The following is a 52,577-nucleotide window of genomic DNA, read 5'->3' as shown; positions in this document are numbered from 1 at the left end:
ATTCGCCATCTCGCTAAGAACGTGGCTCATTTATATGTTGACCAAAGGCACAAGTTAGGTTTTCCCTTGCTTAAACAGATTACTGAAATTAGTAACAGTAATTGACTATGTTAAGTATTCATCAAATCATGAAAAAATTAACTGAGGATGCATAAAATAAATCCTAATTTTATGGAAATTACTAAACTTAACTATTGCCAGTACTTATTAAGTAGTCAGATTAATTATACTCTGACAAATTTGGCAATGCAGAAGCGAGCTGATAAGTTATGATAAAATCAACAGTTACTCTTATTAAGAAATGCCATTTTAAGTAAAAATTAATTTAGATTTGGTTATTTTAGCATCTGCACTCATTTCTGATACACTACAATATTAGCAGTGTTGTAGTGTATCATTTAAAAGTGATAACTTAACAAAGTGTAATACACTTTAAAAATTTTTTCTTTTAATGACTATTGCTTAATTAAAGCAGATTAAATTCTGCGATCGCTCTAGGAAAGTTTCTGTTTTCATGTCCTGGATGGCTGAGTTTAATCAAAGCAAAACGCTGTAAGGGTGTTAAAGCTGCCCAATGTTGCTGTGTCAGGGTTACACCTATTTCTTGAGCTTTTTCCTGAAGGCTAGCTGGTACAGTTGCAGAGTCTAGCCATGCAGGATGAGGCTCAATGGGCAATTTTGTAGCTGCTACACCTGTGCGTTGTATGATTAATTGCTCGATATGCTCGCGGTAAGACTGAATTTCCGTTTCTGTAGTGCAAGGTAATTCGACTAAAGCTTGCCGTTCATCTGTCGTCATTTGATTCCAGTCAGGCAATTTTAGCTTGATGCCACAGGTATCTAATTTACAACGCACCTGCATAGGGATGCAACGCAGAGAATCAACAAAGTCTGTTTCAAATTGAAAGAAATCTGTCATTGTTCGACAACCCCAAAGTTGATGGGGGGAGCATGAGGAATAGGGAATGGAAAAAGTGGCAAGTTTTGTGGTGGGGTATAAATCACCATTACGAATTATGAATTATTTCAACTTGCATCTTTGGAATTACTGAGACGAATTATCAAATAACTAATTGATAAGGCAAGAATAGCTACACCTAGACCAATTATATCAAGACCTCCAATTTTTTCTAAGTCAAGAATAATAATTTTTCTGGCAACAGCAATTAAAGAAGTGACAATCACTAATTCAACTTGAAAAACGTGTCTTCTTAAATAGGCTGTAATATTTTCTAGAATTTCTAAGGCAATTAAAATATTTAAAAATAAACCGAAAACTTTATATAGGGTTGCGTTAAACTTGCCATAAGGGATTGTAAATAACTCTTTAAAAATAAAGACTCCTAAATCTGCGATCGCTACCAAAATTACGACCACCATAAAAATAGATAAAACTTTAGAAACTAGCACTTCTATGTTTTCAATGATGTGCATGAAGTTCTTATCATTGGTAGCTCCTAGAATTCGCCTCACTAGCTTTTTCATCTGCTGCACCCGATTCTAAAATAAAAGAAAATCCCATAGATAAATCTAGAGGATTAAAGTAATTCGTAATTCGTAATTCGTAATTCGTAATACTTCTCTACGAAAGGCTGCACTTCGACTACGCTCAGTGACCACGCCAACGGCTACGCGGTTCCTGAGCGAAGTCGAAGGGCAGTACAAGTTCGTAATTCAATTTTGCAACTCTTACACATATCAAAGAACTTACCATTTCTGTTTGTCAAACCTCTTGTTACTAGAGATTGTGACCCCTTAGATATAGTAATTGGTAACAGCCAAAATTAGAGAGTTATAAAAAATGATAATAACTATTGACTATTGATTATTGACTAAATTACCTATTGCTGGTTATAAATTACTAGTTTCGAACTACACTTTGCAGCTTACCATCGTGAAGACTGGAGTTGATGATTTTTGATGGGAACTTCCACCGAAATTGGTATCAACTGCACAGCACAGGCTTTTAATTCTGGTTGCAGCGAATCAGGGCACGATTCTGGATGGGTGAGGGCGTTGGCTTCGGCATTATCTGCCCACAGTGAACCCCAGTGCATAGGGACAAAAACTGTACCAGGTGCGATCGCTTTTGTTACTTTAGCAGGAAACTTCGCTTTACCCCGACGTGATCGCACTTCCACATACATACTATCTACAACACCTAACCGAGCAGCATCACGGGGATGAATTTCGATAAATGGTTCGGGATGCATTTTGCAAATTTTTTCAATTCGACCAGTGCGTGTCTGCGTATGCCAGTGTCCATAAAGTCGTCCATTCGTTAACACAAATGGATAATCTGGGTCTGGTGGTTCCGCCAATCCCTTGGAATAATATGCCCCAAATCGAGCGCGTCCATCAGGGGTGTGGAAGCGCAAGTTAGTGTATAGTCTTTTACCAGAGCAATTGGCAGATGTTTCTCCCCCTGCTTCCCCTGCTCCTCGGTCACTGAGCGACTTGCCTTGACTTGTGCCGAGCGAAGTCGAGGTAGCGAAGTCGAAAGGAGCCGAAGTGCTGCTGCCCCTGCTGTCTTCTGGGTGAGGCCATTGAGTCGGGCCTTGTGTCTGTAATTGCCCGTGACTAAGACCTGTCATATCGCAGGGGCGATTTTTAGTTAGTTTGACAAACTCAGCGTAAACTTCAGCAGAGTTAGCAAAGGCAAATTCTTTCTCAAAACCTAATCTACGTCCAACTTCGGCGAAAATTTCCCAATCGGCTTTAGCTTCTCTTGGCGGTTGGCGGAATGCTTGACACAGAGTTACCACCCGTTCGGAATTTGTCATCACACCAGTTTTTTCACCCCATTGGGCTGCTGGTAGCAAAACGTGAGCGTAAGCAGAGGTTTCTGTGGGATAATAAGCGTCTTGGTAAATAGTGAAAGGCGATCGCAACAATGCCTTTTTAGTCCGCTCTAAATCTGGCATACTCACTGCTGGATTAGTAGCCGCAATCCACAGTAACTCTACAGCGCCATCTTCCAAGCCAGTAATCATATCCCAAGCAGTCAAACCGGGATTGGGCGAAATCTGTCCTGCCTTAAGTCCCCAAAACTCCTCAACTTCTGCGCGGTGTTGCGGATTTTTTACCGTCCGATAACCTGGTAATAAATGCGCCAAACCTCCGGCTTCCCGACCTCCCATTGCGTTCGGCTGACCAGTGAGGGAAAAAGGGCCAGCTCCTGGTTTGCCGATTTGTCCAGTCATCAGGTGCAGGTTAATGATAGTTCTTACCTTAGCCGTCCCTTCTGACGATTGATTTACACCCATTGACCACAAAGAGAGTACTCGCTTAGATTTACCCCAATAGCGAGCTGCTGTTTCTAAATCTTCAATACTGATTCCACATTGACGAGCCACCACTTCCGGGGGATAGTGGCGAATAACCTCAGCATAAGCAGGAAAATTGCTGGTGCAGTCGTCCATGAACATCGTATCAATATAGTTCCAGCGCATTAACAAGTGGGCGATGCCATTCAATAAATCGATATCTGTACCGGGACGAATCGCTAAATGTAAATCAGCAGCTTCTGCGGTTGGTGTGCAACGGGGATCGACCACAATCATTTTGACTTTGCGGTTCTTTTTGTGATACTTTTCAAGCCGATTAAAAACGATGGGGTGACATTCGGCTGTATTAGTACCAATTAAAAATGCACAATCAGTTAACTCCAAGTCATCGTAACAGCAGGGAGGGCCATCTGAGCCAAAGCTTTGAATGTAGCCAGCCACCGCACTAGACATACATAAGCGAGAGTTGGCATCAAAATTATTAGTACCCAGACAGCCTTTTATCAGTTTCTGGGCTATGTAATAATCCTCGGTTTGAAACTGGCCAGAACCATACATACATAAGGCTTCTGGGCCTTGGGTGAAGCGGATAGTTTGAATGCGCTGCGTGATTATATTAAAAGCTTCATCCCAACTAACGCGGCGAAACTCTTGATCTAAGGAGTCTCGCACCATTGGGTAATGTAATCTATTTTTATCTAAAGATTCTGCGATCGTTGCACCTTTGACGCAAACCATACCCTGACTAGATGGATGAGCTTTATCACCGCGCACCCGCCAAGTTGGATTTCCTTGGCTATCTCGATTAGTTGCTTTGCCTAGTTGGGCTGGGGGTGAAACTTCTAAACCACAGCCAACACCACAGTAAGGACAAAGGGTTTTGGTAAATTCACTCATGGCAGTTGTACCATTTTGTTATTTTGATTGGGCAACCTCAGATGTAGCGCCAGGTTGAGAAATTTGTGTGTTACGCAAAAACTGATATTCCTTTGCGTCCTTGGCGTTTTGGCGGTTCGTTTTTTCATAATTTTTTTAACGAACCGTTAAGACGCAGAGAGCGCAGAGAGAAGAAAAAGAGATTTTTATGAATTAGGATTGCTATGGAAAGATGAAGTGTAAAGTTATCTAATTCAGATTTGATAATTAATTTCACTACTTCATCTTTGAGTTGATTATTCTTCAGTTAAGAAGATAGGGTTTTTCGTTGCGGTTTCTGCTAATTCACCTTCAAATGCAGGGGCAAAGGAACCTTTTGGTTCTTTGAGGAAGAAGGCACACATGAAAGCACAGACTAGTGCAGCTAAACCCATTGTGGAAAATAGTGTTGGAGCATCGGTTAAGCTGAAAATTGTCAGGTAAACTACGCCGCCAAAATTACCGTAAGCTCCTACATTACCGGCGATTTGTCCAGTGGCTTCTTTCTTAATTAGGGGTACGATGCTATAGGTTGCGCCGCAGCCGGCTTGGGCAAAGTAAGCGGCGAGCATTGTAACTGCGATCGCTACCGGAATCGGCCAGCTACTACTAATAAAATGTGCCATCAAATAACTAATACCAATGCCAGCACTGATAATTGTCATTGTCCACTTACGGGAGTTAAATTTATCAGAAATTAAGCCACCACTTGGACGAGAAACTAAATTTAAAAACGGATAGGTAGCAGCAATCATCCCAGCGACAACATGTTCTAAAGCAAAGGTTTTTTCAAAAAATGCCGGGAGCATAGAAACGGCTGCTAGTTCGCTACCAAAACTAGTTATGTAAGTGAATTCTAGTAAAGCTACTTGACCAAATTGGAAACGTTCAGATGGAGCGTAAGTTTTCTTGCCAATGAGAAGTTCTCGGTTTACTTGCCAAGCTTTGTAACTTTGATAAGCAAACAATCCTGCTAATAGTAACCAAACCAAATACATTTGGCTCAAAGTTAGAAAGTGAATATTTTTTTGTTCTAAGCGCCAAGCTAATAAACCTAAAGCGAATATCAAACCAAAATTCGAGACAATCATCGCCCAGAAGCTTTTAATACTTGTGACTTCTAGAGAACCATTTTTCTTAGGTTTCTTGTAGACTTTACCTGTGGGCGTATCTTGAACAGTGTTGTAATAAATTACGCCGTAGATGGCTGTAATGATTCCTGTAAGTGCGATCGCAAATCGCCAGTTAGAAGCACCACCAGCGAAAAAGCTAGTAGAAACTGCAAGTATCGGTAAGGCAAACTCTGCACCAAATGCCCCAAAGTTACCCCAACCGCCATAAATGCCTTGAGCAATTCCCATCTCTTTAGGCTGGAACCATTCTGCCACCATGCGGATACCGACAACAAACCCAGATCCGACAATTCCCATCAGCAAACGACTGATGACTAGTTGATTAAAATCTTGCGCTAGTGCGGTTGCTAAACAAGGAACTACCGCAAACATCAGCAGCATTGAGTAGGTAATTCTGGGGCCAAAACGATCCAAAAGCATCCCAATAATTAGCCGTGCGGGAATTGTCAGAGCAAGGTTACAGATGCCTAAAGTTTTGATTTGTTCTGGTGCTAAATGTAGCTCTTTGCCAATGGTTGTAGCGAAGGGGGCAAAGTTAAACCAACAAACAAAGGTGAGAAAGAAGGCAAACCAAGTCTGATGTAAGATGCGGTAGCGATCGCTGAACGAAAATAAGTTTTTAAGCATTCTAATCTTGCTAATTGAATAAAATACGGAGAAGAGGTGGGGGAAGATGTAATACGGTTCAGTTAACGTGTTTATTTGTCGGAGATCCCCCCAACCCCCCCTTAAAAAGGGGGGCTTTTTTTTCTAATTACCCCCTTAAAAGGCAGGCTTTTTTTCTAATTACCCCCTTTTTAAGGGGGTCGCCACAGGCGGGGGGATCTTATTGAGGGGAAGTTGAACCTTTTAACTCGAAGGTTGAGCCTTTTAACTCGGAGGTTGAGCCTTTTAACTCGGAGGTTGAGCCTTTTATCTCGGAGGTTGCACCTTTTAACTTGGAGGTTGCACCTTTTTACTCGGAAGTTGCACCTTTTTACTCGGAAGTTGCACCTTTTTACTCGGAGGTTAGACCTTTAAGGTTGAAATATGAGTTTTGCCCAATGTCCAATCCCCAATCAGTTCATAACTAATAGGGCTTCTTGCTTGAGTTTTGCTCCAAAGTTTTTGATGAGTAAGTCTTGCAATATTGGCTGCAAGTCTTCGCATGGAACACCTTTGATAATGCAAGTTCCTAAATGAGCATCTTTACCGACTTTGCCACCCATATATATGTCAACACCTTCCAAGGTTTTGCCATTTTTGCGAGTTTTAGTTCCCATCAAGCCGATGTCTGCAACTTGTGGCTGTCCGCAAGAGTTGGGGCAACCTGTCCAGTGAATTCGCACTGGTTTGGTGAAGGTCAATTCTTCTTCTAAGACTTTAATCATTGCCAGGGCACGGTTTTTGGTTTCAATCAGGGCAAAGTTGCAAAATTGTGCGCCTGTGCAAGATACTAGCGATCGCGTCAGCAAACCTGGATCAATAGAAAATCTTTCCAGCAAAGGCTCTGTTAAAAATGTTGCTATACGCGAGTCAGAAATGTTGGGGATCACAATATTTTGCTCAACTGTAAACCGGATTTCACTAGTGCCGTAAACTTCGGCTAGACGAGCAATTTCAAACATATCCTCGGCATACAACCGACCGACAGGAATGTTCAAGCCTGCATAATTTAATCCTGCTTGTTTTTGTTTATATACCCCAATGTGGTCGCGTTTTTCCCAGTCGATCTCGTCTTTAGATGCTGCGGATATTAATGATTTACCCAAACGGTTTTCTACTTCTGCTCGAAACTTATCTAAACTCCATTCATCGATTAGCCACATCAAGCGCGATTTTTGCCGATTAGCACGTGGCCCATGATCGCGAAATACTTCCAAAACGGCTCTACATACAGCTACCACATCTTCTGGAGCCACCCAAGCATTTAGAGGAATCGCCGCCTCACAACGTTTAGCTGAGAAAAAGCCACCGACTAAAACGTTAAACCCAAAAATTTTGTCGTGGGAATGGGCAGAGGTGCAGAGGTGCAGAGGGGCAGAGAGGAAATTTTGCTCCCCTGCTCCCCTGCTCCCCTGCTCCCCTGCTTCTTTAAATGCTGGCACAAAAGCCAAATCGTTGATTTCAGCATGAACCGAATTGTCTCTTCCACCTGCGATCGCAATATTAAACTTCCGTGGTAAATTGCTAAACTCTGGGTTCCCTTGCCCTTTATTGGTAAGCATATCTTGAATTTGTTGTACCAACTCTCGCGTGTCGTACAACTCATCTGCATCTAACCCCGCCACAGGATCGCCTGTGATATTGCGAACGTTATCCATCCCTGACTGAACACTGGTTAAACCAACTGCGTGAAGTCTATCAAAGATATCTGGTAAATCTTCAATTCTGATCCCCCGTAATTGGATATTCTGTCTCGTAGTAATATCAGCGCAACCATCATCTCCGTAACGCTGTACCACTTGCGCCAAAACACGCATCTGGCTGCTGCTGAGAATACCGTTAGGCATCCGCAACCGCATCATAAACTTGCCTGGGGTAACTGGGCGAAAAAACACGCCTACCCATTTGAGGCGATGATCGCGATCTGTTTCGTTCATTGCCTCCCAACCCAAGGCGGCAAATTTCTCTATCTCACTCTTGATGGCGAGTCCATCTTTTTCTGCTTTTAATTTCTCGAACTTATTAAGGTTAGTGGTAGTTGCTGTGTCTGTCATAAGGCTGATCGTTGCAAATTACTGGTACGATGAAGAACTGTGATTGTAATTACCCAATACCAATCAATCCGTAGTTACATTACGTGCTGTATCTACAAGGCTTAGGGAATAAATAAAATTTAGGGCTGTTTTAAATTCTGTGGAATCCGGTTGGTTTGTAGGGGCGCACAACTGTGCGCTTGTCGCCATTTACATATTGGAAATTTGTCAAGCAGATTTAGATAATGTTCATGTAACAATTTCGATACTCATAACTTAAGGCGAGATTTTTGTTAAAATCGTATAAAATGTTACGTTTTTTGAGAAAGTTGGCAAAAAATGCATAAAACCTATGTATTTTTTGCATTAGAGTCACGAATAAGCGATGCAGAGTCCTTAATCAACGTTATTTGAGAAGACTGAAGCAATTTTGGATTGCTATAGATTAATTCAAAATCTAAAATCCAAAATTGAGTAGCAGATGTTAGTTAAAACTTAGATAATTTCAGCAGCTATGAAACGTCGTGATTTTATTAATTGGGTAGGTTTGGGTTTGATTTCGAGTTCTCTACCTGTAGCGATCGCAGCTTGTTCTTCTCAAACAACTCCAGCATCTAAAGATTGGCAAACAATAGGTACATCGGCACAATTAGATAAAACAGGTCAATTGCTGGCAAAAAACTCACCTGCTGGGCCTGTGCTGGTAGTCGGCACATCTAAAGCCGGAAATCTAACTGCTGTTGATCCTACCTGTACTCACGCAGGTTGCACTGTAGCGTGGAAAGCTGATGCGAAAAAATTCGCTTGTCCCTGTCATGGTTCGGAATATGGATCAGATGGTAAAGTGCAAAAAGGCCCGGCAAAAAACCCCCTGAAAACTTACGCCGTCAAGATTGAGGGTAATTCGGTTGCGGTCAAGCCAGCCTAGTGGAGGCAGAAGGTAAAAAATTGATAATTCAAGCAAGATATTGTGAGTAACATCAAACAGCTATTGGTGCAAGCCGAGGCAGCATATAGTACAGCTGATTGGTCATCATTAATTCAATATTTGCAACAGTTAATTTTAGGTGCAGACTCGGAACATCCAGAGATAGTTAAGAACCGAGAACATCTGTTGAAATTAACACTTTCAATTTTAGAGATGGGAGATTTTCAGCAACGCTGGGAAATTACCAAAGTGTTAACTTACTTGGGAAATATTGCCATACCCCCACTCATTGAGATATTACAAGATGAAGACGCAGAAGAAGAATTACGCTGGTATGCAGCCAGAACTTTAGGCGAATTTAAACATCCAGAAGCGATCGCATCAATAGTTGAATTGTTGAAAAATGATGAGGATGAAGAACTTAAAGCGATCGCAGCTACAGCACTGGGACAAATGGGTACTATTGCTATTGCTTCACTAACAGAACTTCTATTAGATGAAAATACACGATTGTTAGCAGTGCGATCGCTTTGTTGTATTCGGCAACCAGAAACCATCACACCTCTGTTGAGTGTAGTGCAAGATCCACAAGCAGCAATCCGCGCCGCCGCAATTGAAGCCCTCAGCAGTTTTCATGACGAACGTGTACCACCAGTATTGTTAAAAGCTTTGGATGATATAGCCGCCATAGTGAGGCGTGCAGCAGTGCTTGGTTTAGGTTTTCGCCCCGATTTACACCAAGCATTAGATTTAGTAACCAGACTGCAACCTAAACTTTACGACTTTAACCTTGATGTTTGTTGTGCAGCAGCAGTTACTCTTTCTCGAATGGGTAGTGATGACGCTGCCAAACACTTATTTGATTTGCTTATTTCACCCCAGACACCGATAACGCTGCAATTAGAAACGATCCGCGCTTTAAGTTGGGTGGGGACATTATCGAGTTTGGAATATTTGCAACAAGCATTTAATCAAAGCACTTCCGAGACAGTATGGCAAGAAATTGTCACAGTTTTGGGACGAGTGCAAAAACCTCAGTTAACTACACCATCTGCGGAAATCTTACTGCAAATACTGCGATGCCTTCTCTACGAGACGCTACACGAACGGCAAGCTTCTCTACGAGAGGCTTCTCTTCGAGAGGCTTCTCTACGAGAGGCTTCTCTTCGAGAGGCTTCTCTTCGAGAGGCTTCTCTTCGAGAGGCTTCGCCAACGCCAACGCCAACGCCAACGCCAACGCGAACGCTAACGCCACATCCAGCCACAGAGATTGCCAGCATCAAAAGTGCGATCGCTTTGTCTTTAGGACAGTTAGGCAAAATGCAGGCAATTGAACCATTGATTTCGCTGTTAGGCGATTCTAATGCATCGGTGAGACTACACGCGATCGCAGCACTGAAAAATCTGGATGGAGAAGCCACACATCAACAGTTGCAGCAGTTAGCGAATAACGACGCAATCACACCAGATTTAAAACAAGGAATAGCGATCGCTTTAGCTGAATGGTAAATTTTAGCTATAACTGACAATAAAAGTATTCCTTAAGTCTAAAGTAAGACACACCTGAAGTATGAAGTTATAAGTTCTCAAACGAAATAAGATTATGAAGTCTTGTTAATAGAGCTTACATACGTTGGCAGTATCTGGTTGCTTATAGTCTCTAGTTGATTTATATCCAAATAACTAAAAGCTAATGTCAAAAAAATAATTATATTTATTGAGGTAAAAATCCTGCTTAACTTAGCTATCACTTGTACTTATTAAGTAGGGCAGTATAAATAATTAGAAGTTTGTAGTAAACCTTTTTTTTCGAGAAAGCAAGCTACGCTTCACGTCTTCTAGGGTTTTATCTAATTGCTTGCAAGCTCTAAAAAGTTTCATACTTTTCACGTTCATAGACTAAAATGCCAAATTAATCCCTGCGATATAAATGGTTTTACTCTTATGGTAGAAGTCAGGTGAAAAACTAGCAGCTATGCTGTGTAGAAGTTACAAAATAATTCACAATGAGTAATTAAAAATCGGGTAGAAAGGAATATTAATAATTTTATAAAATAGGAAATTATTATTCTTAATCTATCTCTTGTGAACAAGCGACCTTTGTCGTGGGTTCTTAATCCTAAATTACTAATTACTGATTATGAATTATTTTGCTTGATCTAATCAATAATCAGTTGTTGTGGGATGTTCAAATGCTTTCAATTTTTCCAAAAGAAGCTAGGTGAAAGACTCCTCAACTCTTGTAAAGATTTTCCTATTTAGCAGTCGATTGAGTAGACAATATCGGTTTTGAAAATCAATCACTCACACAAATCTAGAACATAAAGGAACCATAAGTATGAAACCTTTGAATTTATCTAAAACTGTTTTAGCTACTGTCTTTGCCATCAGTTTCGCTTCTGTGTCCTTACCTCCTTCAGTTTTTGCCCAGAGTGGAGGTTCCGGCAGTGGTGGCTCTAGTGGTGGTTCCAGTGGTGGATCTAGCTCAGGTACTGGAGCTACAGGCAGTGGTACAGGTACTGGAACTACAGGCAGTGGAAGTACAGGCAGTGGGCTAGGTACTGGAGGTACAGGCAGTGGGCTAGGTACTGGAGGTACAGGTAGTGGTTTAGGTACTGGAGGTACAGGCAGTGGCAGTACAGGTAGTGGTTTAGGTACTGGAGGTACAGGTAGTGGTTTAGGTACTGGAGGTACAGGCAGTGGTCTAGGTACTGGAGGTACAGGTACTGGAGGTACAGGTACTGGTACAGGCAGTGGAACTACAGGCGGTGGTCTAGGTACTGGAGGTACAGGTACTGGTACAAGCAGTGGCTCAACGGGCAGTGGAACAACAGGCAGTGGAACAACAGGATCTGATTCCACTGGTACTGGAACAACGGGCAGTGGAACAACGGGTACTGGCGCAACAGGCTCTGATTCCACTGGTACTGGAACAACGGGTACTGGCGCAACAGGCTCTGATTCCACTGGTACTGGAACAACCGGTAGTGGAACAACAGGTACTGGTACAACAGGCTCTGATTCCACTGGTACTGGAACAACAGGCTCTGATGCTACAGGTACTAACAGAAATGCAGGCGTCACAACTTCCGAAAGAAATACCGATCGCGGTTTTAATTTGGGTTGGCTAGGTTTGATTGGTCTAGCTGGTTTAGCAGGACTAGCTCGGAATCGCGAAAAAGTCCGGGCTTATAGAGATCCTGATGAAGTAACAGGTTCTCGCTCTAGATAGTGTTTCCCACATTCTAGGAGGGTACAGCCTTTGTTTGTGCCCTCTGTGCCTCTTAAAAATCTGACGCGATCGCAGCCGTATCCGCAAGTGTACGGCTATTTGCTTGGGGTTTTATAAAACCTTGTGTTGGTATCAGACCAATACGGTTCGGATAAGCATTTTTCATTTTCTTTGTGGTCTGGGGAAAGGGTAAGGGGTAAAGGGTAAAGGATTCAAAACCTTTCCCCTTTTCCCTTTTCCCTTTAACCGAACCGTATTGGGTATTAGACCTGATAACGTTTTTAATAAGAGTGAGGTTAAGCTGTACCTTACCCTGATAAAGCTGTGCTTTATCTCTCCTCTTTAAACTCACAAAGAGGGGTTGGGGGTGAGGTCTTGACATGATTAGTTCATGCGCCTGGGAATCAGTACGTAACAAACTATACTAAATTGTGGATAAAAATCCATTAACTTAATGAAGCTGATAAATGTAATTCAGGCTACATAAAAATGCGCCTAGAGCAGTTGCAAGCCTTTCTAGCGATCGCCCAAACCGGCAGCTTTCAACAAGCAGCGCGAACATCTGGTGTTACCCAATCGACGATTAGTCGCCAAATCCAAGCATTAGAAGCAGATTTGGGGATAGAACTGTTTCACAGAACCAGTCATGCCAAACTGACGCTAGGAGGTGAACTTTTGCTACCCCGCATCCGTAAAATTTGCCAAGAGTGGCAGACTGCTAAAGAAGAATTAGCCGATTTAATCGCCGGAAAGCAACCAGAACTTTGCATTGCCGTGATTCACTCTTTGTGTGGATCTTACTTGCCACCAGTGTTACAAAAATTTTGTCATGATTATCCAGATGTGCAATTGCGGGTGACTTCATTAGGAAGCGATCGCGCCCTGAAAGTCCTCAAAGATGGATTGGTGGATTTAGCAATTGTGATGAACAATCGTTTTTTAACCACCAGTAGAGAAATGGTGGTAGAAGTACTTTATGATGAACCGATAGAAGTTCTAACCGCAGCCAATCATCCACTAGCCAAATATGAATGCGTCCCTTGGTCGGAACTAATTCGTTATCCCCAAGTGGTTTTTAAAGATGGCTATGGGATGCAACGCTTGATACAAGATAGATTTGAGCGTATGGAAGCAAAACTTCAGTCGGCTTTAGAGGTAAATACTCTAGATGCCTTCCGGGGAGTCGTGCGCCAAGGAGAACTGATAGCTTTACTACCTCAATCAGCGTTACTGGAAGCCCGTCTTGACCCGACCCTGGCGATTCGCGCCTTAGCTAGCAATAATATCAGTGGTTTAGCAGATGCTTCCAGCTTGACTCGTCGGGTAGTTATGGTAACAACTCAAGACCGTCTGCAAATTCCCCCAATCAAGCACTTTTGGCAACTCGTGCTAGAAAATATTCCCCTGCAATTTCACCAGCAGCGATCGGCTTCGTGAACATTATTAATCGGAGTGCTAGCAAGAATTTGAAGAAGAATTCAGAATTCAGGAGTCAGAATTCAGGAGTTATCAAGACACGACCTCCTTCCGACGCTCGTATCCTCTCTACGAGACGCTACGCTACGCTATCCACCAGTCGTACAGAATTTAAAATGAATTCTGTCTTCTGACTCCTGACTCCTGACTCCTGACTCCTGAATTCTGTTGGATAAACAGCAAATGTTAACAATAGTTTAATGAAAATAATCCGGAAGAGATAGATTTAACCCCATAGCTTACGTTAAAGTTAACCTATTGTTAACCTATTGCTTGATTGATGCAAATTGGGTAATCGAGTAAATGACTAAAACTCTCAGTAATCGCGAAAAATCAAGTCCGTCGGCTCAAATATCACCTGACTTCATCTCTGCACCACAAAGTAATGAAGTTAACCAAAGTACAACTAAAACGACGGCATATTCAACGGAGTCAGAACCATCAGGTGGCTTGCAAATAGTTCATTTAACTAACGGGCGCGTGCGACTCCGTACTACTGACAGTAGCCTTAACTCGATACTTGAGAGCATAGCCCAAGATTTACGCTCCTTAGAGGGAGTGACGGAAGTTTGTGTAAATGAGCAAACGGGAAGTTTGGTAATTAATTTTGATGAACATAAGTTGTCATTACCGGAAATTTTGGCGCTAAAATCCGATCTTGAAATCAAACCGCCAGCTTCGTCTGATTCACCTAGCAAGACCGATCCCTTTGCAGCTTGGAAATCGGTTTCGTTTTGGAAAGAGCAAGGTATTTCCTTAATTCCGATGATGACAGGCTTGGCAGTAACAGGAGGTTTAGGAATTCATGGCTGGGTATCGATTCCAGTTTATATGATTGCGGCGGATGCAACTCGTGGTGTAATTGGTTATCTTGGCTCTCAAGTTGCGACTTCAGAAAAAACCAAAAGTTCTGACACTATTTCTGCCATAAAAAGCGATATAAAATCCGAATCTGACTTATCAAAAATAAAGCACAAATCTACTATCCAAGTTGATAAAACTGATGGAATGGTAGTACCTGCAAAGATTGACTACAGCATAGTTCATAAAATTCCTGGACGTATTCGGTTGAATGTGCCGAAAATCGCCCAAGATCGTGCTTATGGTCGGCGACTTGAGAGAAGAATGAAAACAGATACTCAAGTTACAAGTGTACGTGTGAATTTTGATGCGGCATCGATCGCGATCGCTTATCAGTCTCGTGAAATTCCATTATCTCATTGGGTAAGTTTGATGGAGTTGGCGTTGGAGACAAAACAGCCAATGACAACGGCTAACGAACCTCTAGAAAAAGTTAGTCAGACAGATGAAATTACAGACACAACAACGGCTAACCAACCTCTAGAAAAAGTTAGTCAGACTGCTGAAATTACAGACGCAACAACAAATAATCCTATTGATGTCACTCAGACTGCTGAAGTTACAGACGCAACAACAGCAAAGCAAACAACTCCAGAATTATCCAGTCTGTGGAGTAACCTAAAATCGCCTGCAATGTCTTTATCTTTAGGGTTTCTGGCGAACTTACCTTTAAAAATGTAAAACATAATTATTCTGGTTGCGCCTTATTGCCTTTCGTCTGCAAGCAACAGAATTTGACAAATAAACAAACTGTTCATAGCTAACCAATCTTGCAGGATTGGTGGCTATTTGCTCTCTTTACTTCAGCAAAGAGCCTAATTTTCCTCGAAATTTAGCAATTTGGGATCAAAGAAAACTAATGGCAAAAGCAACACTGAAACCACCATCGCCCTCAACTGAAATGCCTCACATGACTGTGCTGGAAGGCAATGGTAAAGTTTCTTTAATTGACACTAATGGACACTCTCAAAAAAAGTTTTCCAACGTTACCTACAGCATTGTCCATATAACTCCGGGAAGGCTGCGGTTTCGGGTGTCTCGCTTACGCTATGATGCCGATTATGCCAAGCGTCTAGAAGTATTGTTAACAGCAGATGCGCTGGTAAAAAATGTCCGTATCAAACCGGCGGCAATGTCGGTTGCAGTTACTTATAAGTCTGATAAAGTTTCCGATGCGAAGATGCGATCGCACCTCCACAATTTGATTCAGGCTGCAAGTCAAGTAGTTGTTCTCAAAAACTCTACATCATTATCAGAAACCGAAAAAGAAGCATCTTGGCCCGGCTTACAACTCTCCGCCGTTGCGACTACTTTAGCAGTGTTGGGAGGGCCGTTAGGATTACCGATCCCGCCTTTGATAGTGGCGCTGCCAATCGCTATTGCTACACTACCGGTTGTCCAACGAGCATGGGAAGGTATTAGGGTAGAGCGAAAATTGAATATTGACTTCTTGGATTTGATGGCGATCGCTATTACTACCTTCCAAGGTCAATTTCTCACACCATCGCTGATGCTCAGTTTAATTGAAGTGGGTGAAAATATTCGCGATCGCACGGCTCGTTCTTCTGCTCAACAAACTCTAGATTTACTTAGTTCTCTGGGACAATTTGTCTGGGTGGAACGCAATGGCGAGAAGCAACAAATTCCCATTCAAGATGTGCAGCGTGGGGATACAGTGATCGTTTACCCTGGCGAACAAGTGCCAGTAGATGGGAGCATTTTGCGAGGTAAAGCCCTACTAGATGAGCAGAAACTAACTGGCGAGTCGATGCCAGTCTTGAAAAAAACGGGACAACCAGTTTTCGCTTCAACCCTAGTACGGGAAGGACGAATTTACATTCTCACAGAAAGGGTAGGCAATGATACCCGCGCCGGACAGAGCATTAAGTTAATGCAAGAAGCACCTGTCCACGATACCCGGATGGAGAATTACGCCACAAAATTTGCTCAAAAAGCGGTTGTGCCAACTTTGCTACTTGGTGGGGCAGTATTTGCCGCAACTCGCAATCCTTCACGAGCAGCCAGCGTTTTAACTTTAGATTTTGCTACAGGGATTCGAGTATCAGTACCGACAACAGTTTTAGCAGCCTTAACTTATGCTGCACGGCGGGGTATTCTCATCCGTAGCGGACGGGCGCTAGAACAACTAGCAGAAGTCGATACCATAGTTTTTGATAAAACGGGGACACTGACGAAGGGAGAAGTCGATGTTGTCAGTGTGGAAAGTCTCAATCCGGCAACCTCAACATTGCGCGTGTTGGAATTGGCAGCCGCCGCCGAACAGCGTTTAACTCATCCAGTTGCAGAGGCAATTGTTCGCTATGCCGAAGCCAGAAGCGTGGAAATTTTGCCGCGTAGCAAGTGGGACTATCAACTAGGTTTGGGCGTGCAAGCTTTGATTGATGGAGAGACAGTTTATGTGGGGAGCGATCGCTTTTTGCGCTCCAATGGCATTAATACCGAAGTCTTAAATGGTCTGCAAAAATCTCCAAATTCAGCAATTTATGTAGCTAGTAACGGTCAACTTCAAGGTATTATTAAATATAGTGACCTTCTCCGTCCCGAAAGCCGGGAAGTCATTACAGCACTTTCGACGGTCGAAGGTGTAGAAATTCACATGCTAACCGGCGATAACAAGCGAACCGCTACTGCTGTTGCTGCTCAACTTGGTATTTTGCCAACCCATACTCACGCCGAAGCTTTTCCAGAACAAAAAGCAACAGTTGTCCGTCAACTGCACGAACAAGGCAAGACAGTTGCATTTGTAGGCGATGGAATAAACGATTCGCCAGCTTTAGCCTACGCTGATGTTTCCGTTTCCTTTGCTAACAGTTCTGAAATTGCTCGTGAGACAGCAGACTTAGTATTGATGCAGAATGACTTGTATGGTTTATTAGAAGCGATCGCGATCGCTCGTCAAGCCAAGCAATTGATTCGGCAAAACACAGGTCTTGTAGCCATTCCGAACTTAGGAGCATTAATAATCGCCGTTCTCTTTGGTCTTAACCCCTTAGCCGCAACGGTAGTTAACAATGGCTCAACAGTAGTTGCTGGAGTCAACGGGTTGCGTCCAATTCTCAAAAGTCGCCACCATAAAACTCTACCATCGGCAAGATGATACACTATGCCGACAAGAGTAATTTAGAAAGCTTCCCAAACTTTTAATTAATAGGAGGAAATTCAAAATGGCACCTAAAATTAGTGATTTTGTTGAAGATGCAGGCGCTCCCGGTATTATAGCCGGAATTGGTGCAGTACTCTTAGCACCTGTTTTGTTGCCCATTGTCGCTGGAGTTGGCAAACCCTTAGTTAAATCAGTCATCAAAGGCGGAATTGGTCTTTATGAAAGAAGCAAGGGAACCATTGCCGAAATGGGAGAAACCTGGGAAGACATGGTAGCCGAAGCTAGAGCAGAACTTGCTGAGGAAAAACAAACACCAGCCTTTGAAGCTACTGCTACCAATGTGGATAGTGTTCCAGAAAATGGTGCTTAATTTCATTTGCATATCAGCAGGTAAAATTGTTCCCGATATGGGAATTTAAATTACCAAAATCTCAAATTAGTAGGGTGCGTTACGGTGTTTAACCTAACTTACCCTACAAAAATATAAAATTTCATAACTCATTTATAACTGCTATATAGCAATCCTAAATTAAGTCATGAAAATCTTTGATTCCTCTCTGCGTTTTCTGCGGTTAATTTATTTTTAAAAATGATTTAAGACTGCTATATAACAAGGACTTTTACAACAAGAAAATTCCTATAATAATCCAAGTTAAAAGGCGGTTATATGCTAAAAAATGGTTATAAAACTGACAACAAAATGCCAGAACTTATAAATAAAGCAAGCTTTAAAACACCACCAAAACCGATATCTACAAAAGTTGTAAGTTCAACTCCGGGTAGATTGCGGTTGAGAATAGCGCATTCCCATCGTCAACCAGAAAAAATGCAACGCCTTGCTAATGCTTTATTAGCAAATCCACACATTAATCGAGTTAAGACAAATGTTTCTCATGGCAGTATTGCGATCAATCACGATGGTAATGATGGCAGTCTGGAAGATGTGCTAGCAACACTTAAAGATTTAGGCATAATTTTTGCAGATGTTACCGAAGGTAACACCGAAGCAGCAGCCGGAATATCATCTGCGGTAGTTGACTTAAACCAGCGCGTGAAACAGTCAACACATGGTGCTTTTGATTTACGGATTCTTTTCCCTTTGGGATTAGCTTCTTTGTCGTTACGGCAATTACTTAATAAGGGGTTGCAGTTAGAAGTTATTCCCTGGTATGTTTTAGCATGGTATGCTTTTGATAGCTTTATTAAATTGCACGGAACTAGCCAACAAAAATCAACAAACGAGTAACCAAAGCAGTAAAAAAGCTTAAAAGAAAGAATTCAGGAGTCAGGAGTCAGAATTCAGAATTGAATTTGGTGCGACATTTGGATAGCGCGAACGTCTGAATAAATAGGCTTAAATCTCCTACAAACCAAGAAAATTTGATGTTACAACAATTGAATAGTGGATCTAAATTCCCCAGAAGAGTGATTCTGACTTCTGAATTCTTATTTAATTGAACCGCCAAATTTTGATGGTTTTATCAGAACTTCCACTAGCAAGAAATTGACCATTGCAGCTAATAGCAATAGAGTTGATTGCCCCTGAGTGTTCTGTTAGAGTTTGTAGTAACTCTCTAGTTTGCAAATGCCAAATTTTGATAGTTTTGTCTGCGCTACCGCTAAAGAGAATTTCGCCATTATGACTAACAGCTAATGATCTAACCTCTTCTAAATGTCCAGTCAAGGTGTACAGTACTTTACCCGTAGCTAGATGCCAAATTTTAATGGTTTTATCTGCGCTACCGCTAAAGAGAATTTCTCCATCAGGACTAATGATTACTGATTTCACCTCACCTGAATGTCCGTTAATAGTGCGTAATGGATCACCTGTGCGTGGGTTCCATAGCCTAATTTTATTATCACTACTAGCACTAGCAAGAATTGCACCATCGGGACTTATAGCAGCAGCATTAACTGGCGATGAATGCCAAAGAGTACAAATGCGTTGGCATAGCCCGCCGTAGGCATCACCTTTATGCAAATTCCAAATTTTGATTTTATTACTACCACTGGCAAGAATTTGTCCGTCAGGACTGATTGCGATGCAGTTAACTGGTTTTTGATGTCCTAACAGAGTGTGGATTAGTTTGCCAGAATTAGTATTTAATACCCTAACATTACTTTTGGGATGTTGGGAACTACCAACTGCAAGAAAATGTCCATCAGGACTAATAGCAACAGATGAAATTTCGCCTAAATCTTCTGTGGTGCGGATAAGTTTACCAGTATTAATATTCCATACTTTAATGGTTTTATCTGCACACCCACTAACTAAAGTCTCACCATCAGGACTAATAACAACAGATGTCACTTTTTCAGAATGTCCAGTTAGGGTGTGGCTAAGGATGGTATGTTCTAGTTTAACTTGGTGTTTGAGGTTGGCGACGCAATTTAAAATTTCCTCAACATCAGCAATACTTTGACTATCACCCACTGCGACAAAATATTCTCTTAGCTTTTTGATATATTCTTCATCTTTAATGCTGACGGCTGATTGCATTGCCTGAAGCGGGTTAGTAGAATCCTGTACTGATATTTGGCGTAGTTGTAACCATGTATTCACAGAATAATTGAGCTGTTCGTTTGCCCAAGTGCTTAGTTTACCGCCATAGGCATAGCTTAAATGTGATAGACTCTGGGCTAATTGCAAAGCCAATTCTGGAATCCAGTAAGAACGCTCATTTTCCAGAGCTTGGTAAAGTTGTTTGTAACCTGAAGCGATAACCTGTATTGATTGTAAATCAATACTATCTGACAGCAAACTCGGCACCAACTCTGGTAATAGTGGAGGTACACTATGATCAACCAAGTGGTAAGCATCCGCTACCCAAGCTGCAACCAAACAGTGATAGGTAATCAAAACCTGACAAAGTTTTTCAAAATCCTGACGATTGACTTGATATTGTAAGGATAACTTACTAATATCAATTCCTTTTTCACTCCATTTTTCTACCTTTTCTAAAATTGCCAAATTAACAACATTCTCTTTTCCAATATGATTAATTTCCTCTAAGTCTTCTCCCAATGCAATGAGTTCGTCTCTAATTTTTTTCCATTCTAACGCCCGTTTTTTAGCAGATTCTTCCAGAATTTCTCTATAAGGTAAACGAGCAATTGTTTTATAATAATAATTACTTTGTCCCAAACCCCAGTAGGCAATCCGAAAATTTAAATAATCTCCATCATTTTCTGATTCCAAAATTAAAATAGGCTCTGTTTTCAACATACAAAACAGAGCCTTAATACTTGATTCGCTGTGAAAACGTTTACTATCCCAAGCTCCTGCTAACAACTCTGTTGGTCTAACTTGATTATGTAAAGAGTAATGCTTGTTGAGAAAATCTCGTAATCCTTCAGCCAACGTTAACTCAATTTGAGAAATTATTTCATCTCTATTATTATCAAATTGGTCAAAATATATTTTAGGAGAAGCGATAAAAACTTTTAGTGGAGTGCGCCCATAATTAGTATGTTCTAAAATTTGTGAAGGGTATAATCTTAAAGGCCAGCTATCAAGAATTTTATTGACTTCCGGCAACTTGAGTGCTGTTTCTCGCTCTTGCGCGGCTATTCTTAATCGCATTTCGTGATTATCAGCTACTAATTGCTGTTGAAGAATTCTTTCTTGTTCAAAGTCTTCAACATCACTGCTTTTTGGATTTGCAGTATTTAGAATTTTGAGTAATTCGGGAATTGCTTCAATCGGTTTATATTTACTCAGAGCCAAACTGTCTTGACTTCTCTTTTGTACTAACTCTACAACAATAGGTGCGAACTCTAGTACCAGTTGAATTAGTAACGTTAACCCTTGCTGCATAAACACATACCTAGAAACTAAATAAGCAACCTTTGGATGAAATCAAGGCAATCCTCCTATCGAGTCAATTCATAGATATTCTTGATCTTACTACTTGGGAGTATAGTAACCTAACTTATAAAAGTTAAAAAGTTTACGGTTTTATACAAATATATACTTAAATAAGTGTAAAATAAATTAACTTAATGGCATCGGCAGCTAGATTCACTACTGGGATAGATTTTTTTATTCCCAAGAATAGGTATTACTAAACTAAAGTCAATTCTCATAACACCAATAGATAAGTTTATAAGCCTCTGTTCAGGTTGTTATTTTTTGAAATTAAAAATCAATCCTATGACTTCTAGAAAACGGTCAAATTCTAAAAATAATGCTAATGTTAATCAGCATTTTTCACCGAAAAATGTAGCTAAAAGTGTAGCTAATAAAACAGCACCATCTCAAAAGATATTCTATAGCATTGTCCATGCAATTCCTGGACGCATTCGTTTTCGTATTCCTCTGTTAGCCAGAGATCCTGAATATGCTAATAATCTCAAATTAATGATAGAATCTGACACTAGAGTTACAAATGTCCGCGCTAACCCACAAGCTGCATCCATCGTCATCAATTATCAAGTACGTGCAATTTCAGATAATCAAATGCGTGAGCGTCTAGTTCACCTAATTCAAAACGCCCAAGATGCGGTTGTGCCAAAAGAGGTAGCGTCAAAATCAATTGTGGGAGCTATGTTTGATGCTCTAATCAACTTAATTGATAGTACACGTAAAATCAACCAAGCACGGAATGTTATTGTGTATCGAAGGTTTAGAACAGATGTTTGGGAACGAATACTTTCTACCTCAAGAAGCATAATTAAGAGATTGAAATCTGCCACCATGTTTATCTTGCCCAATAAGCAATGGCGATCGCGGGGTAATGGTGGGGTGAACTCCCAGGCTTTACAACTGCAACCTGCCAGCGAAAAAGTTGTGTAGCTGCCAGTACAGTGATAATTAATATTATTTATGGTTAAGAGTAAGTAGCCTTGGAAAAACTACGCTTCTCCAGAATGCATGAAAATCCCTCTTCTCTAGTAGTTCCTAGCCTAAATATTCCTATTATCAATCAAATAAAAAGATGGGTACAGTTCATTTCAATAAACTTCCTAATGAAAATCACTGCGTTCAAGCAATACATACTGCTGTTAAAGGAAGAGCTAGATATAAGGTAAATGGACTTTATCATTCAGAAACTCTTAAAAGATATCTTGAGTCAAGATTATTAGAGCAGGAAATAATCTTCCAAGCTCGTGCCAATAGTTACACAGGAAATGTCCTTGTTATTTTTTCTCCAGAAAAGAGTTTAAATGCGATCGCCGTTCGCGAAGCGTGTCCGGCAGGACAAGGCGCGTCTTCTCTTCGAGATGCTACACGAACGACCATCGCGCAGCTTATTGAAGAAATTGTCTTAGATTATTGGAAAAAAGGCGGTAAATTACTTGGTTCTTCCATAGAAAGCCAATCAGTCAAGGTTCCAAAATCATCTGCTGCTAAAGAAAATGTTGCTTTGGTTAGGGGAAATAATCGAAACATATTTGATTCAGCCGTACTGTCTCAAATATCTGAAACAAATAGTCAATTTATTCCGGTATTGGGGGCTGTTTGCGCCCTTGTAGGCGCTACCGGACTGTTGTATGCATATAATCTTGACGAAGCCATTTTGCTATTGATTCAAAAGCTGCATACACCACTGCGCGATCGCATCATGCTTAGTATCACTTTTCTTGGCGATCCAGTAGTAATGCTGATATCTTCTTTAGGACTGGCAATTAGTCCTTTATATTACAATCGTCACCGGGAAACAACTATCTTGGGCATTGCTGGAGTCGGTGCAATCTTGCTAAATTGTTTGATGAAATTATTATTTGGTAGAGCGCGTCCAGCGCTGTGGAAACATATTATTAATGTCGGTCAACACAGTTTCCCTAGTGGTCATGCAATGGTTTCAATAGTGATTTACGGTTTCACCGCCTATATTCTAGCAAAGCAGTTTCCTCAATGGCGCTTGCAGATTTATGCCTTAACTGTTGTCTTAATTGCTGCAATTGGTTTCAGTCGGCTTTATCTTGGAGTACATTGGCTAACTGATGTCACAGCTGGCTACGGGGCAGGTTTAGTATGGTTGATTGTCTGTATTTTGAGCTTAGAATTGCAGCAAAAATCTCGCTTATCACTAGAATATAAGCAAAACTTGCCAATTCTTTCATCTAATTAAAGATAGAAAAGACAATGTTTTGAGATGCGTAAATTTAGCTTACAACTGACTTGGAGATGCTGATGAGAATGGCTGCGTCTGAGTTCATTGACTTGCGTGAGATTGTTAACCAAATGTTAAGGGATGCCTCCGACAGGGTACACCTACGTGCTCATGAAGCAATTCACCCAAAGCTTGAAACAACCTTCGATGTGTGAGTTTATATCTGTCAGTACATTTTCACACAATGTTCGCTAAAATATCAGGCGATCGCTCTATGTTATTGAGGATAAATAACTGGTTAATTATTATCTGGCAGATCATCCGACTACCAACTTTCCAATAATGAAGTCCGGATTTTCCATACTTTGTTTAAAATCTACTGCATTTTTATAAGTATTTAATACCCAGTTTGCATCTATATAGTTAGTGGCTCCAGACGTTGTACCTGCATTTCGTTCTACCACAATCAATTGTCCTGAATCTTGATGTATTCCCACCACTGCTACTGCATGGAATAGTTCTGCTTTATTTTTGTGTGCAACGAGCAACCCTTGATTGAGTTGTAATGGCATAGCGTTAAAATCGTAATCTGTGTAGCCCTGATTAGAAAGCTTGCCACTGATTTCATCCTTACTGATATTGAATGCCTTTTCGTTCTTGCCTTTACTTTGATTATGGAAATGGAGTTCCACGGATTTTTCTGGAGGTTCAGTGTCAGGCTTCCAATCTGGAATGTTGTTGTTTCCATGATGAACAATATGTTCAGCTGATTCGATGCAGCTTACTGGTAACTTAAATCCTCGAATAGCGGTTAAAGATTTACCATCGTCGCTCAATTTGAGAATATTTTTATTTATAGCCCACTTATTTGCATCCTCATTATTTTCCAATTTGAAACCTGTATACCCAGGCTCCTCTGTTTTAGTCGCCGTTTTAGCTTTTTTATACTTATCTTTTGTTATTGGGTCTAAACGTCGTTTTTTCGGTTGATTGGAGTAAAATTCCTGATAGTAGTTGTCCTGTTTAGTGCTTTTATCCTCTTCAACTCGTTGTAAAACTGTGGAATTGAACTTCGCAGACAGAAACTCCAAACTTCCTGTCTCTGTTACACCCACTAATTTCTCGCGATACCGTGTCCTTGAGTGGTTAATAGAAGCTTCCATATCTGGCATAGCAGCCATTCCAGCATCGGACTGACGCTGTAACGTTGGCTTCATCTGAGCGAGTTCATCTTCTTCCTCTAGCGATGCTTCCGGTTGCACAGACTGTTTATTTCCAGGCTGACTCATTCTCTGCATCACCTGCTGTGCTACTTTATCGGCTTCCTGCTCGTATATATCTCCTGGGTGATTAACAGTGAGTTTTGCTTGAGGGCGACGCAGTGGTATTCGACTAATGTCATGTCCAAGGGGTTTATTGAGGGGTTGTACTAATGGAACTGATTGCAATGAAGCTTCTGAGGAATCTAAACCAAAGCCGCGTATCGGGTGTTTGAGAGATGGTATTGAAGAGGAAGTAGTGGTAGCTTTTTTGGGCTGGCTTACACGTTCTCTCATTTACTTCTCCTGATGGCTGATCAGTCTGTGGATATTTGCTGATTCACATACTTAGGATACAGCGATCGCACTCACAACAAAATTTGTCGAAAGTCTAAATTTACAAAAACTCTATAGTATTGGGTCGCACTAATTACCTACAATCCACTATTGTCCCCATACCCCTGTTATGCTAACGGTACGCCCTTGCTCATTAAAATAGACTTTCACCCATACCCTGCCATTTTGTACAGATCCTCTTTCCCGAATAATATTGTTATTGGCTCCGTGAGCTGCCCTGATGATTATGTAATTGCAATTAATTGGCACTTTCCATATTGGCCCACCCAGTAATTCTGCTGCGTCGTAGTCTGCTCCTAGCACTAAAGCCTTAACATTAGCATCTGTCTCCATTAATACCGTGTTAGTTGTCCCACGCCCATTGTTTGCTCGATTTAATGTTGCAGTTTCTGCTTGTGCCTCGGTCTGTGCGAGATGATCCGAGATGAATGTGTTACTGCTGTTATTTGCTGTGTAATTGTGTTGAGGCCCACCAATCGGTGTCTTTTGAACTAAATATGATGTAATGTTGAGTTCTCTTTGCAATGAGGATTGCTCATGTGATGAATACCTCTGTATATCACCATTCTGCTGCACAACGTGAGTCAACTCATGTGCCAATAACTGCTGTCCGTCCCGACTCCCAGGATTATATTCTCCCTGCCGAAAGAACACATCTTGTCCCGTGGTGAAAGCACGCGCCTGAATTGACCGATTCAACTGGTCTGATTGACCATCCGTGTGAACCTTCACTCGGCTGAAATCTGCGCCAAATGCCATCTCCATCGGTTCGCGGATGTTGTCTGCGATCGCCACTCCACTACCCCTTGCTTGGTTAATGGATGCTTCTATGTCTGGCGCTGCATCCATCCCAGTATCAACCTGAGGCTGCACCATTGGCTTCATCTGTAATTCTTCCTCATCCTCTGGAAATGCTTCTAGTTGCAGTGTGCTAATGTCCAGAGGTTTCATCTGTAATTCTTCCTCATCCTCTGGTAATGCTTCTTGTTGGATAGACTGACGATTTACAGGTTCTGCCATTCTTTGCATTACCTGCTGTGCGACGCTATCAGCTTCCTGTTCGTAAATGTCTCCAGGCTGGCTAATTGAGAGTTTTGCCTGTGATCGCAGTGGTATGCGACTGATATCGTGAGTAACTGGTTTATCAAGTGGTTGTATTTTAGGAACCGCTTGGCGTGAAATTGTCGACGACTCCAAACCAAAGCCACGTGTCGGGTGTTTCAGAGATGGAATTGAGAAGCCTGTAGTAGTTTTTTTCTGCCGGCTGACGTGTTCTCTCATTTTCTTCTCCAGATGCCCAAGTAGTAGCTGGGTGAATATTTTGCTGTTACTAACATCTAGAGTACTGCGATCGCACTTGTAACACAATTCACCCAAAGTTGAAATCCAGGCAAAAACTAAGTTCGACTTTTGGCTACTTTTGATTCTGATGCACTACCTTTAGCCTGGATTTAGGGAGAGTTTTTTTATTTATGGACTCAAAACAGCAACAAAATTTTTTCACCTTCGATGGAGATGTTGGCGGTACTGCTGGCTACGCTGGGGTTTCGGCGGCATCTGATGCAAGCAACGCGGCTAAAACGGCAAGTAAATATCTCAACGACTCACGGCTGATGAACCAGCTGACAGAACACGTGTATAAACTTTTGCTAGAAGATTTGCGATCGCAGCGCGAAAGGCTAGGTAATTATAATTCCCAAAGGTGGTTGTGATGGCTACAGGCGCTAATAATGGCAACATTACTCATGAATTAAATTATGTCACTACTAATCGTTTCTACGTAGAAATAGACAGTTCTATTGCTGCCTCTTTTTCTGAATGTTCAGGATTAAGTATTCAAATTAAGAAAAATGTTTTTCAAGAAGGTGGTGTTAACGACCAGCAAAGAATTTATTTAGGTCATACAGAATTTGCAGATATAACTCTTAAACGAGGATTTACCGATCATCCAGGTTTTTGGAACTGGATGAATGCAGTTTTTGATGAACAAAAGAAAACATCTCGACGCAATGTCAATATTCTGATTTTCAATCAAGCCGGTGAAACAATGATGAGTTGGACTTTGATTGGTGCTATTCCTATAACTTGGAAAACACCTGCACTCCAAGCAGATGGTAAGGCAGTTGCTATTGAAGAATTAACTTTAGCTTATGAAGGCTTACAAGTTGCAAGGTCTACAGGAGGAGGCACTTCTGTACAACGGAATCAAAAAAGTGGATATTTCGTTTCTAGCTAATTGGCTATTTATAAACGATAACTATGCAAATTATTCAATCTCCACTAGGAAACAATATTCAGCCCATTGGGAGAATATCATCTTTATCAAATCCTGAGAGAATGGTATTGAGAAAACAGTCTCATTCTCTATATTCACGAAGTAATTTTATTAGCCCAATACAAACTAAACTACCATTAGTTACATCCTCTAAATTTTTATTATCTCGTGAAAATGAACCATCGATACAACCATTAATAGGTTGGGATAGTTGGGATAATCAAGATATAAATAGTGATTTACCATTATTTGAATCTGATTATTTTGATTCAATATCTATACTCGAAAATAGTCATATTAATACTGATGAAATAGTAAAAAACAGTATCCCAGATATACTGCCAAATCGAATTGATGGAAAAACAAGTGATGATACCTCGAAAAAATTAAATATTAAAGGTAAATCTCAATCAAAAAAAGCAAATAAATCTCAAAAACCACTTGAAAAAAAATCCAAATCTAGGAAAGCAGCCAAACCATCTTTGGCAAAGAAGAGTGTTCAAAAAAATGTTAATATTAATGGTAGTGAAAATAGTTTATTAACATCAAATGAGCCTCTGTCTATTGAGACTAATTTAGAAATACCTACATTGCAACTGGATAATGCTGTCGTTGATAACTCTCTAGGTTTGCTGTCAGCACTAACCTCATCTAAACTTGATGATGCACCTACTTTGCTTCATCCTTTGGCGAATGATGAAAATACTGTAGAGCATATTGCTGTACCTAATTCGGAATCTTCAGTTGCAGAAAATCCTATTACAATACAACAAGAAATTGATTCCAGTATTTTAAGTGATTCTCTGGCAAGTATACCTGTTGAATTAACACCTACTTCAGTCGATATTGAAGACACCTCTAGTTTATTCAGAAACTCTGATAATAATGAAGCTTTAGTAATTTCAGAGTCACAGTCTGCTATGGTAGTTAATGTCTCAGATGTCTCAGCAAATCTGACTTCACTACAACGTAACAGCTATCTTAAAAGTACTAATAGCGAGTTTACAGAAAGTCAGCCCATTTTAGTACCACCTGAAATTGTTGAAATACCAACAATTAGCGCCATATCACCTGAGATAGGTGAAACTGCGATCGCACCGCTTTCCGTCACATCATCTGAAATTGGTGGAACTGCGATCGCATCGCTTTCCGTCACATCGCCAGAGATTTCTGAAATACCAATAATTACTCCGACATCGCCTGAAATTGATGGAACTGCGATCGCACCACTTATCACCACATCACCAGAGATTGTTGAAACACCAATAATTAATCCTACATCGCCAAAGATAGGTGAAACAGCGATCGCACCACTTATCACCACATCACCAGAGATTGCTGAAACACCAACAATTAATCCTACATCGCCTAAGATAGGTGAAACTGCGATCGCACCAATTAGCGCTACATCGCCTGAGATTGGTGAAACACCAATAATTAGCGCCATATCACCTGAAATTGGTGAAACTGCGATCGCACCAATTAGCGCCACATCACCTGAGATTGTTAAAACACCAATAATTACTCCTACATCGCTTGAAATTGGTGAAACTGCGATCGCACCATTTTCTGCTATATCGCCTGAGATTGGAGAAACACCAATAATTACTCCTACATCGCCTAAGATAGGTGAAACTGCGATCGCACCACTTCTCACCACATCGCCAGAGATTGTTGAAACACCAATAATTAGCGCCATATCACCTGAGATTAATGAAACAGCGATCACACCATTTTCCGCTACATCGCCAGAGATTGGAGAAACACCAATAATTAGCGCCATATCGCCTGAGATTGGTGAAACTGCGATCGCACCAATTTCCGCGACATCGCCTGAGATTGGAGAAACACCGATAATTAGCGCCACATCGCCTGAAATTGGTGAAACTGCGAGTATTTTTAGGGAAATTATTGATAATGAACAAATAGTAGAATCAGAATTTATCTCTGCGGTAACAAATGAAGAAAATCCTGAAATATTAACCTTTGTTGATACCTCAGATAATCCCATCTCCCCAGAAAATGAGGTAAACATACTACCTCAAGTTGAGCAAAATGCGATCGCAGAAAATTTGCCAGCACCTAAAGGTTATGCTACTGGTGGCCACGTAACAGATTCCCGCGTCGAAAATCGCCAGCAGATAGCAGCCTCGGATACAGTACCTGCAATGCTTACGCCTGGGGAGTTTGTGATTAATACTAGAGATGCACAGAAGAATCTACCTTTACTACATCACATCAACACGGGTGGAACACCCCAAGATATTATTCTTCCAAGTTTACAGACACCCAATTCCACAGAACCAGAAGAAACAATTTCTCCAGAGACTCCGACTAAAGTCGATTCTTTTCCAGACACTTCATTACAACTAAAAAGTGCTGAGACTGATTCTCCTGAGATATCCAATTCTTTAATTCCTTCTTCCTTGGGGTTGAATATTAATAAACAGAAACTTTCTATTCTCAATTCTCCAGAGATTCATACCCTTCACAATGAAACAATTGATGTAGATGAATCCTCACCCCAATACTCATCGCCTCCCCTGATTTTCCGCAAAGCAAATTATCCCACTAAGACATCTTCCCAATGGTCAAATACACCTTCTCAATGGTCAAGTGTAGAAGATTTACTAAATGGAAATGATGATGAATTCACTAGCTTTAATTTTAATGATGGAGAATCTAATAGCCATTATGAATTTTCTCATGTTTCAGAATCACCACAAGTTTTTGCTAAACACCTTCCATCACCTAGAGGCTTTGCTGATGGGGGAGAAGTTACTCCACCCGACATATCTAGAGAAATAGCACCAGTAACTGAGACGATAGAGAGCGCATCCTCATTTTCTCAAGAAGATGAGAAAGATGATACAGCCGATCTTGAAGCTCTAGCTCGTGAAGTTTATAGCAGATTACGACAACGAATAGAAATTGAGCGAGAACGACATGGTGGTTCCTCTGGTAGATTACCTTGGTAAATTTGTATTTAAGAATTAATTTTTGGAGAAATACTCAAATGGCAAGTCCAGCAATTATTGTTATTCAAAAACGTCAACCGCAACTTGAGAAAGCTAAACTTGTAGCTTATAACGGTGAAGCGCCAGATATCGAATTAATGTTTAATCCTACAGATATTAGTTTCTCTCGGACTGTTAAATGGGAAAGTAAGGATGGTAATAGAGGAACTACTCTACTTCCGAAAGTAAACTTTTCTGGCGTGGAACCTTACAAATTTACGCTCAAACAGTTACTTTATGATACTTATGAAACAAAAGAGTCTGTGATGACGAAATATATAGACAAAATTAAGAAAGGCGTAGAAACTATCAGTAAAGCAACTGATAAACGACCACCTGTTTATATATTTACATGGGGAAACGAGTATTTTTATTGTGTAATCACGAGTTTAACCTACACTTTAAATATGTTTTTGAGTGATGGTACACCAGTAAGGGCACTGGTAGATATAGCCTTGCAAGAAGTAGATAAGAATAACCTTCCTGGAGGACGTAAATCTGCTTCTACAGGTGATGCTCGTGCGGGAGATAAAAAGGGACAAACACTGAGTAAAACAAAATAATTAAAGTGATAAATTAGTATTGATTTTGTCATTAAAAGCTGCTCTGAACATTTCATAAAATATAAAGTAATAATTATGCCTGCGAAAAAAAGTCTTTATTTAAGCGAACCTAAAATACAAATAGATGGAAAACAAGCTTCTCCTGAATTAATGAAGGATTTGTTGCAAATCACAATCGAAGAAAGCCTTCATTTACCAGCAATGTTTACGCTAGTCATCCATAACAGCTATATTCCCGCATCTGACCGACCAGAAAACAAAGCTTGGCGACATGAGCCTTTATTTAAAATTGGGAAAAAAGTTAAATTGGGTTTTACTTCTAGTACAACTCTAGATAATAACTTTCAAGAGGAGGTAGGAGAATTCCTCATTGAAGGCGAAATTACAGCGATGGAAGTTAACTTCAATGAAAAATCTGAAGCTGATATTATTGTTCGCGGTTATGATATTTCTCATCGTCTGCACAGAGGTCGTTACAATCGTTCCTTTTTAAATAAAACTGATAGCGATATAGTCAAGCAAATAGTTAAAGAAGTAGGTATAAACCCTGGCAATATAGATGCAACTGGTGAAGTTCATAAGTATGTCTTTCAAGAAAATCAAACCAATATGGAGTTTTTGCGAGAAAGGGCTGCCCGCATTGGTTTTGAGTTATTTATTACAGAGGAAAAACTCAATTTTTGCAAACCAAAAACTCAGGTATCTTTATCATTAAAATGGCTAGTTGATATTAATAAATTTAGTACCCGCGTTACCAGTGCCGAACAGATAAGTTCTGTAGAAGTACGCGCCTGGGACTATACCCAAAAAAAATTGATTAGTGGAACCGCCAAGAAAGAAAAGCAAATAACCGAGACAGGTAATCGGCTAGGAAGTAGTAGTAGTAATGCATTTTCTAATCTTAAGTCTCCCAAAATGATTGTTGTAGATAAACCTGTTGCCAGCAAAAAACAAGCAGATACGATGGCTCAGGCTTTGTGTGATGAACTAGGGGGAGAATTTGTTTATGCAGATGCCAAAGCAGAAGGGAATCCTGAGATTCGACCGGGACGAGTTATTAATCTTCAGGATATGGGCGATCGCTATAGTGGTAAGTATTATGTTACAGAAACCCGCCATTTCTTCAGTCAACGCGTTTATGAAACTTATTTCAGCGTGCGGGGACTACGTTCTGGTAGCTTATTCACAACTCTATCTCCAGAAAAACGTCTCCAGCCATCTGAGACTTTATTAGTGGGGATTGTCACTGATAACAAAGACCCAGAGGCATGGGGTAGGGTGAAGGTTAAGTTTCCCACGCTCACAGAAGAACATACAAGTGACTGGGCGAGAGTTGTAGCTGTGGGAGCAGGTAAAAATAGAGGTTTTGACTGTTTACCAGAGGTAAACGATGAAGTTTTAGTAGGTTTTGAGCATGGCGATATCCACCGTCCCTACGTTATTGGCGGAGTATGGAATGGCAAGGATGCACCACCAGAAAAGGTAAGGGATTCAGTTACAAGTGGTGTAAGATTACGCACCATTAAAACTCGTGTAGGTCATACTCTACAGTTTATTGAAGAAGATAAAGGAACTAGCAAAAAAGGTATTCGCGTAGAAACTGAATACGGTCACAAAATATATCTTAATGACAGTCAAAGGTGCATAGAGATTGAAACCAAAGGCGGTCATAGAATCAAAATGGACGATATGGCTAAATCTGTTTCAGTGAAATCAACAGGTAATATGTCATTAGATGCTGCCGGAAATATCGATATTTCAGCCAACGGTACGATTACAGTTAAAGGTGCGTTGATTCGACTTAATTAATTCGTAATTCGTAATTCGTAATTCGTAATTAACACAATAGGAGGTTGTCGTGGGTAGACCAGCTTAATTAATTCGTAATTCGTAATTCGTAATTAACACAATAGGAGGTTGTCGTGGGTAGACCAGCAGCAAGAATTACTGACAATGTGGCGCATCCTTTACCCCCAGTTTTAACAGGAGGGCCGGGTAGTCGCAATGTGTTGATTGGGTCTTTACCTGCGTGGCGGGGTGTGCTTGCTGCCGCAGTACCAGGTTTACAGTCTGCCAAAACATCTTCTGATGCAGCTATCCAAGCGGCTGAGGCTGCTACTTTAGCGGCGGCTGGTACACCAGGGGCACCTGCTGCCTTAGCTGCGGAACAAACTACAAAGGCAACATCAGCAGCTACTATGGGTAGTGCGATCGCTGCTGCTGCTGCTGGTGCTGATATTCATAATTGCGCCACACCCTTGCCCGTCCCTCCTCACGGCCCTGGAGTTGTGATTGACGGTAGTCAGACAGTGCTGATTAACAATCTGCCTGCCTGTCGGATGGGCGACACTGTTTTAGAAGCATTAGGGCCGCCGAATAAAATTATCAAAGGTAATCCCACTGTTTTGATTGGCGGCTGATTGGAGAAATAGGCACTAAATCAGCCGCAATTCGTGATTATTTACCTGAAAGAGGTTTGACTAGAGCAGAAAAATGATAAGTAAATTATTTCGGGGGATCGTTGAATTACTGATAGCAATAGTAGGTTTACAAATTTTTTTCTTAGAAATAGAGGTTATCCAGATATGGTTACAGCCTCCTTGGTTTGGTTTTTTACGAACTCCTCAGCTAGTAAAGGTTATGACTCTTCTACCGATTGCTAGTGCAGTTGAGGTTGCTTTGATATGGCTATTAGTACTTCTTAATGCTATCTCTCTCCATCGTGGTCTAATTGCTACTTTAATCTTGTTTATCTTGGTTGGAATTACTTTTTTAATAATATATTCTAATACGATTCAGTTACAGTTTAAATAAAGGTCTTTGTACTCAAGACTAGAAATTAACTGTAGTGCATCTCAATAATTTCTCACTCTTGTCTTAAACCTCGTTCCCAGTTTCAGAGAATTTTGAATACTTCAGCTACGCTCAGTACAAGTTTTGAATTTTGAATTACCGGGAGGGTTCGACCTTTGGCGAATAGGCTTAAACCTTCTGTGCCGATATCTTTGAAGATATCCATGTAACAGCTGTCTAAGTGCCAGATATGGTTTATGGTCGCGATCGAGCCTATTTGGGAACAGGTTGGGCTTATCCACTGCATTTAAACGTGCAAGGTGGGATACAACTTAGCCGTGAAGATCAAAAAGTTAAAGAATCTATTTGGATTATCCTCCGCACAGGTGTAGGTGAGCGGGTTTATCGACCTACCTTTGGTTCGCGCTTGTCGGAACTAGCGTTTGCACCTTTAAATAGCGATACCCTACTGCGAATCCGTCTTTATGTTTTGGAAGCTTTAGAAGTTTGGGAACCACGCATTACTATCGATGAAGTTATCACCGATCCCGATCCAGTGCGTGGCAGAGTGGACATCATCATCAATTATCGGCTCAAAGACAGTCCCGATATTTATAGTTTTGTTTATCCTTATTATTTGGTGTCAGCTGGGGAGGAATCGTGAACTTTGATTTTTTACCGAAATTACCTTCTTCCAACTTAGACGATCGCGCCTTTGATGATTTGGTGGAAGAATGTATTATGCGTATTCCTCGCTACTGTCCAGAATGGACTGACCACAACCTCAGCGACCCAGGAATTACGCTAATTGAGTTATTTGCTTGGTTAACTGACCAAATGTTGCTCAGATTCAACCAAGTACCTCGAAAAAATTATGTTGCTTTTTTAGAATTACTAGGTATTCGTCTCCAGCCTCCCGCCCCAGCCCGCACAGAATTAACTTTTTATTTAAGCGCTGCACTCCCTGAAGCCTACACGATTCCCGCAGGATTAGAAGCCTCAACTATCCGCACTGAAACCACAGAAGCAATTACCTTCAGCACAGATTCTCCTCTAATTATCGGCAAACCCCGCATCCAACATTTCTTAACTGCCCAAACTACCGAAGATATTCCCCAATCTCTGCGCGAAAGAGTTACAACTTCCTGGACTCGTCAATCTAACGGTTACTGGACAGGTAACGAACAACCGATATTTGAAGAGGAACCCCAGCCTGGTAACTGCTTTTATTTAGCAATTAATTCTGACGATCCTTTAGACGCTAATGTTTTAGAAATTATTTTCCAAGGGGCTGCGGCTACCCCTGCTGGGATTAACCCCAATCAACCACCCCGGAGATGGGAAGCTTGGGATGGGGAAAATTGGCAATCAGTTTTATTGCAAGAATCAGATGATAAAACTCGCGGTTTCAGTTTTTATGAAATCGCCCAAGAAGGTGAAAACCCGTCTCAAGGTGCAGAGGTACGTCTGCATTTACCGCAAATTTGGCCTGTGGCTAATTTTACCTCTTACCGAGGCCGCTGGTTGCGCTGTAGCTTTGTTTCTACAGAATCGAATGAAACTGGTTACAATCGTCCGCCACGAATTATTGGTTTAGCAGTGCGTTCAATTGGCGGTACTGTTAGGGCTAGCCATAGTACGCTGATTCAAGATGAGCGATTGGGAATTAGTGATGGTACACCCGGTCAGAGTTTCCAGTTACAAACAGCACCAATTTTAGAACGCCGAGAAGATGAGTATATTTTAGTTACTCCGGGTGGTGGTTTGCCGCAAAAGTGGACTGAAGTGAGAGATTTTGCTGATTCTGGGCCGCATAACTTCCATTACACCATCGATTCCATCACTGGTACAATCCAATTCGGGCCGCTGATTCGGGAACCGAGCCAACTTAAACAACAAACACAGGTGCGAACGCGAATTCAGCAACCATCACTAGATGACACATCTGTACAAGTTCTGGAAAATAACCAGTCGGAACATCAATATGGGGCAATTCCTCCCCGTGGTGCAGAGATTAGGATAGTTAGTTATCGTACAGGCGGCGGTAGAGAAGGTAATGTTCAAACTGGGGCAATTCAGTTTTTGAAGTCTGCATATCCTTATGTTGCTAGTGTGGTCAATCGCGTACCAGCAATCAATGGAGCAGATGCCGAATCGCTAGAACAAGCTGTAATGAAGGCTCCCCGCATCCTCCGCACGCGCGATCGCGCCGTCACTGCTGAAGATTTTGAAGTTTTAACTCAACAGGCGGGTGCTGGTGCGATCGCTCGCGTCCGGTGTTTGCCAGCAAATTCTCGCAGACAAGCTGGTATAGTTAGTTTACTGGTAGTTCCTTATGCAAATACAGATGCGATCGCCCAAGGCAATGGCATGACACCAGAAGATTTTGCCCTCAGTAATGCCCTGCAAGAGCAAATTTTGAGTTATTTAGATGAAAGACGCTTATTAGGGGTACAAGTAGAGTTACAAGAGCCAAATTACGTAGGCGTTTCGGTACAGACAGAAATTGCTCTAGAGCCAGCCTACAATAATCCTTTTGCCAGCGAAGAAATTCGTCGGAATTTAAGGCGATCGTTGTATAAATATTTAAATCCCTTAACTGGAGGAATTGACGGCAAAGGTTGGCCCTTTGGGCGACCAGTTTATACATCAGATATTGTCGCATTACTGCAACAAACCCCAGGCGTGCGTCATTTAGGCCCCGTCTTGCTATTTCCCATCCGCAAGCAAGGAGAAATTTGGCGACGACAACCGTCACCAGAACAATTGATCGATCCGGGATCGGAAGGTTTGATCTGTTCTTGGGCTGATACAAATCTGCGTTCCAATCACGACATCCAAATCATTAATCGTTAATTTGTCATTTGTCATTTGTCATTGAGTATGGGGATTGAATCTTCAATTTTGAATTTTGAATTTTGAATTTTGAATTGATTTCTCCCCTGCTCCCAATCCCCAATCCCCAGTCCCCAATCCTATGGTTCAAAGTCGCTCTAGTCCAGCTGTAAGCATTCAATTAACGCCAATGCAAATTCCCGAAGCTTTACCTGTGGCAGGTTTAGCATTTGCAAATGCCGAAAACATCGATGTAGCTGGACGTAGTTTGCTTTTGCATCCTGGACATCCCAGCGAGATGATTGTGCAAGTACAAAACTTGGAACAACGTCCTTTGCGGGTAAGCTTAAGCGTTGAGGGAAACTTCCCATCCCAGTGGTGTCAGATTGGTACAGAAGGCAGTGAGATACCGCCTCGCGGACAAATGGATGCTGTTCTCCACTTCTCAATTCCCGACACATTTTTTGAAGACCAAGAAGCAATTTCCCCTGGAAAAAAAGACAAACTAACACTTAATTTTCGCAGCTTAATTACTCTACACATAGACCCAGGTACGGACAACGAACAAATCGAGAGAAGCGAGTATTTCGATTTATACATCCGTCCCTACACTGCCTACATGGAATTCTTGCCAATTTTGTATCGGGAAGTAGACTTCATTGGTCGCTTCATGAAAATATTTGAGCAAGCTTTTCAACCAATAGTTGATAGTTACAACGTCATGTGGGCAAATCTCGACCCCTTGACAGCACCGCAAGCATTACTACCCTTTATGGCTCATTGGGTTGCTTGGCAGGTAGATTCCGTTTGGGATCTCCAGCAACAACGGCGTTTAATTCGCCGAGCCGTAGAACTTTATCGCTGGCGAGGAACTCGTAAAGGATTGCGTCTCTACTTGCATCTTTATACTGGTTTACCGCTAGACGAACATTTACCGAATGAAGCTGATAAACATATTAGTATTACAGAACCTTTCGGCCCAAGTTTCATTATAGGAGATGCACAACTAGGAAATGCAGTTTTGGCAGGCGGACAACCATACCATTTTATAGTGCGTTTGCGTTCAAATATTTCTAGTGGCATCATCAACGAAGAACTTATTCAAAGAATAATAGAACAAGAAAAACCTGCTTTTTGCACATACGAATTATCTATCGAAAATCCCTTTCATTAAATAGTTCGTAATTCGTAATTCGTAATTTTTTAAAATTAAACAGACTATTAATCCAAAATCTAAAATCTAAAATCCAAAATTGCTATGTCCCATCCTTTCCCACCACCACCAATTAAATCCTTTGAACGCTTGCAAGCCGCAGACGGCTTACTAATTAATGCGGAACGTTGGCGCACAGCGCATGAATATCACCGGAATCGGCAAAATGCTCAATATCAAAGTTTAAATCAACCAGGAATTGTCTGCGGTTTAGGCGTGCGAGATATAACTGCCCCAAGCCAAGTAGAAGCTAGATATCGAGATGGACGTTGGGTGCAAATTCAACCTGGGATTGCAATTGATTTAGCAGGTAATCTAATTGTTGTACCGACTTCTTATGATTTTCCCATCGATTTAGAAGTAGTAAGTTCTGAACCACTCATGATTTACTTAGTAGTTAGCTATGTAGATCCTGATGAATTGCGGCGCGGACAGCAAAGAGATATTGTTCAAGAAACTTATCGAATTGACCAAATAAACTCTACACCAGCTAGTTCAGAAATAGAAATATGTCGAATACTCCTACAACCAGGACATACTGACATTACCCAACCTGCGGATGCTTTCTTTCCTGGATATAACAATATTGATTTGCGTTATCGCCGTCAGGCACAAATGCGTCCTCAAGCACTTGTATGTATGGCGCAGGCGAATCATAGCGATCCTGAATGTGCGCGTAATTTTTTCAGTCTTTCATATTTATTACAAGCAGTAGAACCCCTGTACCCAAGTTTGCGAGGTGCTGATGAACCAGGTCAGGTTTCTTTAGCAGAAAATATCCAAGACTATGACATCCTTTATCTCACAGGTGGACAGGCTATATCTTTAAATAGTCTCGAATTTGAATCCCTCAGAAATTACTTAAATTTAGGTGGTGTACTTTTAGTTGATGCACCAACAAATGCAAATCCTTTGATTGAGAGTACTCAAGCATTAGCACAACAGTTAGAGAGTCCTTTAAGACCTTTAGAAGAATTGCAACGGAGTCATCCTTTAAGGACAAAACCTTTCTTATTTGCTGCTTTACCAATGGTTAATCAACAGCAGATTAAATTGTTGATTGGTGGAGGAATTATTTTAGTAATTGGAGATTTAGCAACTGCTTGGGGATTGGATAGAGATTTGAGTTTACCCAGATTGACCATTCGGACAGCCCAGGAATTAGGTATTAATATTCTTCATTATGCTTGGAAGCGGCGACAGTTAATTGGTTTGCAACAAGAAGATAATTCAGGGCAGTGGTGAAAGCCAACTTAGTAAGATTATTGAGTTTGGTTGTTTGCGATCGCACTATTATTTTTATCGTGTTCGAGTTCTCTCATTAGAGAATCAAAACCACTGGTGTTGTTTCCACTTTGGGAAAATAAAGATCGAATTTTATTAATTATCGCACTCATACTATTGGAGAAAAACCGACCGAGATTATTAACAAAGTTTTTCAGTTTTTCAAAAATCGTCACATCTACAGTGGAATACTTATTAATAATTGGATATACAATTTTTCCTTTTTCTGTTTGATAGTATTCTTGTTCAGGCATCAACATTGATGTGAGTGGTTGCACCTGTTTTGCCATATCAGCTTCGGTTCGTTTATTGCTGAGGAATAAAACATCATAAATTTTTCCATTCCAGCTAGCCCAATAATGGTTTTGGAAAAACCATCGTTTTCCATCATCACAATTAGGTTTTTTCCCTTGATATGGCGTAGCTCCAGCTTCACTCAAAAAAGGTTTGGCGATACTTTCAATTGTAATTTTTTCAATGCCAAAATACTCTTCTGCAACTTTTTTAAAAGCACGCGCTAATGTCTGACAATCTCCTTCTGGAGAGCCTTTTAGTAGAGTTTCTGGACTCTTACTCACCATTGTGTATTGAAATTGGATATTTACAAAGTTTTTGAAAAGTTGTTCCAGTATTTTATCTTGTGGCAATGTGTCATCTATACCATTGACTAGTGTTTTGGCTAGTGAATATTCTTGTAAAAATTTTTGTTTTTTATCTGCTGAGTTATTTGCTGCTAATATTTCTTCAGACTTTGCTTGTTCGTTTTTAACGCCTGCATCTTGGTTTTCCAAAGCAGCTCTATTAATTTGGTTGACTACAGAAGTAGCAACACTATCCGCCTCTTGCTCATATCGATCTTCTGATTGACCAATAGTCAGTTTTGGCTGTATTTCTCCTATTGACACGCTATCAGCACGTTTTATCGCCATTTTGCTCAGGTTATGACCAAACTGGGAAGAGTGTTCCTTACCTTGCTGCAACGACTCACTCATCTTTGTTTGCAATACAGTGAGTCGCTCTTGTCCCTCTGGCGTGATTGTGCCATGCTTGGCTTGTATTTGGAGTTTCGTTGCCTCAAACTGATATTGTTGAAATTTCTTATTTTCTACCTTTGCCTGTACTATAGCCTTGTTGGAGCCAAGTTGAGAGTGAGTAGTTAATAAATGCGATTGCAACTGACTATGCTCTAACGAATAAGCGGATGAGTCAGCTTTTTTGTGGATTTGTAGCCGTTCTTTCATCGCTAGTTTCAAAAGTCAATAGTGGGTAATCTATATATTATGTCACTTGCTTAAAGATCCCCGGCTTCTTAAAAAAGTGGGGATCTGCGGATTGCGATAATTTCTACCGAATTAAGAACGCCGTACATTTAAGCAACACCATTCTTTGCGTTTCCATAGGGTAGCGACAACCCAGCCATTTTCTTCTAGAGCATCAGCAACAGCTTTAGATTGTTCCAGTAAAATTCCACTGAAGATCGCCCAAGTTTCAGGTTTAGCGATCGCACTCATTTCTGGAATCAATTCAATAATCACATGAGCCAAAATATTGCAGACAATACCATCCACTGGGCTTTCAATTAATTTTTTCAAAACGTCTACACTTCCCAGTGCAGGTAGTAAACGTTCTGGGCTAATATCATTCAGCGCACCATTACTGATAGTTGATTGCACCGCCAAAGGGTCATTATCTACCGCATAGACTTTCTCTGCACCCAGTAGCAGCGCCCCAATCGAAAGGATACCGGAACCACAGCCAATATCCGCAATTACCAGATGTTCGTGTTTGCCACTATTACCCACAAAGGACTGCGGAACTCCACTCAGCCGCATTTCCAGAGATTCCAAACATAGCTGAGTGGTGGCATGATTGCCTGTTCCAAATGCTACACCAGGATCGAGGCGAATTACTAACCGTTCGGTTGTTTCTGGTAATGGTAGCCAAGCAGGGTTAATTAAGAAGCGATCGCCTATTTCTTGGGGATGCCAATATTGTTTCCAGCTAGTCGCCCAATCTTCCTCATCAATTAACTGCCATTGCAGTGAGGGAGATGAAAGTCCTACACAGAGGGCATCTTGACGCAGCCATAGCGACAGTGCTGCTAAATCTAGCAGTTGCGTTTGAATTGTCGATAAGTAAGCCCTGACTAAAGATGAATTTCCTTTGTTTTCACTAGCTGTACCACGACAGCCAAAATCTTCCAGTCGCCAAAAGATTGAATCTTCTAGGTCTGGTTCACATAAAATCTGTAGTTCCCACCAGGTGTTTGCCATTTTTTAGTGCTGAGTGCTGAGTGCTGAGTGCTGAGTTATGAGTTTGAGAGTTAGGAGTTAGGAGTTAGGAGTTCTCCTGTTTAACTGCTCACTCCTCACTATTGACTCCTAACTTTTTCACTCAGCACGGGCTTAACGCCCCGCTACCGCTAACGTTACTCAGCACTCAGCACTCATAGTGTTACTGTATACGCGTCCCGGATACCAGGGACTTTTATAATCTCATTCAAAATGCCCTCTGGTAAAGGGTCATCTATACTCAGAGCCATTACGGCATCACCACGGACGATTTTACGACCTACTTGCATACTGGCAATATTTACATTAAAACTGCCGAGTAGGGAACCAAGTTTGCCGATAATCCCAGGCATATCGCGGTGCAGAGTAAATAACATATATTTGCTGGGTGGGACGTTAATCGGGAAACCATCAACGTCAGTGAGGTGGATTTCCCGCTCACCCAACAAAGCGCCTGTGACAGAATGAGTACCTAAAGTACCGGTGGCTTCTAAATGCAGTGTGCCGGCATAGTCTCGAATGGAAGCATCGCGGGTTTCAATTACCCGAATTCCACGTTCTTTGGCTTCTATGCTGGCATTTACGTAATTTACTCGTTCCCGCAGAGCTTGGTAAAGTAGTCCTTTGAGGGCAGCAACGATCAAAGGCTGACTTTTGTTGGTCGCGAGTTCCCCTTGCAGTCGAATATTGAGTACTTCTACCCGTCCGCCAGCTAGTTGTCCTACCAGATTACCGAGAGTTTCTGCCAGTTGCATATAGGGTTTGAGTTCTTCCAACACATCGGGGCCGAGTCCGGGAATGTTGACGGCTGAACGCGCCGGTAGTCCTAAAAGGACATCGCGAATTTGTTCGGCAACATCAATGGCCACATTCACTTGAGCTTCTGCTGTAGAGGCTCCCAAGTGGGGGGTGAGGATGATTTCTTTGCCTAGCGATCGCAATTCCGATTCACCCAGTGGTTCTGACTCGAACACATCCAAGGCTGCACCGCCGATTTTACCTGCTTTCAGAGCTGCTGCTAAAGCTACCTCATCAATGATCCCACCACGAGCGCAGTTGATAATCCGGGCTGTAGGTTTCATCTTTGCCAAGGTTGTGGCATTAATTAAGTGGGTGGTTTCTGGGGTTTTCGGGATGTGTAGGGTGATATAGTCTGCTTGCTGGAAGAGTAAATCTAGCTCAACTAACTGACAGCCAAGTTGTTCGGCTCGTTCTGTAGAAATAAATGGGTCATAAGCTAGGAGTTTCATCCCCATTGTCTTAGCTACCGCAGCAACATGGGAGCCAATTTTACCCAAACCGACAACGCCGAGAGTTTTTTTGTAGACTTCCGCACCAACAAAGCTATTGCGATCCCACGCACCGCGTTTCACCGAAGCGTTAGCATCGGGGATGTGACGAGACAAAGCCAAAATCATCGCTAGTGCGTGTTCGGCGGCGGCAATCGTGTTTCCCTCTGGAGAATTGACTACCACAATTCCCCGACGTGTGGCAGCAGGAACATCCACATTATCCACACCCACACCAGCACGACCGATGATTTTTAGCTGGGTGCCAGCTTCAATGATTTCTTGGGTGACGCGTGTACTAGAGCGAATCATCAGCGCGTCATATTCACCAATAATTTCGATCAGTTCTGCTGGTTTTAGACCTAGTTTGACATCAACGGTCGCAACTTGCGAAAGAATGTCAATTCCAGCTTGGTCAATCGAATCTGAGACAAGAACCTTAGACATGATTATTTCATTTAAAGCTACAGGTTTTGCTGCACAAGACTTTTTAGTTTAGTCTTTATCTGTCGCAATTCAGCAAAAATTATTTGTTTGAATATCAACTTAACCTTTACTTACACTACGTGCTGATGGTATCGAAGCGTAAGTTCTCCCGGTGGGTACTGCCTCCTAAATATTTTAAGATGAGTGGCTGTTTGCACCACCCTGTTGCTAAATATAAAGCATTAATAGCACTAAGCACCTATATATTTATTAATAGTTAAGAGTTACCAAAATTTTATCGGCTCGATAAACTTCCTTGGCGGGGTAGAAACGCTTGTATTCTTGATTGAGCTGTAACTTTAGATTAGCAATGCTATGCACACCAGGAAAGGAGCTAGGTAACTATTATATCTGTCTAATCTTGTCTGTTTCTCAATACCACAAGTGGTATCACTTAGTCAAAGCAAAACATTGCATCATTAAGATAATCGGATTGTGACAGTTAGAATTTAAGCATCAAATAAATTTTATTGCTCATGATTGTGACAGATTTAAGATTGTCTAGTAGTTAAAAACTGTCAATAAGTATCACTAGAGTGATTAATATAAAATAGTAAACTAGTAATTTGTCAAGCTAATTTTGAGAGTTTGTAGTAAACACTTCAGTGCTTAAAAAACCAGGGTTTTAGTCCTGATTACGAACTTGTTCACGCCTCTTAAACTAATGAGACAGATTACTATTGACATCGCAAGTTGAGAAATCGCTATAATTCTGGTGAGCCAAATAGAGCCAAATATCCTTTGAGTTTTGGGGAAACCAGCCATGTTAGAGTACAACTTGCCAAGGTACTTGCCCTCAGCCGAGGAACTACCAGACTCTGATGAAACGCCTGTGGATAATGAACTACAAGAATTAATACCAGGCTTGCTGAAGGCGATCCTGCTGATACTTTGGTCAGAACGCATGGATTGGCTCTTTGGCATAGATATGGGTATTTATTATGACCCCGATAAACCGGCCATTGTGCCAGATGGGTTTTTGAGCATAGGGGTAGAGCGGTTTTATGATGAGGAACTGCGTCCCAGTTATGTGCTGTGGGATGAAAATGTTGTACCGATTTTCGTCCTAGAAGTAGTTTCCCAAAATTATCGCAAGGAATATACTACTAAATTGGCTGAATATGAGGCTTTGGGTGTACTTTACTACGTGATTTATTCCTCTCGTCGCCGCCGCAAACCCCATTTGGAAGTACATAAGTTAGTTAATGGTAAATATGAATTGCAAGAGGGAAACCCTGTTTGGCTGCCAGAAATTGGCTTAGGAATTGGTTGCGAAAGGGGAAATTATTGCGGTGTAACGCGAGAATGGATGTATTGGTATGATGAGCAAGGAAAACGATATCTCACGCCCGCAGAACAAGTAAAACAAGAGACACAACGCGCTCAACAAGAAGCACAACGCGCTCAACAAGAAGCACAACGCGCTCAACAAGAAGCACAACGCGCTCAACAAGAAGCACAACGCGCTGAAGTTGCAGAACAAAGAGTGCAACAATTGACAGAACAATTAAGAGCGCTCGGAATAGATCCAGATAATCAGGCTTAACTGAATATATTTGGCAATATTTTCAACAAAACTTAATTTTTAAGTTTTGTTAAATTTGTGTATTTTTTCATAAATGATTATTGAAATTTCTACATCTCATCAATTAGATTGCACACGCTTGATGTAATTGCGTCCATGTAACTTAGCAGCATATAGCGCTCTACTACTTGTAATAACTCATCAGTGGTTTTTCCATGATCTGGAAACATGGCTACTCCACCCGAAACTGTTGTATGTATTTGTTTACCTCCAGATTCCAACTGTGCAGCTTGAAAGGATAACCGGATCTGTTCGGCGTGCTGAAATGCTTTCTCTTGTGTCAGTCCTGGTAAAGCCAATACAAACTCCTCACCACCATATCTACACACAATGTTTTGAGAATTACTATAGTTGCGAAGAAGGTCTGCAAAAGTCTGAATTACGCGATCGCCAGCCTGATGACCAAATGTATCATTAATATTTTTAAAATAATCAATATCCATAATTATTAAGGCAACTCGATCATAATCTCGCATTGCTCGCATTAGTTATTGTGGGAATATCTCGTCAAAATAACGCCGATTAAACAAGCCTGTCAGTCCGTCGCGCAAGCCTGTTCTTGTAACTGAACCTATAATGTTTTAATTTCGAGTACCTGTTTTTGCAAATATTCATTTGCCTGTCGGAGTTCAAATTCAGCCTGATAACGTTGGGTAATGTCACGCAAAACAAGCAAAGGCCCTGTTAACTGTTTGCGCTGATTGTGTAATGAGGTAAATTATACTGCCTGAACTAACGTACTCCAGCTTTGACCAAAATATTTTTTCTCGAAGCAGAATTGCTGCTTCCATTGCTGCAACTGTAGCGTATCCTGCGATCGCTAGCATCATCGAAATGAAAGGCTTGCTAGCCAAACAAATTGAGCGACGCTGCCAAGCTGCAAAAGCAACAGTAGCTGAGATGATTACAGTCAGGCTCAAAATAACAAAGTAGAGATTGCACTGAAAAAGCATGGTGACGATGCACTTAAGAGACTTACTCAACCTGATGAGATAAGTTTGAGTAAGTCATGCTCTTCTAGTAATTTTTATAATTACTTGAAAGCAGTCAATTTACAGCAGAATTCTGAATTATTACAGAAAAACTATTGTTTTTTAGGAATAACTTTCCTGATTCCACTTTTAGCAGAGACAGTATCACCTTTGTAGCGAGGGATAATATGAATACTGGCGTGCATAATATTTTGACCTGCGGCTCTATTGATGTTCATTCCTACATTAAAGCCATCAGGCTCAAATTCATTTTTGAGAATTTCTTGTACTTTGTTTACCATAAACCAGCAAGCAGATTGCTCTTTAAATGGTAGTTCAAAATAGCTGCTAACATGACGTTTAGGAATAATTAGAACGTGTCCTTTGCTTATAGGATAGCCATCAAAAATAGCATAAGCTGTCGCTGATTCAGTTAATAGTTTAAGATTTTTATGAGGATTACAGAATATACAATAATTAGACGAATTTCGCTGATGATTATAGTGAATATATTCATATAACTCCCGATATTCGTCTAAGCAAACTGAAGTAAAAGGAAGTTTTACCATACATTGATAAGTAGGTTTTTTATGAACATAATGCTCTCGAAACCCTTCTTTTTTAAGATCCCTTCTTACAGCGTAATAAGCTTTGCCTCCTGGTTTTAATAAATGTGATACTTCCATAATAACATTAGTTTGTTCTTCAGGAAATAAAACATTTAAAACATAAAAGCAAATTATTGTATCAAATTTAGTATTAGGATATTCTGGAAAATAATAAGGGTCGTAGCCTGTAATATCACAACCCTTTTGGCGCAATATTTTAACATCATTACCAAAGCCACAACCAAAGTCCAGTATTTTGCCCTGGAGAAGGTTTTGATTTAATAAAAACTGTGCCGGAAATGATAAGTAACTTCTTTCGATCGCAGTAAGATGACTGAACTGATTTTTTTGCTGTTTCATAGAATTTTGGTGCTGATGTACCAAAATTATTATTCCCAGCATCCCTTGAAGTTATGCGATGTCTACGATTGTCCATTTTGTAAGCAGCGTAGTTCTATGCTGGGTTCGTAAGGGTCGTAGGTTACGTAGGTTGGAACTTGGAGTATCTTTTCGTAATAATAGAGTTTACCGTAGGGTGGAGTTGAGCGGACTGATAGTTCTCCGCCTTCTGTGTCTGAGAGAAATTCCGTCACTACAGCCACAGCAGCGCCTTCTAAATTCGGGGTGTAGCTGTGACGAACTACATTTGTTCCCACAGACTGCACTTGAGGGACATAAAACCAGTCTGGGGCTTTGACAACGATTTTTTTGTTGACTGTGGCTACAAGTCCAAAATTAGAGCCAATTAGCATCTGGGGTTGGATGCGCCTGCGGTTCCCAAAGCATCGGTAAGCGCAGCAGCGATCGCAGGTTGTTGAATATTTTCCACTGGATCGTCGGGTAAAATGAAGTCGGCAGGAAGTGCTTCCCAAGTAACAGTAGGTTCTTTTTGGATGGGGTTAATTTGTAAAACCATAAAATTACTCCTAATATTAATGCACAGTTATTAATTACTTTTAACAAATCTTCAGGGCGCATAACTGTGCATCCCTACTAGAAATCTGGAAAGATTCTCTGACAGATGTATATACTCGTAGTCAAGCACTTAGCAGGCGTGAGTATGATAGTTGAGTGGTTTACTCTCTGGATAGGTCAAAAAGCGGTTGGATTTCTTGTCAAAACTATTATCAGCGAAGAATTTTTCAAAGATTTAGTCAAGGACTACGCTAAAGATTTTTTCAAAAATATCTTTAATAATGCTGTAACTGTGCCCTTTAAGCAAGAACCGCTTCAGAAAGCTGTAGTTATGGCGCTGACAGAATTTTTGCAAGCAATGCAGCAACAGTTAAAGGTTCGTTGCAAACTTTCTGAAGGTGAAATTCAAAATTATGCTGAAGATATCAAGAAATTTATTCGTGATAAATCGGTTAAGGAAATTCTTGGTCAGGCTTTTGATATTAAATGTGATTTTTTAGATTTTAAAATACTAGCAGATAGTTGGAAAAGACTTCAAATCAAACCTCTCCCACCTAAATTTAACTGGCAAACAATTACAGAACAGTATCTCATCCAAGTTCAAGATATTCTTTCCGATTCAGAAGAGTTACGCTATATCTTAGAACTTCAAAAATTATCTAGTATTGACAAGACTTTAAAAGAAAACGCTGATATTCCCAAGGATTTTAATTTACCACAATATTTAGAAACTATTCGTGAACGCTACGGCAATCTCAAGTTAGATAGTTTAGAAACTACAGCCCGCGAACATCCGGTAAATTTATGGCAAATGTTTATCCCGCAAAATGTGCGCCAAGTTTATCAGGTTTTACCCGAACTTCCTAAAGAGCATCTCCGCCGGCTACAAGAAAGTAACCAATTAGATGCAGAATTTGAAATAGATAAAATTAAAGAAGAATTAGAAGGCTATAGACGCAATTATTCAGAACAGCCAATACGCTCAGTATTAGATGTTATCCGCGAGAAGCAACGCAAGAATTATCTAGTTATTTTAGGCGATCCTGGTTCTGGCAAGTCTACATTGTTGCAATACTTAGCGTTGGATTGGGTAGAAAACACTCTCGAACAGAATGATTTTAATCTGCCAATTCCTTTGCTGATTGAACTACGCCATTATATGCGCGATCGCGATGCAGGTAGTTGTAATAATTTTCTCCAATTTTACCATAATAGTCCCAATTGTTTCTATCACCTCAATCAGCATAAATTGCATGAGCAGCTAAAGGCTGGTAACGCTTTGGTCATGTTTGATGGTTTGGATGAAATCTTTGAACCGACGAAGCGGGAGGAAGTAATTACCTCTATTCATCGCTTTACTAATGAATATCCCGATGTGCAGGTAATTGTCACTTCTCGGATCATCGGCTATAAGCAGCAACAATTGCGAGATGCAGAGTTTCGCCACTTCATGTTGCAAGATTTAGAACCAGCACAGATTCAAGATTTTATTCAACGTTGGCATGATAAAACTTTCAGTCAAGCCGAAGAAAGAGATAAGAATATCAAACGTGAGCGGCTACAAAGAGTAATTAAAGAATCGAAAGCAATTGCCGAACTAGCACAAAATCCTCTGCTGTTAACCATGATGGCAATTCTTAATCTCAAGCGAGAATTACCTAGAGATAGAAGTGAACTGTATAAAGATGCTTCAGAGGTTCTGCTGCATAATTGGGACGAGGGACGCAATTTAAAGCCAGATGAACGTCTGGATATTATTGATTATAAAGATAAACAGGCAATGTTGCGTCAAGTTGCTTATCAAATGCAAACCAGTGAAAAAGGTTTAGCTGGCAACATTATCTATGCGGATGATTTAGAAGCAATCTTCACTAAATATCTGCAAAGCATACCAGTGAGTGATGCCAGAGATAAAGCCAGACGGTTGATGAAACAACTGCGCGATCGCAACTTTATTTTATGTTTCTTGGGTGCAGATTTCTATGCCTTTGTGCATCGGACTTTTTTAGAATATTTCTGTGCTTGGGAGTTTGTCTGGCAGTTTGAGAAAGAACGCAGCATTACAATTGAGTATCTCAAAACTGAAGTATTTGGCAAACACTGGCAAGATGAAACTTGGCATGAGGTATTGCTGTTAATTGCGGGAATGATTGAGCCAAAATTTGTTGGTGAAATTCTTGATTACTTAATGGCGCAAGATGGGGAAGAGGAAAAGTTTATCAACCTGTTTTTAGCGGCTAAGTGCCTTGCAGAAGTGAGAAATCGCTCGGTGATTACATTAGTGGCTAATAAATTACTTGACAAACTTAAAGACTTAACTAAATATGACCTCTGGTACTATTACGAACCCTATGATGATGAAGAAGAAACTGAGCTAGTTCAGGAAATTCGCACTCAAGCAGTTGCAACAGTCGCCACAATTTGGAAAGATAACAGCGATACCTTACACTGGCTCAAAGACTGCGCCACTACTGATAATGAAGGAGATGTGCGATGTGCAGCAATCGAAGCATTAGCCAGCAATTTCAAAGATGACCCGGACACCCGCTCGATTCTCAAAGACCGCGCCACTACTGAGGATGAATGGGATGTGCGAGATGCAGGCATCGAAGCATTAGCCAGCAATTTCAAAGATGACCCGGACACCTGCTCGTTTTTTAAAGACCGCGCCACTGCTGATGATAATGAGTATGTGCGATATACAGTTCTCCAAGTATTAGCCAGCAATTTCCCAAATGACCCAGACACCCGCTCGTTTCTCAAAGACCTCGCCACTGCTGATAATGAAGAATATGTGCGACGTATAGCCATCCAAGCATTAGCTAGACACTTCAGATATCAGCCTGAATTGTTTGAAATTTACTACAACTGCGCTGTCAATGACCCCTTTGAGCGTAAGGACGACTATGAAACTAACCCTCGGAGCATTGCACTTGAGATAATTATCAAGCAATTTCCTCAGCATCCCCAGACTTTACCACTGTTGCGCGACAGAGCAGAGAATGACCCAGATGAGCTAGTGCGAAAGTTTGTTCAACAGAAGTTAAAGGAGTGGGGAGAGTAAATGTAAGCTGAGTATATGCCCAAGAAAATCAGAGAATAGAAAAGCTTGTTGCTAGAAGCAGGGTTTACATACCGTTCTGGAAAAGGTAGCCATACAAATTGGTATCATCCCCTGCTATCTGGGAGAGTTACTATATCAGGTAAAGACGGGAATGATGCTAAAGCTTACCAAGAGAAAGATGTTAATAATGCACTCCAAAGGTTAAAAGAAATTAAAAAGGCTCAAGAGGAAGAACAAGAATGAATTCTCACTACACAATAATTATTCAGTGGTCTGATGAAGATGAGTGTTTTGTTGTCAGTCTTCCTGAATGGGGATTTTGTCATACTCACGGAGATACTTACGAAGAAGCTTTCAAAAATGCTCAAGAAGTTTTAGAAATGCTGATTGAATCATCTTTGGCTGACGGTCAACCTCTACCAGAGCCAAAAACACTAGAAAAGTCCTTAAAAGTAGCATAACTCTAAAGAGCGTAGTTTACCGCCGTAGGCATCGCTCAACATCTACCCAAATAATCCTAAGTTATAGTTTGTTGGTTTAACCAACGGCATAATCTGTAAATTGTCGTTTGAACGGTGAATGAAAGCCGACGACTATATCCTGCTTGGGGATACCTAAATTCGCTAAGTCTTCTCCTACTTCATTTTCTGTACCGTTATGTTGCAGCCAAACTTTACCATCTTTGATATCTATATGTAAAAAACAACCATAAACACGGCGCTGATTTTTCCAACCGACATTCACAAGTTGGTAGTGGTGATGTTCTTTGTCAAAAATTAATTGAGTTTCAATTTCGGGGTCTTGATTAGCATTTGCAGCATATTCTTCGATAAGTTGCTGAATTATTTTTTCATATTGTGTTAGTTTATCCATTCGACAATATCCTCCGTCACTGGCTGATAAGTAATCAATTTAAGTTGATATGTTTTGATAATACTTTGTACAAGTCTGATGGTGAAAAAAGACGTGTATGTATCGATGGGAACTGCTAAATAAAGAATACGGTCTGGTTCTTGTTCAGATAATGCTAGCCGATAATTAATAAACTGTCCTAAAGCGGTGTGAAATTCTGAAATAACAGACGTTTTAAAAAAGCTTTTAACTTCAACAGCAATTTTTTCTCCCTCTCTTTCTGCTGCAAGAATTTTTTCTGCTCCTAAGTCTATGTACATATCCCCTAACTCAAAACTAACAGGTAAGGGATCATGAGTAATTTTCCACCCTTCTTTTTCTAGCGAGCGCTTAACTGCATTATGAAAGATATCTCTAGCTGGCATGATGCAACATCATAATAAATATACTAAAAATTCTAATCAAAAGATGTACCATCGCATTTACTCTGGGAATCATATACTTAGCAACTCTTGCTACTGACTCTCTACTATCCCCAGGTAATTATACGATGGACGATCGCAATATTATAGGCACTCTTTCCCCAGAAGATATCCAAGAAATTAAAGCAGCACTACAAATAATTGAACAAAAGATGCCGTTTCTCATTGCTTTAACTGCACAAGAACGCCGCAAGTTATTCAAAATGGGCGATAAAAGTCTAGCTTTTGTTACCAATAGCGTTAACGCTGCTCAGTCTAACCGTGAAATTCTCCCACCCAGTTTTGATATTGAGCAATTTATCGAGAATTATCAACTAGTCACCGCACTCAGCGAACTTTTAATCTTAATTCAGCAGCTCAATGAACAAGTAGATGATACCATGTTAGCTGTCGGTAGCCAAGCGATGCTCGGCAGTTTGACAGTTTATGATTACGTCAAGACAGCAGCGAAAAAGACTCCAGGCTTAAAGACTGTAGCAGAATTGTTGAGCGATCGCTTTAAAGCTATTAGTAAAGGTAGAGCAGCAAAAACTTCCGGCTCTTGAAAAATTAATACTCGTGAATGAGGCTTTTTGCTTCATTCATCCATCTTTTATACTCATTAATGAGTCTTTTTGCTCCATTCATCCATCTTTGATACTCATTAATGAGGCTTTTTGCTTCATTCATCCACCTTTGATACTCATTAATGAGGCTTTTATCTTCATTCATCCACCTTTGATACTCATTAATGAGGCTTTTATCTTCA

General features: G+C 40.9%; 43 protein-coding genes and 2 pseudogenes. 27 read left to right on the top strand and 18 right to left on the bottom strand.

Annotated elements, in window-relative coordinates:
* Positions 1-171: 171 nt before the first annotated feature.
* Positions 172-289 (top strand): annotated as a pseudogene (locus tag RMX98_RS28120) (transposase); the annotation flags it as partial.
* Positions 290-466: 177 nt separating this feature from the next.
* On the opposite strand, the gene RMX98_RS28115 reads toward RMX98_RS28120, so the two are convergent.
* From RMX98_RS28115 to RMX98_RS28095, 5 genes are all read right to left on the bottom strand, one after another.
* Positions 467-919, bottom strand: coding sequence for a nitrate reductase associated protein (locus tag RMX98_RS28115; RefSeq protein ID WP_322675719.1), 453 nt, complete (start codon positions 917-919; stop codon positions 467-469).
* Positions 920-1,026: 107 nt separating this feature from the next.
* Positions 1,027-1,485 (bottom strand): phosphate-starvation-inducible PsiE family protein, encoded by a 459-nt coding sequence (locus tag RMX98_RS28110; RefSeq protein WP_322675720.1) that lies wholly within the window; start codon positions 1,483-1,485, stop codon positions 1,027-1,029.
* 401 nt (positions 1,486-1,886) lie between these two features.
* Positions 1,887-4,184 carry a nitrate reductase gene (locus RMX98_RS28105; protein WP_322675721.1) on the bottom strand — a complete coding sequence of 766 codons (2,298 nt, stop codon included), beginning with the start codon at positions 4,182-4,184 and terminating at the stop codon, positions 1,887-1,889.
* A 275-nt stretch (positions 4,185-4,459) separates the two neighbouring features.
* Positions 4,460-5,962: a NarK family nitrate/nitrite MFS transporter gene (locus RMX98_RS28100; RefSeq protein WP_322675722.1), complete on the bottom strand. Its 1,503-nt coding sequence runs from the start codon at positions 5,960-5,962 to the stop codon at positions 4,460-4,462.
* Between the two features lie 431 nt (positions 5,963-6,393).
* Positions 6,394-8,034 carry a ferredoxin--nitrite reductase gene (locus RMX98_RS28095; protein WP_322675723.1) on the bottom strand — a complete coding sequence of 547 codons (1,641 nt, stop codon included), beginning with the start codon at positions 8,032-8,034 and terminating at the stop codon, positions 6,394-6,396.
* A gap of 493 nt (positions 8,035-8,527) precedes the next feature.
* Here RMX98_RS28095 and RMX98_RS28090 point away from each other — a divergent pair, with 493 nt between their 5' ends.
* The 8 genes from RMX98_RS28090 (at position 8,528) to RMX98_RS28055 (ending at position 18,880) form a co-directional block, all read left to right on the top strand.
* A complete protein-coding gene (locus tag RMX98_RS28090) occupies positions 8,528-8,941 on the top strand; it encodes a ubiquinol-cytochrome c reductase iron-sulfur subunit (protein WP_322675724.1) in 414 nt (137 codons plus the stop codon).
* 39 nt (positions 8,942-8,980) lie between these two features.
* Entirely contained in the window at positions 8,981-10,450 is a 1,470-nt protein-coding gene (locus tag RMX98_RS28085) for a HEAT repeat domain-containing protein (protein ID WP_409881581.1), read from the top strand.
* An 829-nt stretch (positions 10,451-11,279) separates the two neighbouring features.
* Positions 11,280-12,173 carry a WGxxGxxG-CTERM domain-containing protein gene (locus tag RMX98_RS28080; RefSeq protein ID WP_409881579.1) on the top strand — a complete coding sequence of 298 codons (894 nt, stop codon included), beginning with the start codon at positions 11,280-11,282 and terminating at the stop codon, positions 12,171-12,173.
* Between the two features lie 489 nt (positions 12,174-12,662).
* Positions 12,663-13,610 carry a LysR family transcriptional regulator gene (locus tag RMX98_RS28075; protein ID WP_322675727.1) on the top strand — a complete coding sequence of 316 codons (948 nt, stop codon included), beginning with the start codon at positions 12,663-12,665 and terminating at the stop codon, positions 13,608-13,610.
* Between the two features lie 342 nt (positions 13,611-13,952).
* Complete coding sequence (locus tag RMX98_RS28070) at positions 13,953-15,191, top strand: HMA2 domain-containing protein (protein ID WP_322675728.1); 1,239 nt, start codon at positions 13,953-13,955, stop codon at positions 15,189-15,191.
* Positions 15,192-15,369: 178 nt separating this feature from the next.
* A complete protein-coding gene (locus RMX98_RS28065; protein ID WP_322675729.1) occupies positions 15,370-17,628 on the top strand; it encodes a heavy metal translocating P-type ATPase in 2,259 nt (752 codons plus the stop codon).
* 67 nt (positions 17,629-17,695) lie between these two features.
* Entirely contained in the window at positions 17,696-18,004 is a 309-nt protein-coding gene (locus RMX98_RS28060) for a DUF5132 domain-containing protein (RefSeq protein WP_322675730.1), read from the top strand.
* Between the two features lie 297 nt (positions 18,005-18,301).
* A complete protein-coding gene (locus tag RMX98_RS28055) occupies positions 18,302-18,880 on the top strand; it encodes an HMA2 domain-containing protein (RefSeq protein ID WP_322675731.1) in 579 nt (192 codons plus the stop codon).
* A gap of 204 nt (positions 18,881-19,084) precedes the next feature.
* Here RMX98_RS28055 and RMX98_RS28050 read toward each other — a convergent pair whose 3' ends face one another.
* Positions 19,085-21,451, bottom strand: a complete 2,367-nt coding sequence (locus RMX98_RS28050) for a WD40 repeat domain-containing protein (protein WP_322675732.1) — start codon at positions 21,449-21,451, stop codon at positions 19,085-19,087.
* 336 nt (positions 21,452-21,787) lie between these two features.
* Here RMX98_RS28050 and RMX98_RS28045 point away from each other — a divergent pair, with 336 nt between their 5' ends.
* Positions 21,788-22,429, top strand: coding sequence for an HMA2 domain-containing protein (locus RMX98_RS28045; RefSeq protein ID WP_322675733.1), 642 nt, complete (start codon positions 21,788-21,790; stop codon positions 22,427-22,429).
* 142 nt (positions 22,430-22,571) lie between these two features.
* Complete coding sequence (locus tag RMX98_RS28040) at positions 22,572-23,708, top strand: phosphatase PAP2 family protein (RefSeq protein ID WP_322675734.1); 1,137 nt, start codon at positions 22,572-22,574, stop codon at positions 23,706-23,708.
* 299 nt (positions 23,709-24,007) lie between these two features.
* Here RMX98_RS28040 and RMX98_RS28035 read toward each other — a convergent pair whose 3' ends face one another.
* Together RMX98_RS28035 and RMX98_RS28030 are read right to left on the bottom strand one after the other, a co-directional pair.
* Positions 24,008-25,246, bottom strand: coding sequence for a hypothetical protein (locus RMX98_RS28035; protein WP_322675735.1), 1,239 nt, complete (start codon positions 25,244-25,246; stop codon positions 24,008-24,010).
* A gap of 147 nt (positions 25,247-25,393) precedes the next feature.
* Positions 25,394-26,683 carry a DUF4157 domain-containing protein gene (locus RMX98_RS28030; protein ID WP_409881917.1) on the bottom strand — a complete coding sequence of 430 codons (1,290 nt, stop codon included), beginning with the start codon at positions 26,681-26,683 and terminating at the stop codon, positions 25,394-25,396.
* A gap of 95 nt (positions 26,684-26,778) precedes the next feature.
* Between RMX98_RS28030 and RMX98_RS28025 the strand changes: the two genes are divergently transcribed.
* The 11 genes from RMX98_RS28025 to RMX98_RS27975 all read left to right on the top strand — a co-directional run bounded on the left by RMX98_RS28025 (position 26,779) and on the right by RMX98_RS27975 (position 39,247).
* On the top strand, positions 26,779-27,018 hold the full coding sequence (locus RMX98_RS28025; RefSeq protein WP_322675737.1) for a hypothetical protein: 240 nt from the start codon (positions 26,779-26,781) through the stop codon (positions 27,016-27,018).
* A complete protein-coding gene (locus RMX98_RS28020) occupies positions 27,018-27,542 on the top strand; it encodes a phage tail protein (RefSeq protein ID WP_322675738.1) in 525 nt (174 codons plus the stop codon). Before RMX98_RS28025 ends, RMX98_RS28020 begins: the two co-directional genes overlap by 1 nt.
* A 23-nt stretch (positions 27,543-27,565) precedes the next feature.
* A complete protein-coding gene (locus RMX98_RS28015; protein ID WP_409881578.1) occupies positions 27,566-30,559 on the top strand; it encodes a hypothetical protein in 2,994 nt (997 codons plus the stop codon).
* 38 nt (positions 30,560-30,597) lie between these two features.
* Positions 30,598-31,161, top strand: coding sequence for a hypothetical protein (locus RMX98_RS28010; RefSeq protein ID WP_322677837.1), 564 nt, complete (start codon positions 30,598-30,600; stop codon positions 31,159-31,161).
* Positions 31,162-31,236: 75 nt separating this feature from the next.
* Positions 31,237-32,970 (top strand): VgrG-related protein, encoded by a 1,734-nt coding sequence (locus RMX98_RS28005; RefSeq protein ID WP_322677838.1) that lies wholly within the window; start codon positions 31,237-31,239, stop codon positions 32,968-32,970.
* A 113-nt stretch (positions 32,971-33,083) separates the two neighbouring features.
* On the top strand, positions 33,084-33,581 hold the full coding sequence (locus RMX98_RS28000) for a PAAR domain-containing protein (RefSeq protein WP_322677839.1): 498 nt from the start codon (positions 33,084-33,086) through the stop codon (positions 33,579-33,581).
* A gap of 73 nt (positions 33,582-33,654) precedes the next feature.
* A complete protein-coding gene (locus RMX98_RS27995; RefSeq protein ID WP_322677840.1) occupies positions 33,655-33,975 on the top strand; it encodes a hypothetical protein in 321 nt (106 codons plus the stop codon).
* A 229-nt stretch (positions 33,976-34,204) separates the two neighbouring features.
* Positions 34,205-34,618, top strand: a complete 414-nt coding sequence (locus RMX98_RS27990) for a GPW/gp25 family protein (protein ID WP_322671276.1) — start codon at positions 34,205-34,207, stop codon at positions 34,616-34,618.
* Entirely contained in the window at positions 34,615-36,810 is a 2,196-nt protein-coding gene (locus RMX98_RS27985) for a putative baseplate assembly protein (protein ID WP_322677841.1), read from the top strand. The genes RMX98_RS27990 and RMX98_RS27985 overlap by 4 nt, the downstream gene beginning before the upstream one ends.
* Before the next feature lie 121 nt (positions 36,811-36,931).
* Entirely contained in the window at positions 36,932-37,963 is a 1,032-nt protein-coding gene (locus RMX98_RS27980; RefSeq protein ID WP_322677842.1) for a phage tail protein, read from the top strand.
* Positions 37,964-38,047: 84 nt separating this feature from the next.
* Positions 38,048-39,247, top strand: a complete 1,200-nt coding sequence (locus RMX98_RS27975) for a DUF4159 domain-containing protein (RefSeq protein ID WP_322677843.1) — start codon at positions 38,048-38,050, stop codon at positions 39,245-39,247.
* A 17-nt stretch (positions 39,248-39,264) separates the two neighbouring features.
* On the opposite strand, the gene RMX98_RS27970 is transcribed toward RMX98_RS27975, so the two are convergent.
* From RMX98_RS27970 to serA, 3 genes are all read right to left on the bottom strand, one after another.
* Positions 39,265-40,527, bottom strand: a complete 1,263-nt coding sequence (locus RMX98_RS27970) for a hypothetical protein (protein WP_322677844.1) — start codon at positions 40,525-40,527, stop codon at positions 39,265-39,267.
* Positions 40,528-40,638: 111 nt separating this feature from the next.
* On the bottom strand, positions 40,639-41,559 hold the full coding sequence (prmA, locus tag RMX98_RS27965; RefSeq protein WP_322677845.1) for a 50S ribosomal protein L11 methyltransferase: 921 nt from the start codon (positions 41,557-41,559) through the stop codon (positions 40,639-40,641).
* A gap of 173 nt (positions 41,560-41,732) precedes the next feature.
* A complete protein-coding gene (gene serA / locus RMX98_RS27960) occupies positions 41,733-43,313 on the bottom strand; it encodes a phosphoglycerate dehydrogenase (RefSeq protein WP_322677846.1) in 1,581 nt (526 codons plus the stop codon).
* Between the two features lie 802 nt (positions 43,314-44,115).
* Here serA and RMX98_RS27955 point away from each other — a divergent pair.
* Positions 44,116-44,898 carry a Uma2 family endonuclease gene (locus RMX98_RS27955; protein WP_409881916.1) on the top strand — a complete coding sequence of 261 codons (783 nt, stop codon included), beginning with the start codon at positions 44,116-44,118 and terminating at the stop codon, positions 44,896-44,898.
* Positions 44,899-44,987: 89 nt separating this feature from the next.
* Here the strand turns inward: RMX98_RS27955 and RMX98_RS27950 are convergent, their stop codons facing one another.
* The 4 genes and pseudogenes from RMX98_RS27950 to RMX98_RS27935 all read right to left on the bottom strand — a co-directional run.
* Positions 44,988-45,413 (bottom strand): GGDEF domain-containing protein, encoded by a 426-nt coding sequence (locus RMX98_RS27950; RefSeq protein WP_322677848.1) that lies wholly within the window; start codon positions 45,411-45,413, stop codon positions 44,988-44,990.
* Positions 45,414-45,596: 183 nt separating this feature from the next.
* On the bottom strand, positions 45,597-45,890 hold the full coding sequence (locus RMX98_RS27945) for a histidine kinase N-terminal 7TM domain-containing protein (RefSeq protein WP_322677849.1): 294 nt from the start codon (positions 45,888-45,890) through the stop codon (positions 45,597-45,599).
* 131 nt (positions 45,891-46,021) lie between these two features.
* Complete coding sequence (locus tag RMX98_RS27940; RefSeq protein ID WP_322677850.1) at positions 46,022-46,876, bottom strand: bifunctional class I SAM-dependent methyltransferase/HIT family protein; 855 nt, start codon at positions 46,874-46,876, stop codon at positions 46,022-46,024.
* A gap of 68 nt (positions 46,877-46,944) precedes the next feature.
* A pseudogene (locus RMX98_RS27935) lies at positions 46,945-47,432 on the bottom strand (hypothetical protein); the annotation flags it as partial.
* A 105-nt stretch (positions 47,433-47,537) separates the two neighbouring features.
* Here RMX98_RS27935 and RMX98_RS27930 point away from each other — a divergent pair.
* From RMX98_RS27930 to RMX98_RS27920, 3 genes are read left to right on the top strand one after another with little or no spacing between them, the layout of a single operon-like run.
* Positions 47,538-50,495, top strand: coding sequence for an NACHT domain-containing protein (locus tag RMX98_RS27930; protein ID WP_409881913.1), 2,958 nt, complete (start codon positions 47,538-47,540; stop codon positions 50,493-50,495).
* Positions 50,496-50,540: 45 nt separating this feature from the next.
* Positions 50,541-50,738 carry a type II toxin-antitoxin system HicA family toxin gene (locus RMX98_RS27925; protein ID WP_322677852.1) on the top strand — a complete coding sequence of 66 codons (198 nt, stop codon included), beginning with the start codon at positions 50,541-50,543 and terminating at the stop codon, positions 50,736-50,738.
* Complete coding sequence (locus RMX98_RS27920; protein WP_322677853.1) at positions 50,735-50,956, top strand: type II toxin-antitoxin system HicB family antitoxin; 222 nt, start codon at positions 50,735-50,737, stop codon at positions 50,954-50,956. The genes RMX98_RS27925 and RMX98_RS27920 overlap by 4 nt, the downstream gene beginning before the upstream one ends.
* Positions 50,957-51,032: 76 nt before the next feature.
* Here the strand turns inward: RMX98_RS27920 and RMX98_RS27915 are convergent, their stop codons facing one another.
* Entirely contained in the window at positions 51,033-51,368 is a 336-nt protein-coding gene (locus RMX98_RS27915) for a XisI protein (protein WP_322677854.1), read from the bottom strand.
* The gene (locus tag RMX98_RS27910) at positions 51,356-51,772 is read right to left on the bottom strand and encodes a XisH family protein (RefSeq protein WP_322677855.1); all 417 of its coding nucleotides are present in this window, start codon (positions 51,770-51,772) and stop codon (positions 51,356-51,358) included. The genes RMX98_RS27915 and RMX98_RS27910 overlap by 13 nt, the downstream gene beginning before the upstream one ends.
* Before the next feature lie 125 nt (positions 51,773-51,897).
* On the opposite strand from RMX98_RS27910, the gene RMX98_RS27905 reads away from it, so the two are divergent.
* On the top strand, positions 51,898-52,374 hold the full coding sequence (locus RMX98_RS27905) for a hypothetical protein (protein WP_322677856.1): 477 nt from the start codon (positions 51,898-51,900) through the stop codon (positions 52,372-52,374).
* A gap of 4 nt (positions 52,375-52,378) precedes the next feature.
* On the opposite strand, the gene RMX98_RS27900 is transcribed toward RMX98_RS27905, so the two are convergent.
* A partial coding sequence (locus RMX98_RS27900; protein ID WP_409881908.1) for a hypothetical protein occupies positions 52,379-52,577 on the bottom strand: 199 nt, incomplete at its 5' end.

It is taken from the genome of Nostoc sp. DedQUE02, from assembly GCF_034531035.1.
Lineage (GTDB): Bacteria > Cyanobacteriota > Cyanobacteriia > Cyanobacteriales > Nostocaceae > Nostoc.
The sequence above is the reverse complement of the archived record's forward strand: the minus strand, read 5'-3'. Positions and strand labels throughout refer to the sequence as shown.

Coding starts and splice junctions, on each gene's coding strand:
- RMX98_RS27970 (WP_322677844.1), bottom strand. CDS start 40,527: ATGAAAGAACGGCTACAAATCCACAAAAAAGCTGACTCATCCGCTTAT.
- RMX98_RS28095 (WP_322675723.1), bottom strand. CDS start 8,034: ATGACAGACACAGCAACTACCACTAACCTTAATAAGTTCGAGAAATTA.
- RMX98_RS27905 (WP_322677856.1), top strand. CDS start 51,898: ATGGACGATCGCAATATTATAGGCACTCTTTCCCCAGAAGATATCCAA.
- RMX98_RS27940 (WP_322677850.1), bottom strand. CDS start 46,876: ATGAAACAGCAAAAAAATCAGTTCAGTCATCTTACTGCGATCGAAAGA.
- RMX98_RS28040 (WP_322675734.1), top strand. CDS start 22,572: ATGGGTACAGTTCATTTCAATAAACTTCCTAATGAAAATCACTGCGTT.
- RMX98_RS27980 (WP_322677842.1), top strand. CDS start 36,932: ATGGTTCAAAGTCGCTCTAGTCCAGCTGTAAGCATTCAATTAACGCCA.
- RMX98_RS28045 (WP_322675733.1), top strand. CDS start 21,788: ATGACTTCTAGAAAACGGTCAAATTCTAAAAATAATGCTAATGTTAAT.
- RMX98_RS27990 (WP_322671276.1), top strand. CDS start 34,205: ATGGTTTATGGTCGCGATCGAGCCTATTTGGGAACAGGTTGGGCTTAT.
- RMX98_RS27915 (WP_322677854.1), bottom strand. CDS start 51,368: ATGGATAAACTAACACAATATGAAAAAATAATTCAGCAACTTATCGAA.
- RMX98_RS28105 (WP_322675721.1), bottom strand. CDS start 4,184: ATGAGTGAATTTACCAAAACCCTTTGTCCTTACTGTGGTGTTGGCTGT.
- RMX98_RS28035 (WP_322675735.1), bottom strand. CDS start 25,246: ATGAGAGAACGTGTAAGCCAGCCCAAAAAAGCTACCACTACTTCCTCT.
- prmA (WP_322677845.1), bottom strand. CDS start 41,559: ATGGCAAACACCTGGTGGGAACTACAGATTTTATGTGAACCAGACCTA.
- RMX98_RS28060 (WP_322675730.1), top strand. CDS start 17,696: ATGGCACCTAAAATTAGTGATTTTGTTGAAGATGCAGGCGCTCCCGGT.
- RMX98_RS28090 (WP_322675724.1), top strand. CDS start 8,528: ATGAAACGTCGTGATTTTATTAATTGGGTAGGTTTGGGTTTGATTTCG.
- RMX98_RS28115 (WP_322675719.1), bottom strand. CDS start 919: ATGACAGATTTCTTTCAATTTGAAACAGACTTTGTTGATTCTCTGCGT.
- RMX98_RS28050 (WP_322675732.1), bottom strand. CDS start 21,451: ATGCAGCAAGGGTTAACGTTACTAATTCAACTGGTACTAGAGTTCGCA.
- RMX98_RS28075 (WP_322675727.1), top strand. CDS start 12,663: ATGCGCCTAGAGCAGTTGCAAGCCTTTCTAGCGATCGCCCAAACCGGC.
- RMX98_RS27930 (WP_409881913.1), top strand. CDS start 47,538: ATGTATATACTCGTAGTCAAGCACTTAGCAGGCGTGAGTATGATAGTT.
- RMX98_RS28080 (WP_409881579.1), top strand. CDS start 11,280: ATGAAACCTTTGAATTTATCTAAAACTGTTTTAGCTACTGTCTTTGCC.
- RMX98_RS27955 (WP_409881916.1), top strand. CDS start 44,116: ATGTTAGAGTACAACTTGCCAAGGTACTTGCCCTCAGCCGAGGAACTA.
- RMX98_RS28025 (WP_322675737.1), top strand. CDS start 26,779: ATGGACTCAAAACAGCAACAAAATTTTTTCACCTTCGATGGAGATGTT.
- RMX98_RS28055 (WP_322675731.1), top strand. CDS start 18,302: ATGCTAAAAAATGGTTATAAAACTGACAACAAAATGCCAGAACTTATA.
- RMX98_RS27975 (WP_322677843.1), top strand. CDS start 38,048: ATGTCCCATCCTTTCCCACCACCACCAATTAAATCCTTTGAACGCTTG.
- RMX98_RS27950 (WP_322677848.1), bottom strand. CDS start 45,413: ATGCGAGATTATGATCGAGTTGCCTTAATAATTATGGATATTGATTAT.
- RMX98_RS28010 (WP_322677837.1), top strand. CDS start 30,598: ATGGCAAGTCCAGCAATTATTGTTATTCAAAAACGTCAACCGCAACTT.
- RMX98_RS27945 (WP_322677849.1), bottom strand. CDS start 45,890: ATGCTTTTTCAGTGCAATCTCTACTTTGTTATTTTGAGCCTGACTGTA.
- RMX98_RS28020 (WP_322675738.1), top strand. CDS start 27,018: ATGGCTACAGGCGCTAATAATGGCAACATTACTCATGAATTAAATTAT.
- RMX98_RS28070 (WP_322675728.1), top strand. CDS start 13,953: ATGACTAAAACTCTCAGTAATCGCGAAAAATCAAGTCCGTCGGCTCAA.
- RMX98_RS28110 (WP_322675720.1), bottom strand. CDS start 1,485: ATGAAAAAGCTAGTGAGGCGAATTCTAGGAGCTACCAATGATAAGAAC.
- RMX98_RS27910 (WP_322677855.1), bottom strand. CDS start 51,772: ATGCCAGCTAGAGATATCTTTCATAATGCAGTTAAGCGCTCGCTAGAA.
- serA (WP_322677846.1), bottom strand. CDS start 43,313: ATGTCTAAGGTTCTTGTCTCAGATTCGATTGACCAAGCTGGAATTGAC.
- RMX98_RS27920 (WP_322677853.1), top strand. CDS start 50,735: ATGAATTCTCACTACACAATAATTATTCAGTGGTCTGATGAAGATGAG.
- RMX98_RS28015 (WP_409881578.1), top strand. CDS start 27,566: ATGCAAATTATTCAATCTCCACTAGGAAACAATATTCAGCCCATTGGG.
- RMX98_RS28065 (WP_322675729.1), top strand. CDS start 15,370: ATGGCAAAAGCAACACTGAAACCACCATCGCCCTCAACTGAAATGCCT.
- RMX98_RS28005 (WP_322677838.1), top strand. CDS start 31,237: ATGCCTGCGAAAAAAAGTCTTTATTTAAGCGAACCTAAAATACAAATA.
- RMX98_RS28100 (WP_322675722.1), bottom strand. CDS start 5,962: ATGCTTAAAAACTTATTTTCGTTCAGCGATCGCTACCGCATCTTACAT.
- RMX98_RS27995 (WP_322677840.1), top strand. CDS start 33,655: ATGATAAGTAAATTATTTCGGGGGATCGTTGAATTACTGATAGCAATA.